Here is a 54,342-nt window from a genome sequence, read left to right as displayed (position 1 = left end):
ATTTTAACCATGGGTAAATCGTTCGAGCACCTAGCCCAAAACTTCGAGTCACCTCCGCGGCAGATTCACCATCAAATACCCGCTGCACCGCCAACCGTCGGAGGAGGTGCTGCTCTTCTGTGCTTAGTTTTCTTGCGTCAATTTCCATGCACGGTAGTCTAACACAGCGTATTGATTATTTCCGCCTTATTAGTAAATAGCGGTGTGCACGAAAAAGTGAAAATTTTGAGTGTTAGTGATCGCGTGTTTACTGATTCTCTTGGGCATAGCCACTCATTAAATGATTTGCGAGAGATCCAGGAGGTGAAATTCAGTGGCCTTAAGACAGTGGGTTTAATACTCGGTGGTATTATTCTTATGGCAGTTATTGGCCAGTATTTAGTTGAAGACACGTTAGATAAAAGCGGTGACTAGCATCAACAACACGGTAATGCCATTTTAGTGCGTTTGACGGGCTTATGCTTTAATGCAGGGTATTTTGGAGATGAGTTATAGGAACACTGTTATCGATGTTTTGTCTTGATGACTTGCCTATCCGTCACAATAAAATCGAGTGGAATATCCCAGCCATCACTGGGTAAGGTGTTAACTTCTTGGCAGTGGTGGGCGAGTCCAATCATGATGGGCTTACGCATTTTTTTATTTCGCTTAAAGGCGAAGGCGCGGTCGTAATATCCGCCGCCCATGCCTAGTCGTCGTCCTTCTTTATCAAATCCCGTTAACGGTAAAAGCACAACATCTAGTTTGTGCGGGGCTTGCGGCCGTCGATGTAGGCCGCTGGGCTCGCCAATGCCATACCGATTTGAAATTAGTTTTTGGCGGTGGTGGTAAGGGTAAAACGCCATGCTATTGCTCGATGCGCATCGAGATATTTTGGGTAGATAGCAGTGCTTACTATTCAGACCTGCGTAGCGCAGTAATGGCGCCGGTGAGATTTCACCATCGCTGGCAATATACGCCGCAATATGACGAGCCTCGCGAAACGCGGGCAGCCGAATTAAACGCTGCATTAATTGCTTGGCGGCGACGGTTTGCTGGTCTTTACTTAGACTTTGGCGTCTAGCGCGGAGCTCGAGTCGCAGTCTGGATTTAAGGGCAGAGTTCATGCTGGCAGTATAGCGCTGACACGCAAAAAGTGTGATGGCTTATCGGTGTAGATGAATGGCAAAACAGTGTAGAAAATAGGCCCCAAGATACCGCCGGCTACGTGGCCCTTGAACCCAGCGGTTCAAGGTGGAGTTCTCCGCAAGATTTTTAGGCTTTCCGACAAGCGGACATGCACACCAATCTCGGCTAAAGCCCTCCGGGGTAAAAAGCATCGGCTCAGGGGTCTAAGCAGCCTAGCTAATATCCCAGGGTGTAACAAAGTATACCGCTTGGCTTTGTCTAATAACAGGGTGGACCTATAAGGGGATATGTCTGTTTACACTAATTTGATTATCTCAGTGGGTGTTTGCTTTACCGAACTAGTATCGGCGGCCTAGCTAATATCTAGCTGCTTGCAGCGTTGTAAGGTTTGTTCAACTTTGTCGCTAATGCGGTTTACTGTTTGGGTTTCCGCTTCGGTTGGGGTGGCATTTTGTTTGGCTTGGAGCATTTCGTAGCTGATATTCAACGCCGCCATAACAGCGATGCGCTCAAGTCCAATGACTTTGCCTGAGGTGCGAATGCCGCGCATTTTTTGGTCGAGAAATTGCCCTGCTTGCATTAGCGCAACTTGCTCTTCGGGTGGGCAGGCCACTTGATATTCTTTGTCTAATATTTTTATGCTGATGGTGTTCGTGCTCACGACTCTTTCTCCAGCGCGCGCAGGCGCTGAATCATGGATTCAACTTTCGCGCGGGCAATATCTGTTTTTTCGATCAGTTGTTCGCGCTCAGAACGCCAGTGGAGGGCGTCCGCTTTTAAGGCGCGATTTTCCTTGTCTAATTGCTCACACAACTGGACAATTTCGTCTACTTTTCGTTCCAAAAGTTGCAACTGTCGCTGATCCATCTTTAGATTGCGTCCGTTTGTAGAAAGATATTGGATAATAGTAGAGCGGGCCCTGCAGGTGGGTCAATGTAATTAAGGTGGGCTTGTATGCCCATAATATCGATATTCGATTTTATCTGGCTTCGGCGCTACCATTGCCGGCCTATGATGTATTAACGGAAATGTATTAATGACCGCTAGTTTAGAGCACGACGATCTCGCTAATTTATTTTTGAGCTTGGGAGCTTTGCAGCCCCCAGCTGAGTTGCATGGCTATGCGGCGGGGTTTGTGTCGGTGGGTGGTCGGATAAGCGCAGATGCTTGGCTTAAGCATTGTATTGATTTGCTAGATTGCGAAACCCCAGACCCTGAGCAGAGCGAAGCGCTGTACGCGGTGTATAGTGCTGCGCTGGACGGCATGGAATCAGGCGAGATGAGCTTAGATTTATTGCTGCCCGACGATGAATTCGACTTGGATCAGCGCATTGCCAGTCTTGGTCAGTGGTGCCAAGGCTATTTGACGGGCTTTGCGATGGCTGGCAAGCAGAAGAGCGTCGATAAGCAAAATGCCTATTCTGCGGATTTAACAGAGGCGATTAGTGATATTGCCGCCATCGCGCAGGTGTCGCCCGATGAGCATACCGATGAAGATGGAGAGCAAGACTACTTTGCGGTGTGTGAGTACGTTCGGGTTGCGGCGATGACTATTTTTGTTGAATGCAATGGCGGTGTTCAGCAAGAAGGCGAGGCCAATCCGCCCCGCCTGCATTGATCCTCACAGCTAAGGTATTTTTGCCACTGGCCGACCTTAAGCCGTGATAAGCTTTTGCGAATAAACCCATTGGCGCTTGCGCCCATATTTCTTAGGTAATGAGAACAACATGACGATTAGTAAGCAGGAATTCGCCCGTCGCCGCAAAAATTTGATGGCGCTGATGGAGCCCGACAGCATTGCTGTTGTACCTTCTGCCAAAATGCTCACTCGCAACCGAGATTCTGAGTACGCTTTTCGTCAAGACAGCGATTTTTATTACTTAACGGGTTTTGATGAGCCGGATGCGGTGTTGGTACTGCTGCCGGGGCGAGCGAGCGGCGAGTACGTGTTGTTCTGCCGCGACCGCGATCCGGCAATGGAGCTCTGGACCGGATATCGAGCGGGGCCGGAGGGGGCGTGTTCTGAATACGGTGCCGACGATGCCTTTCCCATCAGTGATATCGACGACATATTACCGGGCCTGTTAGAAGGGCGTCAGCGCGTTTACTACGCTATGGGCCGCCACACCGAATTTGATCAGCAGGTAATGCAGTGGGTGAATGTTATTCGCTCCAAGGTTCGCACCGGCGCGCAGCCTCCGGGTGAGTTCTTGGATTTAGATCATCATTTACATGATCTGCGTTTGTATAAATCTGCCGCCGAGTTAAAAGTGATGCGTAAGGCGGGCGAAATTTCCGCCGAAGCTCACAGCCGCGCCATGCGCGCCTGCCGTCCCGGCGTTTATGAGTATCAGCTTGAAGCCGAAATCCTCCATGAATTTGGGCGCAATGGCGCACGTTTTCCGGCATACAGCACTATTGTTGGTGCGGGTAAAAATGGCTGCATTCTACATTATGTTGAGAATAGCTGTGAGGCCCGCGACGGCGATCTGGTATTGATTGATGCCGGCTGCGAGTTGCATTACTACGCCGCTGATATTACCCGAACCTTTCCCGCCAATGGTCGGTTTAGCGCAGAGCAGCGGGCCTTATATGAGGTGGTCTTGGATGCGCAAAAAGCCGCTATTGCTGCGGTAAAACCCGGTAATCATTGGAATCAACCCCACGACGAGACTGTCCGCGTAATTACCGAGGGCTTGGTGAAATTAGGTTTGCTGAGTGGCGATGTAAGCGCACTTATTAGCGCCGAGGCCTATAAGCCCTTTTATATGCACCGTGCCGGCCATTGGTTGGGTATGGATGTGCATGATGTTGGCGATTATAAAGTCGGTGGTGAGTGGCGAGTACTTGAAGAGGGTATGGTGCTTACCGTTGAACCGGGTATTTATGTGGCGCCGGACAATAGCAATGTCGATGCGAAATGGCGTGGTATTGGTATTCGCATTGAAGACGATGTAGCGGTAACGAAAACCGGCTGCGAGATTTTGACCGCGGCGGTGCCAAAAGAAGCGGATGAGATAGAGGCCTTAATGGCGGAGGCGCGTCTTGCCACGCACTGATTACGACATAGTTATTGCTGGCGGCGGCATGGTTGGCGCCAGCTTGGCGTTATGCCTTGATAGTTATAGCCGCGCCGGTTTGCGGATTTTGGTAGTGGAGAATTTTCCGCTCCCGCCTGTTGGCGAAGGTAAACCGGCTTATCGCCCAAGCTTTGATGCACGCTCTACGGCGCTGTCGTTTGGCAGCGCGCAAATATACGAAGAGCTGGCGGTGTGGCCGCTACTGGCAGAGCATATTTGCACTATCTCGCAGGTTCACGTTTCGGATCGCGGCCACTTTGGCAGTGTTTTGATGAGTGCCGCCAGCCAAGGTTGGCCGGCCTTGGGTTATGTGGTGGAGAACGCTTGGTTGGGTAATGTCTTGCTCAATCGGCTTCGCCAACACACCAGTGTTGAATTTTTGTCACCGGCTTCGGTGGAATCGGTGACCGTGTCAAAAGGGTATGCAAGTTTATCCGTGCGCGAGGGCGATGCTTCTCGGGAAATAAGCACGCAATTAGTCGCGGTTGCCGACGGAGCGGACTCCGGTTTGCGCACCCAACTGGGTATTGGCGCAAGCATTGATGATTATCATCAAGTGGCGGTGATCGCCAATGTGGCGACTGAAAAGCCTCACGGTGGCTGCGCTTACGAGCGCTTTACCGAAAGGGGGCCCTTGGCCTTATTGCCCTTGGTGACGGATGACTCGGGGCTTTCTCGTTCAGCCTTAGTTTGGACCTTTCCTGAAGGAATGGCCGACGAGGTGGAGAGCTGGTCTGATGAGGCGTTTTTGGCTGAGTTGCAACGCAATTTTGGTTATCGGCTGGGGCGGCTCCGTAAAGTCGGGCAGCGCAATGCCTTTCCGCTGCGCTTAATGCAGGCAGAGGAGCAGGTGCGCGCGCAAGTCGCTGTGCTGGGGAATGCGGCGCACTCGCTGCACCCAGTTGCTGGTCAGGGCTTTAATTTAGCCTTGCGCGATGTTGAGTGTTTAAGTCGTCTGGTGGCGAAGGCGCATGCGAATGGCGAGAATTTAGGTGACTTAACATTGCTGCAAAGCTATACAAAAAGTCAGCGTGCAGATCAGCTAGTTACTACGACCTTCTCTGATCAATTGACGGGTATTTTCAGCAATCGCAAGCCGATCTTGAGCTTGCTCAGAAATTTGGGTCTTTCCATGTTGGATGTTAGCCCCCCAGCAAAATCACGGTTTGTAGCCAGAGCAGCGGGTATTTTGCCCGGTGCCGCAGCGGAGTAATACGCATGTCGGCAGAGAATATTGCTGATTTTGATTTAGTTATTGTCGGCGCCGGTTTGGCTGGTGCGGCACTGGCCTTGGCGGTGGCAGATTTGCCGCTGAAAGTTGCCTTAGTTGAAGCGCAGGCGGTTCGCGAAGGCTGGCCGCAAATTGAAGAAAGCGTATTTGATTATGATGCCAGGGTTAGCGCGCTTACCGACGCTTCTCGCGGGTTTTTAGATGAGATTGGTGCCTGGTCTGACATCGCCAGCCGCCGCGCCTGCGCCTATACCGATATGGAAGTGTGGGACGGCGAAGGCACTGGGCGTATCCATTTTTCCGCCAGCGAAGTGCGGCGCCCGGCGCTCGGTCATATTGTTGAAAATCGATTAATCAATGCATCGTTGATTAATAATCTGCGGGAAAATGCGCGGGTAAAATGCTTCTTCGGAATGCCGGTTGAAACCATGAGCCGGCAACAGGCGGGGATTAGTTTACATTTAGCCGGTGGCAGAGTTGTGCGCAGTCCGCTGGTGGTTGCCGCCGACGGCGCCAATTCTAAAATTCGCGAGTGGGCCGGTTTTGTTACGCGGGAGTGGGATTATCATCATCACGCTATCGTTGCCACGGTCGAGACCGAGCTTCCCCACAGCAATACCGCTTGGCAGCGCTTCTTACCGGAAGGCCCGCTGGCATTTCTGCCGCTGCCAGATACCGCTGCTGAACAGCGTTATTGTTCTATTGTATGGTCAGCTAAACCGGATATCGCAGAGCACTTAATGTCACTTGACGATGATGACTTTTGCCGCGAGCTGGCCGCTAAGTTTGAGCACCGTTTAGGCCGAGTGCTGGCCGCGAGTCGCCGCTTTAGTTTTCCGCTTAGACAGCGTCACGCGGCGGACTACGTTAGTGATGGTGTGGTATTGCTGGGTGATGCGGCGCACACTATTCATCCGCTGGCGGGGCAGGGTATCAATCTTGGTTTTCAAGATGCGGCGGTTTTTGCGCAGGAGTGTCGCCGCGCCTGCGAGCGCGGTGTGCCATTGTTTGACGCCTCGGTGCTGAACCGTTATCAGCGTCGGCGCAAAGGCGGCAATTTGGCGATGATGGCAATGATGGAGGGGTTCCAGCATTTGTTTGAAACGCCGGTCATGCCACTGCGCTTATTGCGTAATACCGGTATGCGTTGGTTGGATTCGGCGCTGCCTCTGAAACGACAGATTATTGCCAAGGCAATGGGCTTGTCAGACAAACCCTAGTTTTAAAGTCGGCGAAGAGCAGGACTAATTTGCGCCGCCGTTAACATTCATTACAGAATAAATCGTGGAATTCATTGAGAAGTTTAATGATAATAATTATCATCTACGCCCGATTTTCTTGTGAGAGGCTTGGATGATGCGAAATATCGCGCTGATCGTAGTAGCAACCCTAGTTCTAGCTGCCTGTGGCAATAGTGAGCCACCTGCCGCCAAGGGCCCAGAATTAGTGATTTATAGCTCGCGGATAGAGCAGCTGATCAAACCTATCTTCGACGACTTTACCAAGGAAACTGGTATTAACATTCGCTACGTCACCGACGAGGCGGGGCCGTTATTGGCGCGTCTAAAGGCTGAGGGCGAGAACTCCCCTGCGGATATGTTAATTACTGTCGATGCTGGAAATCTGTGGCATGCCGCAGAAATGGGTGTTTTGCAGCCCGTGCAGTCAGAGGTGTTAACAAATAATATTCCACCGGCCTTGCGCGATGAGCAGGGGCGCTGGTACGGAGTTTCTATTCGCGCCCGCACCATTATTTATTCTACTGAGCGGGTTAAGCCCGAGGAGCTGGCGGGTTACGAAGATTTGGCCGACCCAAAATGGAATGGTCGCCTGTGTTTGCGCACCTCCAAAAAAGTGTATAACCAATCGCTGGTTGCCAGCATGATTGTTGCTCTTGGCGCGGACAAAGCCGAAGAGACTGTGGGTGCTTGGGTAAATAATTTGGCGGTGGCGCCGTTTGCCAGCGACAATAAAGTGGTTGAAGCGATTGACGCTGGGCAGTGCGATGTCGGTTTGGTGAACACCTATTATTTGGCCCGTATGCTAGCTGATAATCCTGATTTGCCGGTGGGCTTGTTCTGGGCTAACCAAGCCGGTGAGGGTGTTGCAGCTCGCGGTACGCATGTGAATGTGTCTGGCGCCGGTATAACCAAGGCCAGCAAGCATAAGGAAGATGCTCTGCGCTTATTGGAATGGTTGTCTGGTCCGTCGGCGCAATACGATTTTGCGCACTTGAATCAGGAGTATCCTGTGAACGATAAAACCGCGCCGTCTGAACTGATTGAGCAGTGGGGCAGTTTTAAGGCTGATACCATGCCCCTTAGCGAAGCCGGCCGTCTGCAGGGCGACGCAATTCGCATAATGGACAGACAGGGATATCGCTGAGTGCCAGTTGCGCCATCTCCAGTAACCGCGTTTTCTCAGACGCCTGCAGCGCCGCGCCGATCAAGCGCGGCGTTGTGGTTTTTGCGTGTAATTGGTGTGGCTGCGGTGCTGGCTGTGATGGCGCCGATCTTGGTGGTAGTGCTGAGCTGGGGCTCCTCGCAAACCGAGGTTTGGCAGCATTTAATCGCGACCCAGCTTGGAAGTTTATTATTTAACACCCTGCTGTTATTGGTGGGGGTGGGCTTGCTGGTCAGCATTTTGGGCATTGGTTTGGCTTGGTTTACGGTGATGTGCGAGTTTCCCGGCCGAGCGTGGTTCGAGTGGCTATTGATGCTGCCGATGGCGGTGCCCGCCTACGTAATGGCCTTTGTTATTCTCGGGGTGTTTGATTTTGGTGGCCCGCTACAGAGCTTTTTAAGACTGCAGTTTGGTCAGCAGTACGGCAGCATGGATGTTCGCAATGCCGCCACGGTGATTGTGGTGTTTGCCTTAGTTTTATACCCCTATGTTTATATGCTGGCGCGCAGTGCTTTCCTTTCTCAAAGCAGTGATACCACCGAAGCTGCGCGCGTTTTGGGCTGTAATCCTTGGCAGGCATTTTATCGCGTTGCGCTGCCAATGGCGCGCCCCGCTATTGTTGCCGGCGTGAGCTTGGCGATGATGGAAACCCTCGCCGACTTTGGTACCGTGGCGGTGTTTAATTACGACACCTTTACCACGGCAATTTATAAAGCGTGGTTTGGCTTTTTCAATATTCAGGCGGCGGCGCAGCTTGCTTCAATATTGCTGTTGTTTGTTGCCTTAACCTTGTTTGCCGAGCGGCGCTCGCGCGGTGGTCGTCGCTTTGTTCAGGGCAGCCGTTTACAGCATCGCTACCGATTTCCAGTCACGCCCGTTAAAGCCTGGGCAATGACTGCTGCCTGCAGTTCTGTGCTGGCAGTGGCCTTTGTATTGCCCGTGTTACAGCTGATGTTGTGGGCGATCGATGAAGGCGCGGTGCAATTAAACACTCGTTTTTTTGAGCTAGTGCAGCACACCGTGATACTGGCGGGGCTTGCGGCCTTGATTACGGTATTTTTGGCGCTGGTTTTGGCTTTTAATCGACGCCAAGTAAAGCGCGGTGGTTTTTTTAATATGGCGCAGTTGGGCTACGCATTGCCAGGCTCAGTATTGGCGGTGGGAATTATGCTGTCGTTTACCTTTATTGATAATCAGGTATTTATCCCCCTGCAGAGAGTGCTTGGCATGTCACCGGTGCCAATTTTGGTGGGATCAATTGCCACCCTGTTGGCAGCGTATTGGATTCGATTTTTGGCCGTGGCGACGGGGCCTTTGGAGTCGTCTCTTGAGCGTATTCGCCCAAGTCTGCCTGAAGCGGCGCGCACCCTCGGCGCCAACGGTGGCGAATTAGTGCGGCGGATATATTTGCCCATGCTGCGCCCAGGGTTGCTCACCGCGATGGTCTTGGTTTTTGTCGATGTTATGAAAGAGATGCCAGCCACTTTGCTGCTTCGTCCCTATGGTTGGGATACCTTGGCGGTGCGGATTTATGAGATGACTGCAGAGGGGCAGTGGCAGCTCGCAGCGCTGCCTGCACTGGCCTTGGTGGCGGCGGGATTAATTCCAGTGATAATCAGTATCCGTCGCAGTAGTCATTGAGCACTTTGTATTTGTCGGTAGCAGCGTTAAAATGCGCACATCTAACGTATCGTCAGTAGAGGACGGCCTTAAATGAGCAATACCCCCAGCGAATTAAAATACGCCAGCAGCCACGAGTGGGCGCGCCTTGAGTCAGACGGCACGGTTACAGTTGGTATTAGTTATCACGCTCAGAACGCCTTGGGTGACGTGGTGTTTATCGAGTTACCGGAAGTCGGCGCTGAGTATTCTCAGGGTGACGAGGCTGCGGTGGTCGAGTCTGTAAAAGCGGCTTCAGATATTTATGCGCCGGTTTCGGGCGAAATTATTGAAGTGAACGAGGCTTTAGACGAAAGTCCAGAAACGGTAAATGAATACCCATACAGCGATGGTTGGTTTTTCCGTATGCAGCCCTCTGATTTGAGTGAGCTGGATAATTTGCTAGATGCAGAAGCCTACGACGAGCAGTGCGACGAGTAATCTTGTTATAGGTTTTGATAGAAGCCCGGCATTGACCGGGCTTTTTTATGCGCTGGGGAACGCCTAGTCTCTAAGGCTGATGACCGGCCAGTCAGCTGCAATTGCATACGCTTTTAGGGTGTCGTCGGGGTCGACGGCGATAGCGTGGTCGACAATTTTAAGCAGCGGCAGGTCGTTGTGGGAGTCGCTGTAAAAATAGCTGCCGCTCAGCGAGTGGCCGGTTTCCTCAAGCCAATTGTTTAGGCGGGTGACTTTGCCTTCCTGGAAGCAGGGGATGCCGCTGGGTTTGCCTGTGTAGCGGCCGTTGACGACCTCGCCTTCGCTGGCAAGTATGGTGTTTACGCCTAATGCCACGGCAATCGGTCTGGTTACGAAACTATTGGTGGCGGTAATTATCATAACAAAGTCGCCCGCGTCGCGATGTTGCTGTAATAGTGCATCGGCCTTTGGCAGCCGCAGCGGTGCAATGTATTCCGCCATGAAATCTGCGTGTAAGGTACTGAGTTCCGCTTGCGTATATTGGCTGAGTGGGCTCAAGGCAAAGCGAAGGTAGGCGTCAATATCGAGGCCGCCGCGTTGGTATTGCAGATAGAATTCATCGTTTTTGGCTTTAAACTCGTCACTGTCGACAAGGCCTTTGGCGACTAAAAATTCACCCCAAGCGTGGTCGCTGTCACCGCCCAGCAAGGTGTTGTCTAAGTCAAAAATGGCGAGGGCCATGAAGGTCTCCAAAAACGGGATTGTTGAGGCGGCATAGCATAGCGTTTGCCAGAGGTATTTTCATCTTTCTACAGCGTTGTTGGTTGAGTGAATTCCCTGAGTCGGGAATTTGTGGAACAATAGAAAATGGAAATAAAATCAAAACAATAGGTGATGTAGTGATTGACTCGGATGGATTTCGTCCCAACGTTGGCATCGTGCTTGCAAATGAGCAAGGGCAGGTGTTGTGGGCGCGCCGTGTCGGTCAGAGTGCTTGGCAGTTTCCGCAGGGCGGGATTCATGAAGGTGAATCTCCAGAAGCGGCATTGTATCGCGAGCTGTATGAAGAGGTGGGGCTGCGAGAAAATGATGTTGATTTGCTGGCCTGCACTCGCGGCTGGCTGCGCTATCGCCTGCCCCAACGTTTGATTCGCCGAGACAATAAGCCGCTGTGCATTGGGCAGAAACAAAAGTGGTTTTTGCTGCAAATGAAAGCCGACGACAATAAGGTCAGTTTCAATTGTGGTGATAAGGCTGAGTTTGATCATTGGCAGTGGGTTAGCTATTGGTATCCGCTAGGTCAGGTAGTGGCGTTTAAACGCGAAGTGTATCGGCGCGCTATGAAAGAGTTGGCCCCGCGACATGCTCGTTTGGTGAAAGATGCCATGAGTGGTGAATTGCTATGATGTTGGAAGCACTGCGGAGTATCGTTCAGGCGGTAAATTCTGCGGGCAATTTGCAGGCGGCGCTGGATATTATTGTTAGCCGTATTGCCGAGGTGATGGGCACTGAGGTGTGTACTGTTTATTTGCGCGACCCTGAGTCTGGCCGTTTGATCTTTATGGCCAACCAAGGTTTGAATCCAGAATTGATCGGCAAGATCAGCCTCGGCCCTGATGAAGGTTTGGTGGGGCAGGTTGCCCGCCGCGAAGAGCCGGTTAACTTAGATCACGCGGAAAAACATCCTAACTTCTTATATCTGCCGGGTATTGGTGAAGAGCAGTATCACTCATTTTTGGGTGCGCCGATTATTCATCAGCGCACGGTGATGGGGGTGTTGGTTGTTCAGCAAAAAGACAGTCGTCGCTTTGATGAAGATGAAGAAGCCTTTTTAGTAACGATGTCGGCCCAGTTGGCAGGCGTTATCGCTCATGCCCGGGCCACGGGTTCTATTACTACATCTCAGAATGTGGTCGGGGCAACGGCATCGTTTAAAGGGATAGCTGGGGCGACAGGCGTGGCTATCGGGCGTGCGGTCATAGTGGCCCCGGTTGCTGATTTACACTCGGTTCCGCGTCGGCAGAGCGATGATCCGCAACTTGAGTTGCAGGCATTTCAATCGGCCTTAAGCGCGGTGCGGACAGATATTCACGCTCTTAGTGAAAAATTACTGACGCATTTACCCGCCGATGAGCACGCCTTGTTTGACGTGTATCTGCGTATTATCGATGACGGCTCTTGGGCTGCGGAAGTCGTTAAGAAAATCAACGAAGGTGAGTGGGCACAGGGCGCGTTGAGTCAGGTTATGTCCAGCCATATTCGCACCTTTGAAATGATGGAAGACGCCTATTTCAAAGAGCGTGCGACCGATATCAAAGACCTCGGTCGTCGTGTGCTGGCCTATTTGCAAACCAGTGAAGTTGAGCCGGCCGAGTACCCAGATAAAACTATTTTGGTCGGTGAAGAGTTGACCGCCTCTATGCTGGGTGAAGTGCCTCGCGAGAAATTGGTGGGCATGGTGTCGGTGCGGGGCTCAAGTAATTCCCACGTTGCCATTTTAGCGCGGGCGATGGGCATACCCACTGTGATGGGGGCCGCCGATTTACCCTATACCCAGATTGAAAATGCCAACCTTATTGTTGACGGTTATTCGGGCTATGTTCATTACAACCCTTCTGCGGAAGTGTATGAGCATTTCCGTTCGGTGTCGGAAGAAGATCAGGTTCTGACGCAGGGGCTGGAAGCGCTACGGGATTTGCCAAGCGAAACTCTAGATGGGCACCGTATGCCGTTGTGGGTGAATACCGGTTTGATGGCAGATGTGGCGCGTTCTTTGGACCGTGGTGCGGAAGGTGTTGGCCTGTATCGAACAGAAATTCCGTTTTTACTGCGAGAGCGTTTTCCCAGTGAAGAGGAGCAGCGGGCGATTTATCGCGAGCAGTTAATTGCCTTCGCGCCTTTGCCGGTGACCATGCGCACCCTCGATATCGGTGGTGATAAGGCCCTGCCGTATTTCCCCATCGAAGAAGAAAATCCCTTTTTAGGTTGGCGCGGAATTCGAGTTACTCTCGATCATCCTGAAATATTTCTGGTGCAGGTCAGGGCGATGCTCAAGGCCAGCGAGGGCCTGAATAATCTGCGTATTATGCTGCCAATGATCAGTAATGTGCAGGAAGTTGACGAGGCCCTCGATCTGGTTCGGCGCGCCTATGACGAGTTGATCGAAGACGGTTGGGATATCACCTTGCCGCCAATCGGCGTCATGGTTGAAGTGCCGGCGGCGGTCTATCAGGCGCGGCAATTGGCGCGACGAGTTGATTTTCTATCAGTGGGGTCAAACGATTTAACCCAGTATTTATTGGCCGTTGATCGCAACAATACTCGGGTTGCTGACCTGTACCACGCCTATCATCCTGCGGTGCTAAATAGCTTGCAGCAGGTTGTTGATGCCGCTCACGCCGAAGGTAAACCGGTGGGGATTTGTGGTGAGCTTGCGGGTGACCCAGCGGCGGTTTTACTGCTGATGGCAATGGGCTACGACATGCTGTCGATGAACGATAATAGTTTGCTCAGGGTTAAGGCGGTGATACGCAGCTGTCGTTTTGATGAGCTTCAGGCTTTGTTGAATAGCGCGATGCTGGTTGAGACCGCCGACGAAGTTAAGGCGCTGCTGCGCAAGGTTATGATTGATATTGGTATGGAACGTTTGCTGCAACCTATTGGCGCTTAGCTCTAACGGGTATCATCGTCCATAAAGCTAAAGTGCTGAAGTACCTCTTTTTGAGTTGGGGTGGTGGCGTAGCGTTTTTCCCAGAAATCCCACTGTCCATTTTTGTTTGCAGTAACAATACTACTTGAGCGCGTGCCATAGCCTTCAAAACTGACGAAACGGGATGATAGCGCGCGGTATATATCTTCCGCAGCGTTCATTGTTGGTTTTGTATCTTGCAGCATATTTAACAGGTCTTGGTGGTTGGGCTTTCCCGTCATGATGGAATCCATATCGTGGTAGCCCTTTTGGGTTTTTGCGTTTCTCTCGCTTAGTGGAATATTACCGATTGCGTGAATGCCGGTGGCTAGGGGCTGCCAGCCTGCTTCGACATTGTTGATATAGCAGAGTGTGTCGCCATCACAGGCGATAAAATTAAAGGGGCGGTACTGGCTTTTTTCTGGCTCTAATTGTTCAAAGAAATGCTGGTTGGTTTCGGCGCTCAATAGAAAGTTTTTCACTAGATCGCCGCGACTGCGGTCGCCGCTGGCCTCAACCTCTCGTAAGTTGGTTACTGCTGCAAAGCGACCGTTGCGACTTATGCCAAGCCAGCTGCCGCCAAACTCTAGATCTCTGCCGGCGAGGATTTGCGGGTGCGCTGGCCAGAAATCGGCGGCGAGGGTGGGGCGCTCAAAAAACTCGTCGCGATTGGCGGCAATCGTCAGGGTTTGTTCAGAGTCGTTTTGCCAGCTCAATAATATCAGGCACATTCGTCCATTCGCTGTTGTTTGTAGATTTTGGCCGTCATAATAGCAGCTTTGCTGGAGACTTCCGCGGCATGATTTTGCTGGTTTACTTGGCGGTTGGGGCCGTCGCGGGTTTGTCCGCCGGTTTGTTTGGTGTTGGTGGCGGCTTGGTAATTGTTCCCGCGCTGGTTGTCTGTTTTGGATTTTTGGCGGTGGCACCTGAGGTGGCAATGCAGTTGGCAGTGGGCACCTCACTGGCGACTATAGTGGTGACCTCAATTGGCTCGGTGCGAGCCCATCATCAGCTAGGTAATATTAATTGGTCGTGCTGGCGAGTATTGGCACCAGGTATTGCGATTGGCGTTGTTTGTGGTGTGGCGACGGCAGCGGCACTCCCAGGGCAGGCCTTAAAGCTGGCGTTTGGTGTATTCAGCTTGATTATTGCCGCGTATATGGGGTTTGGGGCGGTGCCTGCGGCGTCGCGACAGCTTCCGAATTCTATGGGTTTAACGTCGGCGGGCGTCGCTATTGGCTATTTTTCGGCGATGTTTGGTATAGGTGGCGGCTCGTTAACCGTACCGTATTTGAGTTGGTGTAATGTGCGTATGCAGGCCGCGGTGGCAACGTCGGCGGCTTGTGGTTTGCCTATTGCGGTGGTCGGGTCGGCGAGTAATATGGTTGCGGGGTTTGGGCATCAAGATCTGCCGGCTTACAGTTTCGGTTTTATATACTTGCCTGCATTTATAGGTATTGCATTGCTGAGCGCTCCGTTTGCAAAGTTGGGGGCGCACTGGGCGCAGCGGCTTTCGCCGACACGTTTGAAGCAATGTTTTGCGATGTTTTTGTTGGTGGTGGGTAGTCAATTTATTTGGGGAGCGCTTTAAAGCATGTTGATACATCCAAACTTCGATCCGGTGGCGGTACAAATTGGGCCGCTGGCGATACATTGGTATGGGCTGATGTATTTGGCCGGTTTTGCGGCAGCGTGGTTTATTGCAAAAAGTCGAACCAAGCAGCCGTGGAGTCCATTGAATGAGGCGCAGGTTGAGGATTTGATTTTTTATGGTGCGGTCGGTGTCATCGTTGGAGGCCGATTTGGCTACGTTATGTTTTATAATTTTCCGCAGTTTTTACAAGACCCTCTGTGGTTATTTCGGGTGTGGGAGGGCGGTATGGCCTTTCACGGCGGCCTACTGGGTGTTGTCGTTGCGGTGGCGCTGTACGCTCGTCGTATTAAAGTGCCGGTCTCTGCGCTGTGGGACTTTATTGCACCCTTGGCGCCGATTGGTTTAGGTTTGGGTCGTATCGGCAATTTTATAGGTCAAGAGTTGTGGGGGCGCCCCACTGATCAGCCGTGGGGGATGTTATTCCCGAGAGATCCTTTGCAGTTAGCTCGTCATCCGTCGCAGTTGTATCAGTTTGCGCTTGAGGGTGTGGTGCTGTTTATTATCATTTTCTGGTTTACCCGTAAGCAGCGGCCACCCTATGCGGCGGGTTCGCTATTTTTGCTTTGCTATGGTTGTTTCCGTTTCTTGGTTGAGTTTGTTCGTGAGCCAGATAGCCATATTGGATTCGACATGTTGGGTTGGATGACTCGTGGTCAAGAGCTGTCATTGCCAATGATCTTGCTCGGTGGTGGATTGTTGATTTGGACTTACTCGCGTTCGGCCGTTAAGGGTGGTAAATAATATGCAGCAGTACTTGGATTTATTGCGAGATGTGCGAGATAACGGCACCGACAAGGGCGATCGCACCGGCGTGGGTACGCGCTCGGTATTTGGTCGGCAATTACGCTTTGATTTAAGTCAGGGCTTTCCGCTGCTAACGACTAAAAAAGTACATTTGCGTAGTATTATCAACGAGTTAATTTGGTTTTTGGAAGGTAGCTGCGACAATAATTGGCTGCGTGATCGGGGGGTTACCATCTGGAATGAGTGGGCCCTAGAAAATGGCGATCTTGGTCCAATTTACGGTAAGCAGTGGCGCAGTTGGGCTTGTCCTGATGGATCAACCATCGACCAAATCAGCGAGGTGGTAGATATGATTCGGCGCAAGCCGGATTCGCGCCGCTTGTTGGTCAATGCGTGGAATCCTGCAGATTTACCGGATGAATCACTTAGCCCGCAGGAAAATGCGCGGCATGGAAAAGCGGCCTTGCCACCGTGTCATACCTTGTTTCAGTTTTACGTTGCGCAAGGGCGCTTATCCTGCCAGCTTTATCAGCGCAGCGCAGATCTATTTCTCGGCGTGCCTTTTAATATTGCAAGTTACGCACTCCTAACACATATGATTGCGCAGCAATGTGATCTAGAGGTGGGCGACTTTGTACACACCTTTGGCGATTGCCATCTTTATCAAAACCATCTGACTGATGATATCGTCGAAGAGCAGTTACGGCGCAAGCCGAGGGCTCTGCCTGCGCTGAGAGTCAAGCGGCGGCCTGCTTCTATTTTTGATTACACCGCGGATGATTTTGAGTTTGAGGGCTATGATCCCTACCCCCCAATTAAGGCGCCGATAGCGATATAAGGCGAGGAGAGAGAGTGGTAACAGTTTCACTTATTGTCGCGATGGCGAAAAACCGAGTCATCGGCGTGAATAACCAATTGCCCTGGCATTTGCCGGCGGACTTAAAGCACTTTAAAGCGACAACGATGGCTAAGCCTATTGTGATGGGGCGCAAGACTTGGGAGTCGATTGGGCGGCCGCTACCAGGGCGATTTAATATCGTAATTAGCCGGCAGTCAGGGTATACGGCTGAGGGCGCTGTTGTGGTGCCCGATTTGGCTAGTGCGCTGACGCTGGCTCGCGAAGAGGCGGATTCTTCGGGGCTTGATGAGGTGTGTGTGATTGGTGGCGAGACCATCTACCGGCAGGCGCTTGATGAGGCCACAAAAATGTATATTACGGAAGTTGATCTTAATCCTGATGGCGATGCGTGGTTTCCGGAAATTGAACTAAATGACTGGAGTGAGGTCTCGCGCGAGTGTTACCCAGTAACGCCTGATGAGAGTCCTGGCTATTGCTTTGTTACTCTACAGAGAGTATGACCGAATAAGTTGTATTTTGGATGGTCGCTGGCGGACAGGCTTTTTGCGCCGCTAAATATTTGCTCTTATTGAGCGTTACTTAAATAAGGTTTTTTGTTACTTACTTTCACGAAAATGTAACCCTTCAACACATAAAATTAACAAGGAATTTTATATTACGAAACATTTAGTTTTGTCGTTGATTCTTACGTTTGCACATGATTAAAATAAGTCCCGCTGTATGAAAGCACGGTCTTACGACTGGCCGTACGGCTGATAGAAGATAATAAGCTCTGCTTTCACTAAACGTCCCAAATAGGAAAAGCAATTCCCATGAAAACGCAACGATTGAAAACAATCGCGCTGGCGGTCAGTGTGGCTGTTGGTATGCTGGCTGGATCGCCGGCCTATTCAGCCGATACGACTGCTGGGCAAGACGCCGCAGCGCAACCACCAGCTAAACCCCTGATCCCAGTTAGCAAGGTTCTTGATGTTGGTATCAAAAGAACTAAAGCAGCAAAGCAATCTCAGGTTAAAGTTGATCGCTTAGCAGCAGAAACGGGTGATTTATTACAGGACTACAAAACTGTAATGAAGCAAGTAGACGGTCTCCGCGTCTATAACGCTCGCCTTGAGAAACAAATAGCAGGCCAATTGAAACGTATTGACGGCCTAGGTCGGTCTGTTGATGATGCAACAGTCATTCAACGTCAGATCACCCCTTTACTGATTCGTATGATTGACGGTCTAGAGCAGTTTGTTACTCTGGATGTGCCATTCCATAAAGAAGAACGCGAAGAGCGTGTTGAGTTCTTGCGTACTAATATGGATCGCTCGGATATCACCATCGCGGAAAAATTCCGTCAAGTTCTCGAAGCCTACAAAATCGAGAATGAGTACGGCCGTAAAATCGACAGCTACAAAGGTGTTGCTACGGTTGATGGTTCAGATCGCGAAGTTAACTTCCTACGTATCGGTCGTATTGGTCTAATGTACCAAACAACGGATGGCGAACAGTCGGGCGCTTGGGATCAAGATCAGCGCAAGTGGGTTGAACTAGATTCTGGTGATTACCGCGGTGCGATCCAAAAAGGTCTGCGTATCGCTCGTAAACAAGCTTCTATCGATATCATGAAACTCCCGATTCCGGCTCCGGAGGCTGCTAAATAATGAAACGTAATCTATTAAAGGCTGCTGTGTTGGCTTTCAGCGGCGCGATTGCCGTTGCAGCTATGCCGGCGATGGCCGAAGACGCAAAATCGCTCGACGAATTGTTAAAGATGGTTGAGCAAGGGCGTATCTCTGAAATTCGTGAGAATAAAGAGCGTGAGCAGCGTTTTGCTGCTGCCCGTTACGACCAGCAAAAGACGCTTGATGAAGCTAAGCGCACCTTGGCTGCAGAAGAGAAGCGTTCTTCTGATCTAGAAAAAACCTTTGAAGAAAATGAAACAGTTATCGTAGAGAAACAACGTCAACTGAAAGAGCGTTTGGGTACCCTTACTGAATTGTTTGGACACCTGACATCTACAGCTGGTGATCTGCGTTCTAACTTCCTTTCTTCTATCATCAGCGTTCAGTTCCCTAAGCGTGAGCAGTTCGTTGACGACTTGATCGCCAAAATGTCTGGCGCTGAAGAGTTGCCAAGCATTGAAGAGATCGAGCGTGTATGGTTCGAATTACAGCGTGAAATGACTGAGTCAGGCCGTGTTGTTAAATTCAAAACACCTGTAACCAGTGCTGGCGGCGAAAGCGGCGAGAAAGAAGTTGTTCGTGTTGGTACATTCAACATGGTTAGCTCAGACGGCGAGTACCTTCAGTATATTTCTGAAACAGGTGCGCTTGCGGTATTGTCTCGTCAGCCAAGTGGCCCATATATGGGTTGGGCTGAAGAATTAGCTGAAACTACTTCTGGTATGGCTGCATTCGGTGTTGACCCAACAGGTCCTACCGGTGGTTCTTACCTTGCAGCCTTGATTGATAGCCCGACTCTTACTGAGCGCTGGCATCAAGGTGGTGTGGTAGGTTACGTGATTTCTGCAGTCGGTTTACTGGCGATGTTGATTGCCTTCTGGCGCTTGGTTGTTCTGTCTATCGAAGACATGAAAGTTAACAGCCAGCTGAAAAGCACTAAAGCCAACACGAATAACAGCCTTGGCCGTGTGTTAAAAGTGCATGAAGATAACCCGTCAATGGATTCAGAGACTCTTGAGCTGAAACTTTCAGAAGCAATCCTGAAAGAGACTCCACGTTTGGAGAACTCACTCAACCTACTGAAAATTATTGCTGCGGTAGCACCTCTATTAGGTCTGCTCGGTACCGTAACCGGTATGATTATTACCTTCCAAGCAATTACTATCTTCGGTGCAGGTGATCCGAAAGCAATGGCTGGTGGTATCTCTGGTGCACTGGTAACGACTGTACTTGGTCTGGTGGTTGCGATCCCAACAGTTCTGCTGCACACCTTCGTGAGCGGTCGTGCCAAGAAGATTATTCATGTTCTTGACCAGCAAACTACGGGCATCATTGCCGAACACACGGAAGGTCACGCGGGGAAATAAGCGATGTACCTACTGAATGAATGGATCGAGATTATCCGTAGATTCATGGATGCAGGTGGCGACGTGCTTTGGGCCATCGCCGGCCTGACATTCCTGATGTGGACCCTCGCTCTGGAAAGACTTTGGTATTACAAATTTGGGCTGTCGAAAGACGTTGACGGTGCCATTGGCAGCTGGGAAAAGCGTGTAGAGCGTAAATCTTGGAATGCTAAGCAAATTCGTGAAAAGTTGATATCTGAGGTATCGCTTAAAATTAATGCGAGTTTGCCAATGATCCAAACGATGGTGGCACTATGCCCACTGTTAGGGTTGTTGGGCACAGTTACCGGTATGATTGAAGTATTTAATATCATGGCGGTAACAGGTGGCGGCGATGCGAAATCGATGGCTGGCGGTGTTTCAAAAGCAACGATCCCGACTATGGCGGGTATGGTTGCCGCTTTGTCAGGTGTCTTTATCAATACTTACATTAAAAGTATTGCAGACCGTGAAGGCGAGCTTTTGGAAGACCATCTGACAACAGATCACTAAGAGAGCTAACATGAGAAGGAATAAAAGAGGCGGAACAGAGGACAATCCCTCTGAAATAGACTTAACGCCGATGCTCGACGTTGTGTTTATCATGTTGATCTTCTTTATTGTAACGGCGTCCTTTATTAAGGAAGCTGGTGTCGAGGTGAATCGCCCTGACGCGTCAACATCAAGCAAAAAAGAGAATGTTAATATTCTGATTGCTGTAACAGCAACTAATGAAATATGGATTGATAAGCGCCGGGTAGATAAGCGTGCGGTTCGCTCTGTTGTTGAGCGTATGCATGCAGAAAATCCTAAAGGTGCCGTGGTTATTCAGGCTGATAAAGCCTCGAATACCGAGACGGTTACTGCGGTTATCGACGCCAGCCGGTCGGCAGGTGTATACGATGTTTCATTGGCCACTGAAGACAGCTGATCAATATGAATATTCGACTATTAATAGGTGCTGCATTGGCATTTGTGGTGACAGCGACGCTGTTCATCATAATGCCGTACCTTATCGAGATAGCTGACAAGACGTTGGACGAAAAGCCACGTACTAAGCTAGCCGATATACAGATGCCAGACACCAAGATTGAAACAATGAAAGACAGCAAGCCCGATAAGCCGAAGCAGCCAGATGAGCCGCCACCGGATATGGAGCAGCCTGAGATGGAAGACATCAATCCAAATTTGGATGTTGTCAACATGACCCCAGCTCAGGCCGTCGATTTAACAAATACCGCTGGCGGGCTTTCAGCCTCTGACGGTGAGTATTTGCCAATCGTAAAAGTTGCCCCAATTTATCCGCGTCGCGCGCAAAGTCGTGGTGTAACTGGTTACTGTACTGTTGAGTACACCGTAACCAAGGCGGGTACTACTCGGGATATCGTTGCGGTAGATTGCGAGCCTTCTGGTTATTTCGAACGGGCTTCAGTTAAAGCGGCTGAGAAATTTAAGTACAAACCGCGTGTGTCTGACGGCGAGCCTATCGAGGTGCCGGGCATACAAAACCGGTTCACTTATGAGTTGGAAAAATGATGTCTGATTATCACTTGAGCACTAAAACGTTGCGTCCGGTGTTGGTCAAGCTGGGTTGTTCTATCGCTCTCGGTGTAGCTACAGTGTTTGCCATGCCACTTGTAAGTTCATCCTTACAGCCGTTACTTGGTGAGCAGAGCGTGGGCATTGCCCACGCCGCTGAGAAGAAAGAAAAGCCCAAGCGCAGCACACGTAAAACGCCAGCAATCCGCGCTAAAATTTATGAAAAATTAAATGCAGCACAGGAAGCGGCGGACGAGAAAAAGTACAACGAAGCCATAAAGCTACTCAATGATCTCCGTGATACAGAAGGGCGGAATTCGCTGAATAGCTATGAGCTTGCTAACCTCTACAATATGTATGCGTTTATATACTTTACTCAGGAAAAGTATCAATTAGCGCTAGATGCATATCGTAATGTTGTGAAGCAACCGGATATTCCGGAAGCAATGGAGTTGAATACCAAATATACCATTGCTCAGCTTTACTTCGTTAAAGAGGACTACAAAGGCGGTGTATCTACGCTGTTAGAGTGGTTTAAAGCTAAGCAAGCTTTAGGTGAGGACCCTGGTGCAGGCGCGTATGCGCTTTTATCTCAGGGTTATTACCAGCTCAAAGATCTTGATCGCGCCTTAAAGTATATTGAAGTGGCTATTAATGATTACACTAGTCGCGGAAAGATACCTAAAGAGCAGTGGTGGGGCTTGCAGCGCTACTTGTACTACGAAAAAAATGATATTAAGCGCGTAACAGCGATTCTTGAAGAAACGCTTAAGCATTATCAGAAAAAGGCCTATTGGCTGCAGTTGTCTTCTATGTACAACGAGCTAAAAATGGATGATAAAGCGACTGCCGCAATGGAGACCGCTTACACCGAAGGTGTTTTGGATAATGACAAAGAGCTGATTAATATGGCATATCTCTTCCTGTCTCAGGAAGTGCCGTATAAAGCAGCTAAAGTGCTTGATAAGGCAATTAAGAAAGGTGATGTTCCTGCGACTTCCAAAAACTTGGAGTTGCTTGGTAATGCTTGGCGCCAGGCACAAGAGTTGAAGAAAGCGATTCCAGAGATGGAAAAAGCTGCTGCAAAATCCGATAAGGGTGAGTTGTGGTCGCGCTTGGGAAGTATCTACCTCGATAATGACGAATTCGATAAGGCTGAAAAGGCCATAGAGAATGCGTTTAAAAAAGGTGATATTAAACGTCCAGATAATGCCTATTTAGTACTAGGAATGGCGCGTTTTAACTTGCAAGAATATGACGGCGCGCGTAAAGCGTTTAAAGAAGCTGCTAAAAGTGAGAAGTCCGCTAGCTATGCTAAACAGTGGATGGAGTTCATGACAAAAGAGCTTGAGCGTCAAGAAGCTCTAAAAGATGGCTAATTAAGCATTTAGAGCTTCGTTTATTAAGGCACCTTCGGGTGCCTTTTTTGTGTTTGCATTGGACGGATGTAAATTCCCTTTCTATAGTTCTATTGCTGAATTGAATTTTGTTAGGGCCATAATGTGTATGTCGTCTCGGGAAACGTATTTGAAAGCACTTTTGCTAATAGCGACAGGGCTTTTTATGACGGGATCGCTAATCGCCAGTGAGTCACTTGATTCAGATGCGCCAGAGGCAGGATTTTTTAGTCGAACACTGTTTGGTGCGGAATCTGCGAGAGATACCTGGTCGGAACATTGGGTAGATTTTGCTGAAGGTGTTGATCATTATTTCAGTAAAGAAAATGCGCCGCCAGAATATAAAAATGAAAGTTATGTGAATCTTCAGCTAAAGCAGACTTGGGAAGAGCAGGGCGATATTCAGACTGATGTTAGGGTTAAGGCCAAATTTGATCTGCCTAATACTCAGCGGAAAGCAAAATTGTTTTTTAGCAGCGATGAATACACCGAAAACTCATTAGAAGAACGTGTGAGAAGTAATTCCACAGGAGAGCGGTTCAGGCGTAAAGAATCGGTTTCTGGTATTGAGATAACGCCAGATGATGAATGGAATAAATGGAAACGTTCTGCTCGCTTAGGTATTAAGCTGCGGGCGCCGCTGGTTACTTTTGGGCGCTATCGTTTGCGGCGGCCAATGGAGCCATGGGGGATGTGGCTTCCGGAATTCACTCAAGAGGTATGGTATTTCAGTGATCGTGGATGGGGCGCAACCAGTGAATTTGAAATACAGCGGCCATTGGGTGAGCAGTTTCGCCTGCGTTACTTCACGGTTCTAGAGTTTGAAGACCAGTATGACTTTTTTGAAAACCTACATGTATTATCTTTAAATCAGAGCCTATCTGATGATTCAACACTAGAATACCGCGTGGGGTCGGTGTTCTCGACCGAATTTCGAACGCAAATGACAGCGTACTTTGTCGGTGCCAGCTATAACTATAAGCTCTATGAAGATTGGGTTTTTCTTACCGTCAGCCCTGAAGTGTTTTTTCCAAAAAACGACGGCTGGGACGCCGAGGCCAGTTTTACAATTGCTCTAAATGTCTATTTTTCCGAGTAATACCACCCAATATTTTTCCATCTAATCCCGCAAATCCGCCTTAATATATGATGACGTTGAGTCTACACAGAATGTGGTAGTTGGCGCGATGTGTGCTTGAAGAGTAGTAATGGTCGGGGTATTTTGTGCTGGGCTTGAGTTGATGTAGCACAGTAACCCCTATTTAGTACGATCGGCTTATCTTGTCGCTGACTTGTAAAGCTTATTGCCTATACTCGAAGGCCCAAATTCTTTTCGAATATGGGCGAGAGGGGTGAATTGCTCGGTTGGCGTAATAAGATAATTAAACGGATGTTGATATAAATGCGATTTTCGCAGGAGAAGTAATGACAATTCGCGTGGCTATTCATCACAAGACTTACTATAGCTTTGATCGTTTGGTAAATCTGTCTCCGCATGTGATACGCCTGAGGCCAGCTCCGCATAGCAGAACGCCGATTCACAGCTATAGCATGAAAGTTGTGCCAGAGACGCATTTTCTAAATTGGCAGCAGGATGCATTTGGAAACTATCTTGCTCGTTTAGTTTTTCCAGAAAAAACGGAAAAGTTCTCGGTAGAGGTAGAAGTTCTTGCCGATATGACGGTTATTAATCCATTTGATTTTTTTGTTGAAGAATACGCAGAGAAGTTTCCGTTTTATTACAAAAAGCAACTTAAAAAAGAGCTGTCACCGTATCTCGCCAAAGAAAAACAGGGCAAGTTATTTGCAAAATTATTGAAATCTATTTCAACTGGAAAGCGTCCAGTGAATGACTTTTTGGTTGAAGTGAATCAAATATTGGAAAAGAAAATAGAGTACTGCCTGCGTTTTGAGCCAGGAGTGCAGGACCCGGAAGAGACCCTGCAACTTGCTAAAGGATCCTGCCGTGATTCTGCGTGGCTGGCGGTGCAGCTGTTTCGTCATTTAGGTATCGCGGCACGGTTTGCCTCAGGCTATTTGGTGCAATTAACCTCTGACGAGAAATCCTTAGATGGCCCAAGTGGCCCTGAGGAAGATTTCACCGATTTGCACGCTTGGTGCGAAGTTTATATTCCCGGCGCGGGCTGGATCGGGCTTGATCCTACGTCAGGCTTGTTCGCGAGTGAAGGCCATATTCCTCTGGCTTGCACGCCAGATCCCGTTTCTGCGGCGCCAATAGAAGGCTATACCGACGAGTGTGAAGTTGAGTTCGATTATTCCAACGTCGTTGAGCGAGTGCACGAAGATCCACGAGTAACAAAACCCTATAGCGATGAGCAATGGGCGGATATTTTGTTACTTGGCGAGCAGGTTGATGAAGACTTGGTCAAGAATGATGTGCGGCTCACCATGGGTGGGGAGCCAACCTTTGTCTCCGTTGACGATATGGAGTCGGCGCAGTGGAATATCGATGCCTTAGGTGCGGATAAATTAAGTTTGGCAAAAACCTTATTGCTGAAATTGCGCAACCATTTTGCACCTCAGGGCTTATTACATTACGGCCAAGGTAAGTGGTATCCCGGCGAAGAAGTACCGCGCTGGGCATTAGGATTATTTTGGCGTAAAGACAATGAACCGCTGTGGATGGACGCAGCGCTATTGGCCAGAGTAGACAAAGACTATGGTCATAATGTGACGACGTCTGAGCAGTTCGCACTCAGTCTGGTTGAGAAGCTCAGCTTGGCGAATGACTATGTTCAGCCAGCGTATGAAGATGCTTTGCACTATCTTTTACAGGAGCAAAAAATCCCTAAAAACATCGATATTCTTGCGTCTAAAATCAGCGATGATTTAGGTCGACGTCGCCTTGCTCGCTTGCTTGAACAGGGTTTTAAAGATCCGACTGGCTATATCGTCCCATTGGCGTGGGGGTCGGTCGCTGGCGAGTGGGTGAGTAGTATTTGGAATGTAAAGCGCGAACGTCTCATTTTAACGCCGGGTGATTCACCCATGGGACTGCGCTTACCGCTTGGCGATTTACCGGAGTTAGAAGAACCAGATATTCAGCCAGATCGCGATCCCTTTGATGAGCGCATCCCCTTGCAGCCGCGATTAGATATCCATTTTCCTGTTGAGGCTAAAGCACCAACGCCTCAGCGTTTACAGAGCGCATCAAAAGCCGTAGCGGAGAAGCTAAAGTATGCCCAGCCCTTAATTCGAACCGCCATGTGTGTGGAGGCAAGAGGAGGTAAAATCCATATATTTATGCCGCCGCTGCATAGTCTTGAGCACTACGTGGAGTTGGTAGCTGCAATTGAAGAAACCGCAAAAGAGCAGAGTGTGCCGGTAATTTTGGAAGGCTATGAACCGCCTCGCGATCCGCGTATACAAAAGCTCTTGGTGACTCCCGATCCTGGTGTCATTGAAGTGAATGTTCACCCCACATCTAACTGGAAGGACTTGGTGGCGAATACCACTGAGCTGTATTCCGCTGCGCGTGAGTCGCGTCTTGCTGCGGAAAAATTCATGCTTGATGGTCGTCATACCGGTACCGGCGGCGGGAATCACATTACTTTGGGCGGTGTGACACCGAGCGATAGCCCGATTCTTCGGCGTCCAGATTTACTGCGAAGTTTGGTCACGTTCTGGCAGCATCATCCGAGCTTGTCGTATATTTTTTCCAGTGCGTTTATTGGCCCGACCAGTCAGGCACCGCGTGCTGATGAAGGTCGTGATGAAATGATGTACGAGATGGAAATTGCATTCCAGCAAATGCCAGATGGGCTTGCAGACCAGCCTTGGCTGGTGGATAGATTGATGCGCAACTTGCTTATCGATATTACAGGCAATACCCATCGCGCCGAGTTTTGTATCGATAAATTGTATGCGCCGGGCAGCGCCACTGGCCGTCTAGGCTTGTTGGAGTTCCGTGGCTTTGAAATGCCCCCGCACAGCCGCATGTCTTTGGTTCAGGCACTCTTGATACGAACATTGGTTGCTTACTTTTGGAATGAGCCGTATAAAAAACCACTGGTTCGCTGGGGTACGTCATTACATGACAAGTTTATGCTGCCACATTATTTATGGCAGGACATGAAGGACGTTGTTGCGGTGCTTGAGCGTGCCGGCTATCCCTTTAAAGCGGAGTGGTTGCTTCCCTTTGAAGAGTTTCGTTTTCCACATTATGGTCGCGTAAAGCTCGACGAGATTGAAATCGAATTGCGTTGGGCGGTAGAGCCTTGGAACGTACTGGGTGAAGAAATCGGTAGCTTCGGCACCGCGCGGTATGTCGATTCATCGGTGGAGCGCCTACAGGTTAGACTTACAGGGTTAACCGATAGTCGTTATGTTCTTGCGTGTAATGGTCGCAGAGTGCCATTGGCAAATACTGGTCGTCATGGCGAGTACGTTGCTGGGGTGCGTTACCGCGCATGGGCACCACCTTCGGCTTTGCATCCCACAATTGGCGTACATACGCCCTTGGTGTTCGATCTAATAGATACGTGGACAGGGCGCTCTATTGGCGGCTGTAGCTATCATGTTTCACATCCCGGTGGGCGAACCTACGAGACCTTCCCTGTGAACGCATTTGAGGCTGAGTCACGTCGTGGTAATCGCTTTAGTACCGTGGCGCATACACCGGGGCCGTATACGCCAAGACCCGATTTGGACGCAGTGCGTGAATTTTTCCCAGAACTGCCAAGACCCATGGCGCCACCACCAGAAGAGTCACCTGGTGAGTATCCGCATACCCTAGATTTACGCCGCAAGCCTAATTGGAACGGTTAGAATCAATCCGTGAACACGGCCTGCTATAGTTTGATCCATTGCGCTATGGCAGGTTTTTCCTACTTTCTTCTGAACCTTCCCCTCCAGACGGACGACGCTTGTTGCCCGTGAATTCACTTACTATTAGCTGGTTGATAATTAAGAGAATAATAAAATGCCCAAAAAGCTCGATTATGTGAAAACTCGTCGGGAAGATGTCGATGAAATCCCGTTGAAATGGCAAAGACTAATTCAGCGGGTGATGAAGCATTACACGCGCTTCAATGTCTGGGTGTATAAGAAAAGTGGTGGTCGTGTATTAAAGAATTTCCCCGGTGGCTACCCTATTTGTATCGTTGGTATGACTGGGCGTAAAAGTGGTGAACGACGTGAAATCGCACTGATTCATTTGCCGTGGGGCGACAATAAGCTCTTGGTGGCGTCGCAGGGCGGTATGGAAAAACACCCCCAGTGGTACTTTAATATTGCGGCGAAGCCAGAGATCGACATCATGGTTCGCGGTGACAAAAAAGCGTACTTGGCCAGTCAGGCGAATGACGATGAGAAGCGTGAGTTGTGGCCGCATTTACTGAGTCTGTATCCAGACTTTGATCAATATCAGGCGAGAACTGATCGCGATATCCCCGTGTTTATTTGTAAACCTCAATAATTTACGCCAATAACTACGGAGCGGAACATGACTGATTCATCCATCGCTGTACAGCAACAGCATAGTTTGGCCTTGCACGGCGTAATTATATTATTCTTGGGTTTGCTGGCTGGAATTGGTTTTTCTATCGCGGCCGCAACACAAGATGTTACAAGTCCGATCTACGGTGCGTGGCGTTTTGCGCATATGGAGGGCCTTGTTAATGGCTTGGTGGTTTTGGCTGTCGCGGGTGTCTGGCTGCGTATCGACGTTCATGGCAAATTTATAAATATAGCCCGCATTATTTTAGTGCTGGGCTGTTATGCCAATATTGTTGGCCCGATCATCAATGCGCTATTTATTGGTAAGCGTTTGATTGCGCCGGAAACGGGTTTAGAAGCTATTGTGGTATACGGGTTTTATATTCCGGGAACCTTGCCGATTATTTCTTTCGCTATTTTTATATTTAATCTTCTTGGTCGTAAGGCAAAATAACTTATTAGCTTGAAAATTGGGTGCAGTGAATACCATTTGGACTTTCGATAGTACTAACGCAGTCGTTACAATGGGTGCAGCGGCTAACAAAGCCTGTATCCATTTTAGCGCGGAGTGGTAGATCGGGATCACTAAGTAAGGTGCGGCCTAGCTGAATAAAATCAAAGCCCTGTTCCATTAGCGTAGTGAAGCTAGCATTGCTGCTTGCTCCGCCAACATAGATCATTTTACAGGACACTGCATCACGTATTCGTTTCGCCTGCTCTAGAAAATACAGCTCGTGATAGGGGTAGTCTTTAAACATAGATTTACCCATTAGACGCAGTGCAAAACGCATCAGCCGACTTTCTTCAGTTCGTAGCATTCCCGGTAAAATATTGCCGCCACGAAACATGATCATGGGGTTCATAGTGCTGGTGCCGCCACTGGTGATAATTCCATCGATGCCAGCTTCATCTAATAGCTTACTGATCTCGACCGCGTCGTCATAGTGAAGGCCACCACGAACACCTTCGGTCATGCTGATTTTTGCCAATAATGGAAAATTGCTGCCTACCGCGTCACGAACGGCGGCTAGCACTTGCAGTGGCAGACGCATACGATTTTCAAAGCTGCCGCCATAATTGTCTTTACGCTTATTGGTTTTGGGGCTCATAAATTGGCACAGACCGTAGCCGTGACCAAAGTGGATTTCTAAGGCATCAAAGCCGACAGACTTCATGAAGGCAGCCGCTTCTCGGTAGCTAGTGATTAAGTTTTTGATGTCTTTTGTGGTCATGGCATCACAAAATAACATGCCCCGAGATAGACCAAGACCATTCAGGCCAAAGCTGGGGCCGAGCGGGCGTCGACGACTGAGTTCGCGATTTTTAGAGAAACCTCCGCAGTGTCCCATTTGCCCAGATACTTTGGTGCCTCGTGCATGAAGGTCGTCAATCAGTTCGTTGAGTTGTGGCCTAATATCCTCGTGCATATACATCATATTTTCGTTGAGGCGACCGTCCATTTCCACAGCGCAGTAGCCGAGGGTGGTCATGGCGATACCACCATCTGCCAGTGTGCCGTGAAAATCGTTTAGCTGCTGAGAGGGCGTGCCACTGGGTGTCATGTTTTCGAAGGTGCCGGCTTTAATGAAACGATTCTTGAGTTGAAGGCCATTGATCGCGGCGGCGGAAAAACAGTCCTTAGTGTAATCCTGCGCGAAGATGTCTGTTTGAGTGCCGCTCATAGGGTGTTCCATTTTTTATTATGCGTAGGTGTTTTCTATTTTCCTATTGTTGGCATGACGGAGTGTTAATTGAATACTCAGTTCGGGCTAGGGAGTCTCTCCAAAGTCGCTATGCTCAGCGTATTTGATTAGGTGTGGACAGAGATTAGACGATAACTGACGTGGCCGGCCTTCTTCTCTTTGTCGATATGCCAATGTGTGGGTAATGCTGGTAAGGCCTCATCCGCTGCGGTTTCAATATAGATGAGTGTGTCATTGGCTAAGGCTTTGTCGGCTAGAGCTAAAATAACAGGCTCTAACAAATTTTTGTGGAACGGGGGGTCGAGGAAAATAATACGGTGTTTTACCTCAGTGGTCGCCAGATACGCCTCAGCACTTTGGCAGTGCACGGATGCCGCGGTGCATTTTAGTGTGGCGAGATGATCACGTATTTGTCGGCAAGTCGTATTATCGGTCTCGATGAAATCGCAGTGAGCCGCATAGCGTGATAACGCTTCTAGCCCTAGGGCGCCCGAGCCGGCGAATAAATCTAGACAATGGGCGTCGTGAATATGAGGGCTAAGCCAGTTAAAAAGGGTTTCCCGAATTCGGTCACTGGTGGGGCGTAGTCCTTCCGCGGCCTGAAAGTGTAATTTTCTACTGCGCCATTGGCCGCCGATGATTCTAAGCATGCCGTGTGTTTCTTTGCTGTGGTGGCCTTGCGGTTTGCGCATGGGTATTCCGGTGCCAGTTACTCAGAGAAATGGTAGGATAAGCCTTTTATTTTTACTGTAAACCTTACTCGGAATTTATATACCTGCATGACAGATAACGCGACACCGTCGGAACTAGAGCCGGAAGTTAAAAAGAAGGGTTTATTTACCCGTTTTAAAGAGTCTTTTGTTGGCTCGGAAGAAGACTTGGCAGCCCTAGCCGCAGCCGAGGGCTTTATCGATGATGCTGAGGTGGCGCCGTGGCAGCATCTGGAGCTGTCGCCAGAAGAGCAGGCATCACTGCTGGTTCGCTTTCGTGAAGGTCTAAGCAAGACTGGTGCGCAGCTCGGCGAAGGTATGGCTAATTTATTCCTTGGCCGCAAAGAAATTGATGACGAATTACTAGAAGAGATCGAAACCCATTTGCTGATGGCTGATGTGGGGGTCGACGCGACGCAAGCGATAATTAGCAATCTGACTAGTCGCGTGTCCCGCAAAGAGCTAAATGACCCAGAAACCTTATATATAGCTCTGCAGCAAGAGCTGAGTACGATGCTCGCCTCTGCAGAAGAGGAACTAGTGATTCCTGCCAGCGACAAACCCTATGTCATTTTAATGGTAGGGGTTAACGGTGTTGGTAAGACCACCACCATTGGCAAGCTGGCAAAGCAGTTTCAGGCGGGGGGGCGTTCCGTCATGCTGGCGGCGGGTGATACCTTCCGCGCTGCGGCGGTGGAACAACTCCAGGTGTGGGGCGAGCGCAATGATGTTCCTGTTATCGCACAACACACGGGGGCTGATTGTGCATCGGTGCTGTTTGACGCCTTGCAGGCGGCACAGGCAAGAGATATCGATGTTTTGATAGCCGACACTGCTGGCCGTTTACACAACAAAGACAACTTGATGGAAGAGTTGAAAAAGGTCGTTCGGGTGCTTAAAAAGCTCGACCCCGATGCGCCTCATGAGGTGATGCTGGTGTTAGACGCTGGCACCGGTCAAAACGCGCTGTCTCAAGCCAAGCATTTTCAGCAGGCGGTCGGTGTTACCGGCCTGACTTTAACGAAGCTCGATGGCACGGCAAAGGGCGGTATCGTCTTTGCGATTAGCAAGCAGCTTGGTATTCCGATTCGATTTATTGGTGTGGGCGAGGGTATTTTGGATTTGCGTCCTTTTCGAGCCAATGAGTTTGTCGGTGCCTTATTTGGGTGGCAGCAAAAGCAATGATTGAGTTTGATCAGGTCTGCAAGCGTTACGAAGGTGGTTATGAGGCGCTCACTAACCTGAGCTTCCATATTCCTCGCGGCGAAATGCGCTTTTTAACCGGCCACAGTGGTGCGGGTAAAAGTACCTTGCTGAAGCTGATTATGGTGATGGAGAGAGCCAGCTCTGGACAAGTTATTGTCGGTGGGCGGAATTTGTCGAGCCTACCAGCGCGGCGGATACCAGAAGTGCGCCGCGATGTTGGGGTGGTTTTTCAGAATCATCAGTTATTGTTTGACCGCACCGTCTACGACAATGTTGCGTTGCCGCTAATTATTGCTGGTTATGGGCACCGAGACATTGGTCGTCGCGTGCGGGCGGCCTTAGACAAGGTGGGCCTCCTAGACAAGGAGCGGAAAAATCCTATTACCCTGTCTGGGGGAGAGCAGCAGCGGGTGGGGATTGCCCGCGCGGTGGTGAATAAGCCCGCCTTATTATTGGCCGACGAGCCCACGGGTAACCTCGATCCGCAATTGTCCGCTGAAATTATGCATTTGTTTGAACAATTTAAGCAGGTCGGCGTGACCGTACTTATAGCCACTCATGATCTTGGTTTGATTGCGCGGATGCCCTATCGCTTATTGACTTTGCGCAGTGGGAAATTGGTCACACGGGGAGGGGATGACAATGTCCCCGAATAAACAGAATAGAATGAATAAGCGCCGTTTGGGCCAGCTGCAGGCACCGGCAGGCAAAAAAGACGCTAAGGGTGCGTTAAAGCACAAGACCAGTTTAAGTGATCGTCTTGCGGGCTACCGCAGCCATCATCAGCAGGTGGCAATAGACAGCTTGCGTCGTCTTGTTGCTCGTCCGGCAACCTCTATTATGACTACCTTGGTGATCGCTATCGCCTTGGCGCTACCGACAAGCTTGTATGTAGGCTTGAATAATATCGATGCCGTTAGTGATGGTTGGGAAGGTGCGGCGCGTATATCATTATTTTTAAAGCCCAATGTGAATAGTGGGCAGGCAGAAGCGCTACGGCGTAATATTGCTGAGCGCGACGGTGTTGTTTCTGCGGACTATATTTCTCCAGACGCCGCGCTGGAAGAGTTCCGTGCTAGTTCGGGGTTTGGCGACGTACTTGATCAGCTTGATGCCAACCCACTGCCCGGCTTAATCGTGGTGACTCCCCGCGAGGCCAATGTTTCTGCCGCTGCGGTGACGGAATTACAGGCGTCGCTAGGGCTGTTACCAGAAGTTGATTTGGCAAAGCTAGATATGGAGTGGTTGCAGCGCCTAAATCGTATTACCGAGCTCGGGCGCCGCTTAACCTTGGCACTTGGTGCCATGCTTGCGGTTGGTGTGCTACTGATTATTGGTAATACTATTAAATTGGCAATAGAAGGGCGGCGGGCCGAAATTCTAGTCGTCAAGCTCGTCGGCGGCACCAATGCCTTTGTGCGCAGACCATTTTTGTACACCGGTTTGTGGTACGGTCTAGGTGGTGGTTTGGTGGCGTGGATCTTGGTGCAAAGCGGCCTGTGGTGGCTACGTGGCCCTATTGCTGATTTATCGCAGTCTTACCAGAGTGACTTTCACCTATTGGGTCTAGGCTTTCTCGATACTATAATCTTGTGGCTATTTGCCGCCATGCTGGGCCTGTTGGGGGCATGGTTGGTAGTGGGGCGTGAATTACGCGCCATTGAGCCGCGCTGATTTGCTGTAATCCCCTCCGTTACGGGTGGATTTTTACGGGTACTTGAACTTTAGTGCGTTTGGTACTCTAATAAGCAGCGGTGTAAAGTGTAGTTTCATCAACGAATTTTAGGAGGATGTGCAATGAGTACCCATCTACAGCCGATACAGCAGCTTGTGCCGGGTGGTGATCTCTCTGCATATATTCAGTCGGTCGGTAGCATCCCTGTGCTTAGCGCAGAGCGTGAGCGCGAGTTGGCTGAAGATTTGTTTTACCACGGCAACGTCGAGGCGGCACGTCAATTAGTTATGTCGCACCTGCGTTTTGTTGTGCATATTGCTAAAAGTTATAAGGGTTATGGTTTGGCTCAAGCTGATTTGATCCAAGAAGGCAATGTAGGCCTAATGAAGGCCGTTAAGCGTTTTGACCCTGAAAAAGGCGTGCGCTTGGTGTCATTTGCTGTTCATTGGATTAAGGCTGAGATTCACGAGTACGTGCTACGCAACTGGCGCATTGTTAAAATTGCGACGACTAAAGCACAGCGTAAATTGTTCTTTAATTTGCGCAGCGCTAAAAAGCAGCTGTCTTGGTTGAGTAATGATGAAGTGCATGCCGTTGCTGCTGACCTAGGCGTAGACGTTGCCGAGGTGCGCAGAATGGAAGGTCGTCTGAGTTCAGTGGATGTTGGTTTTGATGCCGATACCGACGACGAGCGCGGCCCTGTAGCGCCAGTTCACTACCTTGAAGACCACAGCGCTGATCCTGCTTTATTGTTAGAGTCCAATGATCTGGAAGAGAGTAATCACCAGAGCCTGTCGTTGGCTTTGTCTGACCTTGACGAGCGTAGCCGCGACATTCTGCAAAGCCGTTGGTTAGGTGATACCAAGGCGACCTTGCATGATCTGGCCGATCGTTACAGTGTCTCAGCTGAGCGTATCCGCCAGCTTGAACAAGCCGCAATGAAAAAACTGCGGGCAGCAATGGAAGCGTAGTTTCTGGTGCCGCAATTTTTTCTGAAAAGCCTCGCAATGCGGGGCTTTTTCATTTTCGCCTAGAAGAAAGGTGGCGTCATTTAATAGCGTTGTTACGGCGCTTGGCTTTTTTAAGCCCGCCGAGATCCGTACAATAGCGCCATCAATTACTATCTGGGTATACACATGGCTTCCCTAACGCTTTTTGTGGCGGCGGTTCTAGGATTCTTGGCGGTTGGTTTAGGCGCATTTGGCGCGCACGGTTTAAAGGCGAGCTTGCCTGCCGACATGATGGCGGTGTATCAAACCGCTGTTCAATATCATTTTTATCATTGCTTCGCTTTGCTTGTCGTCGGCGTGCTTATGCATAGTGGCGTCCAGCATCTGTCATTGCGAATATCCGCCGTTTTATTTTTTGCGGGGATGCTCGTTTTCAGCGGCAGCTTGTACGCCTTGGCATTAACCGGAACACGGTGGCTGGGCGCGATCACCCCGATTGGTGGCTTAATGTTTTTAGTGGCTTGGGCGTGTTTGGCCTACTCTGCATGGAAAGCGATGTAATGACTGAGAATGTCGCACCTATCCGGCGCCGGATTAAAAGCTTTGTTCTTCGCACCGGAAGAATGACCGACGGTCAGCGTAGGGCCTATGAGATTAACCTTGCTGAGCTCGGCTTGCAGCGCAGCGACGGCATGCAAAACTTTGAAAATACCTTTGGGCGTGTGGCGCCGGTGGTGCTTGAAATTGGTTTCGGTATGGGGGATTCCCTCGCTGAAATGGCTGCCAATGCTCCAGAAAATGATTTTATCGGCGTAGAGGTTCACACCCCCGGCGTTGGTCGTCTTATGTACTTGGTGCAGGACGCCGGTCTGAAAAATGTGCGTACCTACGAGGACGACGCCGTAGAGGTGTTGGCGCAGTGCATACCTGATAATAGTTTAAGTCGCGTCCAGGTCTATTTTCCCGACCCTTGGCATAAAGCCCGTCATCACAAGCGCCGCCTTATCCAGCCACAGTTTGTGCAGGCGATACGCAGCAAATTAAACGTCGGCGGTGTACTGCACTTGGCGACCGACTGGGAAAATTACGCCGAACACATGATGGACGTAATGAGCGAGGCCGAGGGCTACAGCAATATGGCGGGTGACAGAGAGTATTCGCCACGTCCAGACTATCGCCCCATTACGAAGTTTGAAAAGCGCGGTGAGCGTTTGGGGCATGGGGTGTGGGATTTGTTGTTTACTAAGAGTGAGTAATAAAACGATACGGCGCGAAAGATTGCCATTTTAAGGTGAGTCGATGCACTTATCTGTACTCAGTATGGCTCCGCTAGAGTTTAGTGGAGGCAATCTGTAAATTTTTTTTGTCTAGACTTAGGTGGAAAATGCTCTGAGATTCGTCATATACGCACTGAATCTCGTCTGGGGGTGGGCCCTTGCCTGCAAATGATTTAATCAATACTGCCTTTTTGTCCTGTAAATCGCTGCTTGCAGCGGTTGTGTCGCGTATTGTTCCTCCCCATGAAATAGAAGACATTGTGCAGGAAACCTACGTTAGGGTCTGCCAGAGCAAAGTGAAGGGCGAGCTGCGAGAGCCGCGCGCCTTTATGGTGAAAACCGCACGTAACTTGGCGCTTGATCACATTAAACGCGCGGAACAGCGCTTGAGTGGGCCGCTAGATTTTCAGGCCGAGCAGGATTTAGCTGCTCGTGATGATTGTGATCCTTATCGTCAAAGTGTTTCAAATCAAGAGTTTGCCCGCTTTTGCGAAGCCGTCCGACTGTTGCCTTTGCAGTGTCGGCGGGTGTTTGTGCTTAAAAAAGTGTATGGCCATTCTCAAAGAGAAATCGCTAAAAAATTAGGTCTTAAAGAAAGTACGGTAGAAAAACACATTGCGCGGGGCATTATACTTTGTGCGCGACATTTGGCTTTAGACGCGCCAAGTGCCACATTGACGCAGAGGGAGTCGTCTAGCAAGACGAAAGGGGTGCGTCGATGAGTAATGTTCATGATCTGTCAAACCATCAGCACGCCCAGTATCGCGCCAGTGAGTGGTTGGCAAAACTTGAGCGTGGTCTTAGCGCGGAAGAACAACTGCGNTTGGATGAGTGGCTGCTTGCCAAGCCTGAAAATCGAGAGGCTTTATTGTCCCTATCCAATCAGTGGGATGATATGGATGAGTTGGCGCGCTTGGCAGAGATATTTCCTGAGCCTGAATACCGTAAAGAAAAAAGGCAGTGGCAGCGGCCTTCGGCAATACTGTCGGTGGGGCTCGTATTGGTTGTCGCGCTGCTCGTCGGGGCTTGGGGGGCGGGGCGGTTCTTGGTTATGCCGGCAACGGACATTGCCAGCAGTCAAGCAGAAAACCGTTTTGACACTGGTCGAGGCGAGCAGTCCACCGTGACTTTGCTCGACGGCTCTCAGTTAACCTTGAATACCAATACTCGAATTCGCACTGTATATAGCACCTTGCAACGCCAAATTTACCTTGAGCGCGGTGAGGTGCATATTCAAGTTGCGCACAATCAACAGCGACCATTTATTGTGTATGTGGGAGACCAAATGGTGCGAGCAGTGGGAACTGCTTTTAATTTAGAGATAAAAGCGGACAAGCGAGTCGAGTTGATTGTGACCGAGGGTAAGGTGTTGGTCGGTGCGCGCCGGCGTGAAACACTTGTCGGTGGTCATTCAGTAGGTAAAAAACAAGCTGAGCCCGTATTTAATTCTGTTAAAGTCGCGCCGGTGGCCGCGGGGCAGCGAATGTTATTGGGCGACGCCGTCGAGAAAGTACAGTCAATTCAAGCGGAAGATGTTCGTGCTCAACTGGCGTGGCAGAAAGGGAGTTTAGTTTTTCGAGGTGAATCTTTGGAAGAAGCTATTGCCGAAATCGAACGTTATACTCCCGTTGAGTTTGTGATTCAGGATGAAGATCTCAAGCGGCTGCGAGTGGCAGGTTTGTTTCGCACCGGTGATGTAGAGGGCTTGCTAGCAAGCTTAAAAGAGAATTTTAATGTCACTTCGCAGCGTATCAGTGCCGAAAAAGTTATTTTAACTAGGAGGTAGATTGGTACATAAGACAGGGATTGCAATTTAATTGTGCCATTTTTTTTCCATAATCATTGGCGGAAACTAAAGGCTCATTCGTCTTCTTGCTGCACACGTAATTTATACGTGGGCGGGGAAGGCGAAGCTTCTAATTTACGGCGCTTGCCAGTGCAATTAGTCGCGCTGCTATTTTTTCTTAGCAGTGTGACTTACGCGCAGGCTGCGGCGTGTATAAAAATACCCTTCGATATTCCTCGCCAAAGTGCAGACCAAGCACTTATCCAATTTGCTGAGCAGGCAAAGGTGACGTTCATTTTTGCATTTGAGTCCGCCCAAGGTAAAACCTCTAAGGCCCTGCGGGGTGAGTTTAGTCGTTACCAAGCGGTTCAAATCTTACTTGAAGGCACTGGTTTATACCCTGAATTCCGCAAGGATGGCGTGCTGGCTGTAACCACTAATAAGCTAGCAAAAACTGACGGTAACTCGTCAGAAGAGGAATGTGACATGGTGAAAAATTCAAATAAGACTCCATTATTAACACGGTTGGCCGCGGCAATTGTGGCTACGTTTTCGGTTTCTGCCGGGGCGCAATCGGCTGATGCGCAGGCTTCTAGCCGACCTACGGCGTTAGAGGAGGTGATTGTGACCGCCCAAAAACGTGCGCAGGGCTTACAAGATGTCCCCATTTCTATATCGGCGTTTAGTGGAGACAAAATTAAGGATGCGGGAATTCCTGATTTTGAAGAATTATCGGCATATATCCCCAATTTTAGCGTGTCAGAAAATACCATTGGCGACACTATTTCTATTCGCGGTATTAACTCAGACAGCCAAGCTGGTGGTGAGCAGTCGGTAGGGATTTACGTCGATGGGATTTACCGAGGCCGTGGCGTGCAATCACGATTTGCATTTTTAGACGTAGGTTTAATCGAAGTGCTGCGTGGGCCGCAGGGCACCTTGTTTGGTAAAAACACGATTGGTGGTGCTTTGAATATTACCTCCGCTAAGCCTACCGAAGAACGTGAGGCTAGCGTCGCGCTTATGCATGAATTCGAGCACGAGGAAACTGAAATACAGGCTCATTTTAGCGGGCCTATAAGTGATAGCGTTCGAGGCCGGCTGGCGTTACTTCAGCGGACGCTGGACAAGGGCTGGGTTGATAATAGTTATTACAACGAGAGCACTCCCAATAACGACGAGTGGGGTGGACGACTTTCCCTCGACTGGGATGTCAGTGACGTCTTATCGACAAACTTTAAATTTGAGCATAGTGAGTTTGATATTACGGGTGCACCCTATGAGGTGTTTAATGTAGGCGGCCCCTCTGCAGCTACCCTTCGAGCCTTAGGGGTTGAAGATAATATCGACGGCAAAAGCAAAATTGGCAATAGCTCGCCGCAGCTAGATATTGGCAGCAATCACAAAATGGACGGCGACAGTGATGAACTGATGTTCCGTGCCGATTACGCCGTCAGCGCTGGGGTGTGGACAGCCTTGCTCGGTTACTCTAACTATCAGTTTGTGCGTGACCAAGATGTTGATTACAACCCGCTAGATGTATTGCGGGCGCGAGATTCAGAAGAGTTTGAACAGAAGAGCGTTGAGCTGCGTTTTGCCTCTGAAGCCGGTGGTCGCTTTGAATATATCGCGGGCTTGTACTGGCAAGAAGCAGATTTAGAAACGGGGCTGGACTTAACGTTGAACGGCCCATTTGCCAGTGCGGCATTGGGCGCGCCTATCGATTTGCCGTGGACAACAAGGCGTAATTTTTTAGATCAGCAATCTGATATCTTCGCTGCCTTTGCGCAGGGCACGTGGACGCTAAGCGATACAGTGAGATTAACGGCGGGTTTGCGTTACGGTAAAGAAGAAAAAACCGCTGATCAGCTTGCGAGCTTGTTTGATCCAGATACTGGCGCGGCGATTACCGACCCTGACGTATTAAACTTCTACTCGGTTGCGGTACTCGAAGCGGTGCCACATCAATTTTCACTAGACCGCACGGAAGAGGATGTGTCGCCATCCATAAATGTGCAGTGGGATGCAACTGAGCAGACTATGCTTTACGCCAGTGTGTCGAAAGGCTTTAAAGGCGGTGGTTTTAACTCCATTGCCTTGAGTGCTGACCCCGACGAAGCTGAATACGAAAACGAAGAGGCTTTGGCCTTTGAGCTGGGTAGTAAAACGCGTTTCTTGAATGGTGCTGCTGAACTAAACGTTGCATTATTTCAGGTGAAATTTGACGACTTACAAACTACTCAATTTACGGGGAGTACCAGTTATATCGTCACGAATGCTGCTTCAGCAACCACCCGCGGTATTGAAGTGGATGGCCGTTGGCAGTTGAGTCCTGAATTCCGCTTACAGGGTTCCTTGGGTTATGTCGACTTCGAGTTTGAGGACTACCGCACTGCAGGTTGTACGGCGGCGCAGATAGCCGACGGCGGATTCGCAAACGGCGCGGCATGTTCGGCGGCAGGTACTAATGACCTTAGTGGTAGAACCAATCAAGATACGCCTGAGCTAACGGGCTCTGTTTCGGCCATTCATATTCATGACTTCGGCGTGTTTGAATTGACCAGCCAGTTAGATGTGAATTACTCCGATGAGTATTATGCCGCGGGTGATCTTGATCCAAACATAATTCAAGACTCGTTCATCAAAGTAAATGCCTCGGTGAGTATTGGGCCGAATAATGGGAAGTGGGATGTTGCTTTAGTGGCGAGAAACCTGACCGATGAGCAGACCTTTAGCTACGCGAATGACATGCCGCTGTTCAGTGGTACGCATTTTGGTTTGGTACAGCGGCCCAGAACCTTCGCCATACGTGGGCGATTAAACTTCTAATTATTAGGGCTTACTCGTAAATTAAAGAAGGGATGGCGTCTTGGTCGTCCCTTCTTTCTTCATAAAGTGCTTTCTCTTCATCAGATGCTCCTTTTCCGTATCTTTATGCTCAGCAAGTTTAGCTAAATTGACAGACCGACGGTCTTAGATGCGCTATGTGATAAAAGACGTGTTGAAATTACCGTTCCCGTGTAACAAGTGCGGCGTGGCTTGGTCTTTTTATCGAGTGCTATGATTTATTGCTAGTTTAGCGAATTAAATAATAACAATGAGAGCCGAGATTATGACTAATCCATTAATGTTTTTTGTCGAACTATTGCGCCAGTCCATGTGGATTGTTATTTGGGTCGCGATACTTATGGCGGCTAATTTAACAAGCTTATTGTTTTGGGATGAGTGGCTGGCGAAAACGATCTTTGCCACTTTTTTAATCTCTGCAAGCGCGATGTTGCTGATGTTTAGTATGGTCGGCTATCAGCGGGTACTCGGTTTGGCTCATATTTTATGGATACCTTTGCTGTATTTCGTGCTGCGTGAAATTCCATTGGCAGAGGGTAATTATAAAATATATCTACTGACGCTTGCGGTCTGTAACGGCTTGTCTTTAGTACTCGATGTGCGCGACGTATGGATTCATTTTTACGCTAAAGACTAGTCATTAGTCAGCTCGCAGGGCACCCACAAGCCACTCGACATAATGACTTTACAGCGAGCCCACTGCTTGAATGTGCGGACTGAGCATGAGTCATCGACCCCGACGATATCATTGCTTTTACCTGCTGCGATACGGAAGGTAATGCGTTTTCCGTCTATGGTTAGCACTTCTCTTACCGCCCATTGATCGCCTCGTGCCGCATTGCTGTAGCACAGGCCGGGCTGAATCTTTAAGGGCTTTCGTGTCCGGCGTCGGGCGCTGCGTGATGCTAGCTCAAATAATTCGCTTAAATCGTCAGGCGTAACATCAATAAATGAGTTCATTTGATGTAGCGCCGCGGCAAAGTCTTCTTGGGCAATATCGGTGCTGATATGACGGAATCCCGGTTTAACGACGGGTGTTGAGCCCGCGTATTCTCGACGGAACCAGTGGCCGGGGTAGCGGCGCCATCTAAATAAGGCATTAAACAGCACGCCGCAGCTTACAAGGGCAAGTGCATTTAAGAGCACAGGAAAAATGACGTAGGCGTAACCTAAGTTATATATGCTGCTACCACCGGCTACCGCAAAAAGTGCAGTGGCGCCACCTGGTGGATGTAAACAGCGTAAATGGTACATTGTAAATATGGCTAGTCCGACGGCGACGGCGGCGCCAATCTGAACGTCCGCAATATGTTGTTGGCAATACACGCCAATGGTGGCAGATATAAGGTGGCCGCCGATGACCGGCCAAGGTTGTGACAGTGCGCCATGGGGGACGGCAAACACAAGTACCGCGGAGGCGCCGGCAGAGGCTACGATGAGTAAGCTTGCGGGGCCTGAAACATACATATTCGATATCAGGTAGCACAGGCTAATCCCAAAAAAACCGCCTAAGCCAGACAGTAGCTTTTCAAGCTGGCTGGTGGTGTTTTGTTCAATGCCGATAACGAGGCCGAGTTCATTAATAAAGTTACGCATTTAGTTCTTTACAGCTTATGGGTGATTTTGGTGCGCATGCACTATGACTAGCCACATATTGGGGCGTGAATGGTAAAGGCTTGCTTTAAATTCGTATAATGAATATATATGATAGTTAAATTCATAAATTCGGAATTAAAGCTGTAATCCGACTTTGCGCTTAGTGATGGAGCCTTAAATGGATATTGAGTTGGCTCGTACTTTTTTAGAGGTGATGAGTGCGGGAAGTTTTTGCGGTGCCGCTGAGCGCCTGCACGTTAGCCAGACAACTGTAACGGCGCGGGTGCAGTCGTTGGAAGAAACGGTCGATTGCCAGCTATTCATTCGCAATCGCAGTGGTGCGCGTTTAACCGTTGAAGGCGAGCGCTTTGTTGCCTATGCCAGAAATCTCGTGCAGAGCTGGGAATGCGCGAAAGCTGATATGAAATTGCCAAGGGGGCGTGAGTCCCGATTACGTATTGGCGCTGAAACCAGCTTGTGGAACCCAGTGTTAACAAACTGGGTGAGCTGGCTGCAAATTAATTCCCCCAGTGTGGCGGTGCATACAGATGTCGCTGATGCGTCTAGCTTGCTCGCAAAACTTGAAAAGGGTTTTCTTGATGCGGTTATTGTACATCGCCCCAATTATTTATCAGGGGTAATGGTTGAGCAGTTATTGGAAGAAAAATTGGTTCATGTACAAGTGCCGAACAATACCAAACCAAATTTATTTGTTGATTGGGGCTCAGAATTCAGGACTCAGTACGACGCCGCTTTGCCTCAGCCGCGACAAGCGGCGTTTACATTTAATTTGGGGCCTTTAGCCTTGCACGTTATGTTGAGCGGTGGCGGCAACGGCTATTTTAGAACCCGTGTTGTTGAGCCTTACTTACGCAGCGGAGAGTTGGAACGAGTGGCGGATTCGCCAGAGTTTACGCATCCTGTGTATTTGGTGTATCGCGCCACGAATTCGCGATCAGAGCTGCCAATTGCGCTTGAGGGATTGCGTAATGTCGTAAGGGATCATTCCGAGTGGCAGGTTTAGTTTTCGCAGGAAAGTGTTTTTAATTCGCTATACGAATAGAGAGAAATTGAATGACAAATGTATTTGAAAAAATGAAATTTCCTTGCGGTAAAATCATGCCGAATAGATTGGCTTTGGCGCCGTTAACGAATACCCAAAGTAACGTTGATGGATCCTTGTCTGACGAAGAAATTAAGTGGTTGGCAATGCGCGCCGAGGGTGGCTTTGGCATTACCATGACCGCCGCCGCCCATGTTAATAGTAGCGGGCAGGGCTTTCCAGGGCAGCTCGGAATCTTCAATGACAATCATCTCCCTAACTTAAAAAAGCTGGCAAAGAAAATAAAATCTCAGGGTAGCCTTGCTGTAGTGCAGTTACATCATGCGGGGCTGCGTTCGCCCCGTGAGTTAACTGGGGAAGTGCCAGTTGCGCCCTCGCCATCAGAGAAATTTTCAGCTCGCGGTTTAAGTCACGGTGAAGTGAAAAGTCTGATTGAGGATTTTATAAAAGGCGCAGAGCGTGCCAAGGCGGCAGGCTTTGATGGTGTGGAATTACACGCGGCGCACAATTACATTATTTGTCAGTTTTTAAGTTCGGAGTTTAATTATCGTACCGACGAATACGGCGGTACGTTACAAAATAGATCGCGGGTATTGTTTGATATTATTACGGGAATTCGAGAGCGTTGCGGCGCGGATTTTTTACTTGGCGTGCGGCTTACGCCAGAGCGTCACGGAATTGAATTAGAGGAAGCGGTTGCTACGGCCAAAGTATTGTTTGAGAAAAAGGAAATTGATTTTCTCGATATTTCTGCATGGAATGTTTACAAAGAGCCCGTTGATGAAGCCTTACAGGGGCGCAGTTTGCTTTCTTACTTTACCGAGCTTGATCGCGGTGCGATATGTTTGGCCGCGGCGGGAAAAGTGTATACGCCAGAAGATATAAACTACTGCTTAGATGCAGGTTTAGATTTTGTGTTGATGGGGCGTGCGGCGATGCTGCATCACAACTACCCGGCGTTATTGAAATCAGATAACGGCTTTGTCCCAAACCGTATTCCCGTGAGTCGTGAATACCTTTTGGCCGAAGGGTTGAGTGAGAGATTTATCGATTACGTGGGTGGGCAGTGGCCCGATTTTATTGCGTCTTGATAATGAGAAATAAAAACCATGCCGTTTTTGTGTTGCATGGTTGTTATATTTTTTAAGCGGTCAGGGCGCAGCTATTATTTGAAGCGTTTCCAGATTTTATCGGGTAAGTGACCCAATGCTGGGCGAAACAGGCTCCAAGGGAAGCGTGGCACAAACACATCTTTGCGGCGAGCGAGTATGGCTTTGGCCATTTCTTTTGCTGCCTGTTCTGCAGAAATAGCAAAGGGATAGCGATCGATATTTTCCATGATCTCGGTTTTGATAAAACCGGGGCGTATTTGGGTAACGTCAATATTGTTATCTTTATGTTCTATACGCAGTGCGTCTAAATACATAGATATTCCCGCCTTGGAGGCGCAATAGGCCGCTTGGCTAGGAATAGGCTGTAATGATGCCAGAGAAGAAATGCCGACAATTTGGCCGCGGCCTTTTTCTAGAAAGTAACTGACAGCGGCATTGGCGGTGGCCATTGCGCCAATGAGATTGGTACGGATAATTGCAGTTTCGTCAGCTAGCTGGCCATTTCCAACACGGGTAAAATTATTGATGCCCGCATTAATGATTATGCTATCCACCTCCCCCAGTTTTGCACACAAGGCCAGCACGCTTTGTTCAACGATGTCTGTCTCGTCTACATCTACGCGAGCTATGTGTACCTCAACGCCGGTCTGCTCATGCAGTTCACTTTGCAATTGTTCTAGCGCTTCGAGACGTCGGCCGGTTAAACCCAGTCGACAATTGCGGCGGGCAAACTCCCACGCTAGGGCTTTGCCAATTCCCGCGCTGGCGCCGGTAATGATGAGTGTGTGTGGCACTAATTGTCTCCTGTTTTAAATGTCGATGAGGTTTTAGAAGTATCGACGGGCAGTCAGGCCGATGCTGCGCGGCGGTATGGTAAAGGCTTGATAGGAGCCTTCTGTCGCACCTACATTACGATCTACTTGGGTGTGAATATTGGCCGGTGCGGTCTGGGCAATGGCATTTTTATCGCTTATATTTTTACCCCACAGCGCCAAGTCCCATTGGCCATTTTGCCATCCTAGTCGCAGATTGGTGATGCCGTAGGAACTGGTTTCAGCGCGGGGGTCCAGCGAGGCGCTGTTGTTGGCGTCACCGTTATAAAGATAGTCTAAGCGCGTATAGAACTCACCGGAAAGCATTGGGCGGTAATAATTTAGCGCGATGTTTCCCTTAATGCGGGTGGCTGAAGGCAGGTTTTCGCCGCTGAGATCACACTGGTCTAGGTCGTTGTCAGGGGCTCTGCCGTAGTAGCATTGTCCGCCGGTGTATTTATCGTAAATGGTATCGATATAAGCGAGATTGACGTTGGCAATAAGTGATGGGGTGAGAATGAAGGTAGAGTCGATTTCTATCCCACTAACGGTGACTAATTCAGCGTTGTTCACCACAAAAATCAGCCCCGCGTAGCTGGCATTTTGAAAGTCTTCGTACTCAGTATAAAACGCGGCGGCATTTATCCGCGCCCGCTTGTCGAGAAATTCACTTTTTATACCGACCTCGTAATTGGTAACGTTTTCCTCGCCATAGGGGCGGGAATCGTCGGTGGCGGTGCCATTTTGCAGGCTAAAACCGCCGGCTTTGAAACCGGTGGAAAGCGAGCCGTAAATCATACTATCGGCAGTTAAAAAGTAGCTGCTCGAAAAAGCGCCGGTGATCGCTTCGAAATCTAGTGTGCCATCGTAGTTACCGCCGTCAGGGGTGACGCTGCAAAGCAGGTTGGTATTGAGCGGTGGTACGCAGCCCAGCACGGACAGCTGGTTAGATTGTTCTATTTGGCCGTGTTTTTTCTCGTAGGAGTAGCGAAGCCCCAGTGACATCTGCCATTGCTCTGAAAGGGATAGGTCGTATTTGTTAAAGATGCCAAAACTCTCGGTCTGTTGTTTGACGTAGTAGTCGCCGCGATCCCCAGCAACCCCGAGCGCGGGAATAGTAAGTGGTAACAGGTTGATAGGGAGGAAGCCAAGGGATATTTGATAGTCGGCAACCGCATCACCGTAGGCGGCGATGTCCTGTTGAGCAATGAATTCTGGACGCTCGCGGTCGCCGCGAATAAAGGTGTTTTCGTAGTAGAACAGACCGGCTAGCCAATTTAGACGAGCATTGTCATTTGATGCAAAGCGCAGCTCTTGAGAAAAGGAGTGACCGTTCTGTACGTCGAGGAAGTCGGCAACCTGCAAGCTTTGCTGTTCTACATCATTTACACCATTGGCACTTTCATAATCGTCGTAGCTACTAATAGAGGTGAGGCTAAAACTGTCGAGGGAGTATTCGACTTTGAGAATAACGTCATTGCTTTCGCTGGCGAAGGTAGTGTTGTCTCGGTATTCAACTTTTCGATCGCTTGGATCGTTGGCGATACTGGTCTTGCCGCCGGCATTGGCGATAATGGTTTTGGCGGCTTCACTTAAATACACGTCGCCGCTCATGGGATTCAGATCTTTTTCGCTGTAGCCGACAATCAGGCGGGCGCTGAGTTGATCGCTAAAATCGGCTTGCAGCTGTCCGCGAATTGCGCGGCTGTCCTGATTGTCGCTGTCAGCACCTATCGTATTATTTATCCATGCGTCGCGGTGGGTTTCTACCCAGCTCACGCGACCACTTAGCCAGTCTGTTAGTGGGCCGCTGATGGAGGTTTTTAATTGTTGTAGCTGGTCATCACCTAGGCTGGCTTCCACCATGCCTTCCAGTGTGTCGCTGGGGGCTTTGGTGGTGACGCTAATAACCCCAGCGGTGACGTTCTTGCCGTGCAGTGTACTCTGCGGCCCTTTGAGCACTTCTACCGATTGCACATCGGCTAAATCGCCAATACCCATGCCAGAGCGTGAGCGAAAGGCGCCGTCGATGAATAAGCCCGTGGCGGGTTCAAAGGTGGGAATATTGCCCGCGTTGCCGATATTGCGAATACGGAAGGTCGCCGATAGCGGGCTGATATTGGTTAATACAATGAGTGACGGTACTTGCGCGGCAATATCGGCGATATCGTTGAAGCCAATATCGTCGAGCTGGTCGGCGGTGATGGCCGACACCGCGACCGGTACGTCCTGAAGATTTTCGCTGCGCTTCTGGGCCGTAACAATGACCTCTTCGAGCTGGGGTGCCGCGATTGCGCTGCTATTCAGCCCTAGGAGTAGTGCGCTACCAAGCATTGTGGGATTTGTGAAAACGCGGACTTTGCGAAATGACATCATTGTTGAAACCTTTATTCTGGGGAGCGCTTATTGCTTCCCCATTGTTGTTATTTTGGCTCAAACTATCACAGGGTTTACACTGTGTAAATAAAATTGCTAGTATCGCTCAACTAATAAGAAAAAGTGTGGTGTGTCATGGCGGTGCCGACCAAGGCGAGATTCAAGGCCAGAGTGATTCAGCTAGTGGCTGGCGGATATAAATTCGCTCAGCGGCGGCGAGCAGCCCGTGACAATACACCGGATGAGCTGGAGTTTTATTATGCGGCGGGAGACCCGCACTCTCATTTGGCGGCACAGTTGCTGCCGCGCTTGCAGGCGCAGAGCAAGGTAAAGATTCGTGTGCGCTTGGTGTCTCAGCACGAGAGCCCTATTTATCCTGCAATAGACAAGCAGCGTCAGTTTGCGCTGACGGATGTGCCGCGTTTGGCGTCGGCTTATGGGCTTAAAACGGTGGCGATGAATACACTACCGAGCGCCGATCTACTGGCAAGCGGCAGTCGATATTTACATGGAGCCATCTCGTTAGAGGAATTTATACAGCGGGAGTGGGAGGTGTCGGCGGCGCTTTTTTCTGGCCAGAAAACGCAGCCATTTGATGCAGGCAAGTTAGCCACGCCGGTGGACACCGACATTGAAATACAGGCTAACAATACGCGCCGCGAACGCTTAGGTCATTACCTGCCAGCCATGTGGCAGTTTCGCGGTGACTGGTTTTGGGGGGTGGATCGCGCAGAGGCTTTGTGTGCGGCTCTTGGTCGCGCCAAGTTGTATGACGGTGCTCTGCAATTGTCGCGCTCAGCAAATGCAGCCGAGCTTGGCGGGACACCTGCGGTGGATACGCCTTTAGAGTTTTTCTTCAGTTTTCGCAGCCCATATTCCTACCTCGCTGCGGTGCAATTGCAGCAGCGCCTATCGTCCTTGTCGCTTCCGCTAGACGTGCGGCCAGTACTGCCGATGGCGATGCGTGGTTTTAAAATTCCCCTCGCTAAGCGTATGTATATCGTTCATGACACCGCTCGTGAGGCGAAAAATTTAGGGATTCCCTTTGGCTTGATTAGCGACCCCATTGGCGAGGGTGCGCTGCGTTGCTTAAAGGTATTTAGTTTGGCGGATGGCGCGGGGCAGCAACTTGATTTCTTGGTGTCGGCGGGGCGGGGTGCTTGGGCAGAGGCTATCGATTTGTCCACTGATAGGGGTTTGCGTAAAGTCTGCGAGAGGGCAGGAATCAATTGGGCGGCGGCGCAGCGCTGTTTGCAAGAGCCCTTGCCAAACTATGCCCAGACCAATCTCGATGCTTTGCAAGATATGGGATTTTGGGGAGTGCCCAGTTTTCGTTTGGGGGAATTTACCAGCTGGGGTAATGACCGCATGTGGATGCTGGATGAATTGCAGCGGCGAATTGCCGCGAATCAGTGAACGAAGGAACAATAATAATGAAGAAAATCCTGCTCGCAGTGATTGTGGTATTACTCCTCGTGCTAGTTGCTTGGCCCTACCGAGCAGAGTGGCTGCTGCGAACCGTGATTGGGCTCGATAATCTTCGGAATCCGGTATTAGAAAATCAGCCGGTTAATTGGCAACGGGGTGAACACGCCCCCGCCGATAAGCGGCCAAACATCATCCTCATTGTGGCGGATGACCTAGGTTTCAATGATATTAGTTTTCACGGCGGTCAACAGGCCACCTTGCCAACGCCTGCTATTGATTCTTTGGCCCAACAGGGCGTTTCTTTCAGCAGCGCTTACGCGGGCAATGCCGTCTGTGCGCCGTCACGGGCGATGTTGATGACCGGCCGCTATTCAACGCGCTTTGGTTTTGAGTTCACACCGGCACCGCGCAGCTTTGCAAAAATGTTCAATATATTGCCGCAAAACTCTGACGCCGTTCACCAGCCAGAGGTGGATATGGCGGCGGTGGATCGTCTGCCAACGTTTCAGTCTATGGGCATGCCAACCGAAGAAATAACGTTGGCGGAGCAGTTGCAGGCGGCGGGATACCACACCCTGCATATTGGCAAATGGCATTTGGGGCGCGATCAGGGGATGCGTCCTGAGCATCAAGGTTTTGACGAGAGCCTGCTGATGGAGAGCGGCTTGTATTTACCGGTAGACGATCCGCAGGTGGTCAATGCTCGGCAAGATTTCGACCCGCTGGATCAGGCGATATGGCTGAAAATGCGCTATGCCGCCTCCTATAATGGTGGGCCGGCCTTCGCCCCCAAAGGCTATCTTACCGACTACTATACCGACCAAGCTATTAGCGCGATTGAGGCGAATAAGGATAGGCCGTTTTTCCTTTATTTAGCGCATTGGGGAGTGCATTCACCGCTGCAGGCTTTAAAGGCCGATTACGACGCGCTAGCGCATATTCAAGATCACCGTTTGCGGGTATATAGCGCCATGCTGCGCGCATTGGATCGCAGTGTGGATAGGGTGATGCAGGCGCTGGTAGATAACGGTATTGACGACAATACGCTGGTGATTTTTACCAGCGACAACGGCGCGCCGGGGTATCTGGGCTTGCCGGATTTAAACGCACCGTTTCGGGGGTGGAAGCTGAGTTATTTTGAGGGCGGCGTCCGCGTTCCGTTTTATGTACGCTGGCCGCAACAGTTATCGCCGGGCTTGCGGTATGATGCACCGGTTTCGCATTTGGATGTGTTCGCCACTGTCGCTACCGCCGCTAAGGCGGGGCTGCCTGCAGAGCGAGTATTGGACAGCGTGGATCTATTGCCTTATTTGAGCGGGGATAAGCAGGGCCTGCCCCACGAGGCGATTTTCTGGCGGGAGGGCGACTATCAGGGCGTTCGAGCTGGCGACTGGAAGCTGATGCGTTCACCAAATCCGAATAAAATCTGGTTGTACAACCTCAAGGACGATCCCTTGGAGATACATAATCTGGCGGCGGATAAACCGGATGTGGTGGCGCGTATGACGGCGCAACTGGCTGAGCATAATAGCCAGCAGCAGGACTCGCGCTGGCCATCGGTTGTCAGCCTGCCGGTGTTGATAGATAAGACGATGGCTGAGCCAGCAACAACGGATGACGAATATATTTACTGGCCAAATTGACAGGACACCACGCTGATATGGCGGAGAAAAAAACGGCAAAGCGCAATTACCTAAATCGGCAGCAGCGCAGGCAGCAACTCTTAGAGGCGGCGGCGACGATTGTAGACGAGCAGGGTTGGCCGGGGCTGACCATGATTTCGCTTGCCGAGCGGGCGGAGGTGAGTCGGCAATTGGTGTATCAGCATTTTCCGGCAATAGATGAATTACTGCTAGAAACCATCAAGCATTTGTTTGGCAGTCTTTATCAAGACTCGCAGGCGGATTTTAATCAGCAGCCAAATAATATTGAGCAGGCTGTGCAGGCTCAGCACCGACACTATCACGAAGACCTGTCCGCTGGCCGCGTGCGCGCCCTGTGGACGATTTTGTTTACCCCTTATAACGCCGATGAACCCATTGCCAAAGCAGCGAGAATGATTCGTCGCATTAGCGCCGATGTGCCGGCGGCGGCGATACCGGGCTTGGTCGGTGAGGGTTTGGCGGACAGTCAGCGGCGACATATCGGTTTTATGATCGACATGTTGTTTTGGGGCAGCTACAGCCTAGTGAGCGACGGTGAGATGGATAAAGATAGCGCGCTTGAATTGCTGTTGTGGATGTTGAAACGGTTCAAATCTGGCGACAAGGCGGGTTTGCCCCCTGTGAGCAATAAACCCGCCTCCTAGTGTTTGCCTTTATTTTTTTGCCACCCAGCGAATAGCTGTGCCGGCTTTTTCTAAGTGCCACTCTGGGTCGGTTTTCAACAGCGGCAGGAAGCCAGTGTCGGCAAGCAGAGTGTCGGCGCGCTGTTGGTCTTCAAGTGATAATTCTCGGTAAGCATTCATCACCCGTTGTAATTTCCAAGCTACATAAGGTGAGCTGGCAGACGAGACTTCTACCCCTTCGATCATAACGGAAAGTGGACCGAAGGAGGGTGGCAGTGTATCGCTGTCGGCGCTGCTAATACCTTTCGCCACGGCATGCCACACAGCTTGCGCCATTGCTGCAAAGGGGGTGGCGAGTTGGGCGAGAAATTCCGCTAGCTGTGGGTCATTGTCCAGCTGGCCATCGCTGGCTTCACCCGCAGCGGCATGCATGCGCATCATCCACATCGACAGCTTGGTACAGTGGCGACGGAGGTATTCGCCGGCGTCGCAGGGGTCCATATAAATGTGACCAAACAGGCCATTCATCAGTGCCACATCTGCTAGAGAAGGCCGCTTGCCGAGCAGAAAGCGTTGCTGGTTTAAGCGTTGTTCGATGGCATCTAAAATGCGGTGGGTAAGTTGTCGACTCAGCGCTTGTACGTCTTCTCGATCTTGGCCCAGCTTGCGCACCTTAGCCTGTATACCCTCGGCGACTATATCGGATATTCCCGCAGACTGTTCTCGCAGAGCGGGGTCGTCAAGGTCGGTATGTAAAACCGTTTGGAACATGCCCAGCGCCCACTGGCGAGTGTCTTCGGGAATCCAGCGGTAGTAAATAAGTGGTGCGATAAAAAACTCATCGCATAGGGTTTCTAGCAACAGGCAAGCTAGTTTTAGCACGGGGTCTTCGGGGGAAAGCGGTCGCTCTGGGTGGCGTTTCTCCAATGCCTCGACGATGTCGCAGCTGTCGTTCAGCAGGTCGCCGTCGGGGCATAACACCACCGGGAATTTAGCTTCGCCGGTGCGGGGCAATACATCCTGAAAGAGCGCCTGAAAATTGCTGGCCCGCTCGGTGTAGGGCAGGCGTTTGTATTGCAAGCAGGCGCGTACTTTGGCGGAGTAGTAGGAGTACTGTGTAGCGATCAGAATATAGTCTTGTTGGTGATTCATAGTCGTGTCCGAAGCTCGTGAATTAGGGTTACAGCAAGGTGTCGGTGTGAATATCACTGCTGTTGACAGGCAGGCTGAAAAAGTCGCCATCGCGGGTGATGCTAATCGGGCCTTTGTAATGCTTGGCGCTACCCTGAATAAACAGCTTTTCTAGGTAGCGTAAAGGGAGGCCGGGAACAATGTGGTTCAGTGCTAGGTACTTGACCCCTGCGGCCTGAGCAATGTCAGCGGCTTGCTGGGGCGTGGTGTGGTAGTTGAGAATATCCTCTGAAATTTGTGCCATGTGTTTAGCGCCGACTTCCTTTGCAGCCGCTTGCATGAGGTTTACCAATTGCGGTGATAGCGCTTCGTGAAGTAGTAAATCTGCTCCCGCTGCCATCGCTTCAACATTGGCACTTTTACTTGTGTCGCCAGAAATCACCACGCTGCGCCCCTTGTAGTCAAAACGGTAGCCAACGGCGTTGGGGATGGGGTAATGGTCGACGGTAAACGCGGTAATACGCAGTCCCGCATCTTCAATAATCACAGCGCTGTCCATGCTGCCCATTTCCGCAAAAGTGTGGGCTTTTAGACCGGCGCCTGAGGGTATGACGGTATGGGCGCCGTGGTGGTCAATGCGGTATTGCGTGTCTTGGGTGTAGGCCAGATTAAAGCCGTCAACAACGTGTTTAACACCTGTTGGCCCGTAGACGTTTAGCGGTTCATCGCGATGGCCGCCAGCCCAACGTTGCACCGAGAGTTCGCCTAATGCGTCAATATGGTCGGAGTGGAAGTGGGTGAGCAATACCGCTTTGGTGTGACCAGCAGAGAGTCCGGCGGGACCGATATTGCGAATGCTGCCGCTGCCGGCATCGACAATATACAGATTGTTGCCGGCGATCACAGCGGTGCAAGGGCCGGCGCGATGAGGGTCGGGGATGGGTGAGCCAGCGCCGCATATGTAGACATGCAAGCCGTCAGGAAGCTCATCCATAAAACGGTTGCTGAGGGTGTTTTCCACTTGTCGCTGCATCAATTTCAGCACAAGCTGGTCGCCGAACTTCCAGAAAAAGCCTGCACCGGCGATGATCAACAATAGCAATACAATGCTGAATTTCGAACGTGTTGTCATTGCGTTATTCTCGTTGTTATGACTGGACAGTTTGCGTCATTCTGCATTAAAGTTTACATCGTGTAAATAAATGGCCGAATGCGCTTAGCGTAGCTGAGTGCGGCGCGCTTTAGTGTTCAGGCGCCGTAGGCCAACAATAAAAATAATGATAAGAGGATGTGCCCAGTGTTGAGGCGAAATCTTTGCTGCTTGTTACTAATATTGATGCCTTCCGTCTCAGAAGCGGCAACTCCCAATATTGTTTTGATTCTGGCCGACGACCTTGGTTTTACGGATATTCAGCCCTTTGCCAGTGAAATTTCTACACCGAGTTTGGCGGCGCTGGCGGAGAATGGCATACGCTTTACTAATCACCATGTCGCCGCTAGTTGTGCGCCGACGCGGGCGATGCTGTTGACCGGTGTGGACAGTCATTTAAATGGCGTGCCGAATATTCCAGAGGCGATGCCGCCAAGTCAGTTGGGTCGTAATGGCTACGACGGGGTGCTGTCTCACCAAGTGCAGACCGTGGCGACGCTGCTGCGTGATCGCGGTTATCACACCTATGTGTCGGGGAAATGGCATCTGGGTAAAGACCCTAGTCGCCTGCCGAATCAACGCGGCTTTGAGCGCAGCGTTATTTTGGCGGAAAGCGGGGCGGACAACTGGTCCCAGCGCCCTTATTTACCGATGTACCGCGCTGCAAACTGGTACAAAGATGATCAGCCCCACCAGTTGCCGGAGAATTTCTATTCATCGGAATATATCGTCGATCAAGCCATTGCACAGATCGACAGTCAGCATGGTGACGGCCAACCGTTTTTCTCCTACCTCGCTTTTCAGGCGGTGCATATTCCCGTGCAGGCGCCGGCGGAGTACCGCGCGATGTATGAAGCACAGTATCAGCAAGGTTGGTCGGCGCTGCGGCAACAGCGTTATAGGGCTGCAGTGGCGGCTG

Annotated in this window: 53 protein-coding genes and 1 other RNA gene (1 of these 54 cut by a window edge); 40 read left to right on the top strand and 14 right to left on the bottom strand. The window is 50.2% G+C overall.

The genetic code is table 11. The features are described 5' to 3' along the window. Window positions 1–148, bottom strand: a 148-nt coding sequence (locus tag GVJ32_RS18525; RefSeq protein ID WP_435808098.1) for a helix-turn-helix domain-containing protein, incomplete at its 3' end; no start/stop codon positions are given. A gap of 68 nt (window positions 149–216) precedes the next feature. Between GVJ32_RS18525 and GVJ32_RS18160 the strand changes: the two genes are divergently transcribed. Beyond that, window positions 217–414, top strand: coding sequence for a hypothetical protein (locus GVJ32_RS18160; RefSeq protein WP_159241493.1), 198 nt, complete (start codon window positions 217–219; stop codon window positions 412–414). A gap of 89 nt (window positions 415–503) precedes the next feature. On the opposite strand, the gene GVJ32_RS18155 is transcribed toward GVJ32_RS18160, so the two are convergent. The 4 genes from GVJ32_RS18155 to GVJ32_RS18140 all read right to left on the bottom strand — a co-directional run bounded on the left by GVJ32_RS18155 (window position 504) and on the right by GVJ32_RS18140 (window position 1,995). Continuing rightward, a complete protein-coding gene (locus GVJ32_RS18155) occupies window positions 504–1,106 on the bottom strand; it encodes a 5-formyltetrahydrofolate cyclo-ligase (protein WP_159241492.1) in 603 nt (200 codons plus the stop codon). 75 nt (window positions 1,107–1,181) lie between these two features. Next, a non-coding RNA gene (ssrS, locus tag GVJ32_RS18150) (6S RNA) lies at window positions 1,182–1,362 on the bottom strand. A 118-nt stretch (window positions 1,363–1,480) separates the two neighbouring features. Next, a complete protein-coding gene (locus tag GVJ32_RS18145; protein WP_159241491.1) occupies window positions 1,481–1,789 on the bottom strand; it encodes a cell division protein ZapA in 309 nt (102 codons plus the stop codon). After that, window positions 1,786–1,995 carry a TIGR02449 family protein gene (locus GVJ32_RS18140; RefSeq protein ID WP_103683103.1) on the bottom strand — a complete coding sequence of 70 codons (210 nt, stop codon included), beginning with the start codon at window positions 1,993–1,995 and terminating at the stop codon, window positions 1,786–1,788. The genes GVJ32_RS18145 and GVJ32_RS18140 overlap by 4 nt, the downstream gene beginning before the upstream one ends. A gap of 169 nt (window positions 1,996–2,164) precedes the next feature. Here GVJ32_RS18140 and GVJ32_RS18135 point away from each other — a divergent pair, with 169 nt between their 5' ends. The 7 genes from GVJ32_RS18135 (at window position 2,165) to gcvH (ending at window position 9,942) form a co-directional block, all read left to right on the top strand. Beyond that, entirely contained in the window at window positions 2,165–2,746 is a 582-nt protein-coding gene (locus tag GVJ32_RS18135; RefSeq protein WP_159241490.1) for a UPF0149 family protein, read from the top strand. 109 nt (window positions 2,747–2,855) lie between these two features. Continuing rightward, window positions 2,856–4,187 (top strand): Xaa-Pro aminopeptidase, encoded by a 1,332-nt coding sequence (gene pepP, locus GVJ32_RS18130; RefSeq protein ID WP_159241489.1) that lies wholly within the window; start codon window positions 2,856–2,858, stop codon window positions 4,185–4,187. Further along, window positions 4,174–5,421 carry a 2-octaprenyl-6-methoxyphenyl hydroxylase gene (gene ubiH / locus GVJ32_RS18125; RefSeq protein ID WP_159241488.1) on the top strand — a complete coding sequence of 416 codons (1,248 nt, stop codon included), beginning with the start codon at window positions 4,174–4,176 and terminating at the stop codon, window positions 5,419–5,421. Before pepP ends, ubiH begins: the two co-directional genes overlap by 14 nt. 5 nt (window positions 5,422–5,426) lie before the next feature. Continuing rightward, complete coding sequence (locus GVJ32_RS18120) at window positions 5,427–6,659, top strand: UbiH/UbiF/VisC/COQ6 family ubiquinone biosynthesis hydroxylase (RefSeq protein ID WP_159241487.1); 1,233 nt, start codon at window positions 5,427–5,429, stop codon at window positions 6,657–6,659. Window positions 6,660–6,792: 133 nt separating this feature from the next. After that, a complete protein-coding gene (locus GVJ32_RS18115; protein WP_235035196.1) occupies window positions 6,793–7,824 on the top strand; it encodes an extracellular solute-binding protein in 1,032 nt (343 codons plus the stop codon). Further along, window positions 7,825–9,483, top strand: a complete 1,659-nt coding sequence (locus GVJ32_RS18110; protein WP_159241486.1) for an ABC transporter permease — start codon at window positions 7,825–7,827, stop codon at window positions 9,481–9,483. It begins immediately after the preceding gene. A 72-nt stretch (window positions 9,484–9,555) separates the two neighbouring features. Further along, on the top strand, window positions 9,556–9,942 hold the full coding sequence (gcvH, locus tag GVJ32_RS18105) for a glycine cleavage system protein GcvH (RefSeq protein WP_103683097.1): 387 nt from the start codon (window positions 9,556–9,558) through the stop codon (window positions 9,940–9,942). 63 nt (window positions 9,943–10,005) lie between these two features. Here gcvH and GVJ32_RS18100 read toward each other — a convergent pair whose 3' ends face one another. Beyond that, entirely contained in the window at window positions 10,006–10,662 is a 657-nt protein-coding gene (locus GVJ32_RS18100; RefSeq protein ID WP_159241485.1) for an HAD family hydrolase, read from the bottom strand. Window positions 10,663–10,820: 158 nt separating this feature from the next. Between GVJ32_RS18100 and rppH the strand changes: the two genes are divergently transcribed. Both rppH and ptsP read left to right on the top strand, forming a co-directional pair. Then, window positions 10,821–11,327 (top strand): RNA pyrophosphohydrolase, encoded by a 507-nt coding sequence (gene rppH / locus GVJ32_RS18095; RefSeq protein WP_159241484.1) that lies wholly within the window; start codon window positions 10,821–10,823, stop codon window positions 11,325–11,327. Continuing rightward, on the top strand, window positions 11,327–13,591 hold the full coding sequence (gene ptsP, locus GVJ32_RS18090; RefSeq protein WP_159241499.1) for a phosphoenolpyruvate--protein phosphotransferase: 2,265 nt from the start codon (window positions 11,327–11,329) through the stop codon (window positions 13,589–13,591). Before rppH ends, ptsP begins: the two co-directional genes overlap by 1 nt. Window positions 13,592–13,593: 2 nt before the next feature. Here ptsP and GVJ32_RS18085 read toward each other — a convergent pair whose 3' ends face one another. Further along, window positions 13,594–14,340 carry an NRDE family protein gene (locus tag GVJ32_RS18085; protein ID WP_159241483.1) on the bottom strand — a complete coding sequence of 249 codons (747 nt, stop codon included), beginning with the start codon at window positions 14,338–14,340 and terminating at the stop codon, window positions 13,594–13,596. A 68-nt stretch (window positions 14,341–14,408) separates the two neighbouring features. Here GVJ32_RS18085 and GVJ32_RS18080 point away from each other — a divergent pair, with 68 nt between their 5' ends. The 14 genes from GVJ32_RS18080 to GVJ32_RS18015 all read left to right on the top strand — a co-directional run bounded on the left by GVJ32_RS18080 (window position 14,409) and on the right by GVJ32_RS18015 (window position 28,768). After that, on the top strand, window positions 14,409–15,200 hold the full coding sequence (locus GVJ32_RS18080) for a sulfite exporter TauE/SafE family protein (RefSeq protein ID WP_159241482.1): 792 nt from the start codon (window positions 14,409–14,411) through the stop codon (window positions 15,198–15,200). 3 nt (window positions 15,201–15,203) lie between these two features. Next, window positions 15,204–16,004: a prolipoprotein diacylglyceryl transferase gene (lgt, locus tag GVJ32_RS18075; protein ID WP_159241481.1), complete on the top strand. Its 801-nt coding sequence runs from the start codon at window positions 15,204–15,206 to the stop codon at window positions 16,002–16,004. Window position 16,005: 1 nt separating this feature from the next. Continuing rightward, window positions 16,006–16,845: a thymidylate synthase gene (locus GVJ32_RS18070; RefSeq protein ID WP_159241480.1), complete on the top strand. Its 840-nt coding sequence runs from the start codon at window positions 16,006–16,008 to the stop codon at window positions 16,843–16,845. Between the two features lie 14 nt (window positions 16,846–16,859). Next, window positions 16,860–17,366 (top strand): dihydrofolate reductase, encoded by a 507-nt coding sequence (locus GVJ32_RS18065; RefSeq protein ID WP_235035195.1) that lies wholly within the window; start codon window positions 16,860–16,862, stop codon window positions 17,364–17,366. A 312-nt stretch (window positions 17,367–17,678) separates the two neighbouring features. Then, the gene (locus tag GVJ32_RS18060; RefSeq protein ID WP_159241479.1) at window positions 17,679–18,515 is read left to right on the top strand and encodes a DUF3450 domain-containing protein; all 837 of its coding nucleotides are present in this window, start codon (window positions 17,679–17,681) and stop codon (window positions 18,513–18,515) included. Then, the gene (locus GVJ32_RS18055) at window positions 18,515–19,903 is read left to right on the top strand and encodes a MotA/TolQ/ExbB proton channel family protein (protein WP_159241478.1); all 1,389 of its coding nucleotides are present in this window, start codon (window positions 18,515–18,517) and stop codon (window positions 19,901–19,903) included. The genes GVJ32_RS18060 and GVJ32_RS18055 overlap by 1 nt, the downstream gene beginning before the upstream one ends. 3 nt (window positions 19,904–19,906) lie before the next feature. Continuing rightward, window positions 19,907–20,434 carry a MotA/TolQ/ExbB proton channel family protein gene (locus tag GVJ32_RS18050; protein WP_200841474.1) on the top strand — a complete coding sequence of 176 codons (528 nt, stop codon included), beginning with the start codon at window positions 19,907–19,909 and terminating at the stop codon, window positions 20,432–20,434. 10 nt (window positions 20,435–20,444) lie between these two features. Next, entirely contained in the window at window positions 20,445–20,852 is a 408-nt protein-coding gene (locus tag GVJ32_RS18045) for an ExbD/TolR family protein (RefSeq protein WP_103683089.1), read from the top strand. A gap of 5 nt (window positions 20,853–20,857) precedes the next feature. Then, window positions 20,858–21,457 (top strand): energy transducer TonB, encoded by a 600-nt coding sequence (locus GVJ32_RS18040; RefSeq protein ID WP_159241477.1) that lies wholly within the window; start codon window positions 20,858–20,860, stop codon window positions 21,455–21,457. After that, on the top strand, window positions 21,457–22,839 hold the full coding sequence (locus GVJ32_RS18035; protein ID WP_159241476.1) for a tetratricopeptide repeat protein: 1,383 nt from the start codon (window positions 21,457–21,459) through the stop codon (window positions 22,837–22,839). The genes GVJ32_RS18040 and GVJ32_RS18035 overlap by 1 nt, the downstream gene beginning before the upstream one ends. A 184-nt stretch (window positions 22,840–23,023) precedes the next feature. Beyond that, entirely contained in the window at window positions 23,024–23,956 is a 933-nt protein-coding gene (locus tag GVJ32_RS18030) for a hypothetical protein (RefSeq protein WP_159241475.1), read from the top strand. A 326-nt stretch (window positions 23,957–24,282) separates the two neighbouring features. Further along, on the top strand, window positions 24,283–27,645 hold the full coding sequence (locus tag GVJ32_RS18025) for a DUF2126 domain-containing protein (RefSeq protein WP_159241474.1): 3,363 nt from the start codon (window positions 24,283–24,285) through the stop codon (window positions 27,643–27,645). Window positions 27,646–27,799: 154 nt separating this feature from the next. Beyond that, window positions 27,800–28,294 (top strand): nitroreductase family deazaflavin-dependent oxidoreductase, encoded by a 495-nt coding sequence (locus GVJ32_RS18020; protein WP_159241473.1) that lies wholly within the window; start codon window positions 27,800–27,802, stop codon window positions 28,292–28,294. Between the two features lie 27 nt (window positions 28,295–28,321). Beyond that, window positions 28,322–28,768: a hypothetical protein gene (locus GVJ32_RS18015; protein ID WP_159241472.1), complete on the top strand. Its 447-nt coding sequence runs from the start codon at window positions 28,322–28,324 to the stop codon at window positions 28,766–28,768. Window positions 28,769–28,772: 4 nt separating this feature from the next. On the opposite strand, the gene GVJ32_RS18010 is transcribed toward GVJ32_RS18015, so the two are convergent. Then, on the bottom strand, window positions 28,773–29,996 hold the full coding sequence (locus GVJ32_RS18010) for an NADH:flavin oxidoreductase (protein ID WP_159241471.1): 1,224 nt from the start codon (window positions 29,994–29,996) through the stop codon (window positions 28,773–28,775). A 128-nt stretch (window positions 29,997–30,124) separates the two neighbouring features. Beyond that, window positions 30,125–30,709, bottom strand: a complete 585-nt coding sequence (gene rsmD / locus GVJ32_RS18005) for a 16S rRNA (guanine(966)-N(2))-methyltransferase RsmD (RefSeq protein ID WP_159241470.1) — start codon at window positions 30,707–30,709, stop codon at window positions 30,125–30,127. Window positions 30,710–30,796: 87 nt separating this feature from the next. Between rsmD and ftsY the strand changes: the two genes are divergently transcribed. The 10 genes from ftsY to GVJ32_RS17955 all read left to right on the top strand — a co-directional run bounded on the left by ftsY (window position 30,797) and on the right by GVJ32_RS17955 (window position 41,105). Continuing rightward, window positions 30,797–31,912: a signal recognition particle-docking protein FtsY gene (ftsY, locus tag GVJ32_RS18000; RefSeq protein WP_159241469.1), complete on the top strand. Its 1,116-nt coding sequence runs from the start codon at window positions 30,797–30,799 to the stop codon at window positions 31,910–31,912. After that, a complete protein-coding gene (gene ftsE, locus GVJ32_RS17995; protein ID WP_159241496.1) occupies window positions 31,909–32,589 on the top strand; it encodes a cell division ATP-binding protein FtsE in 681 nt (226 codons plus the stop codon). The genes ftsY and ftsE overlap by 4 nt, the downstream gene beginning before the upstream one ends. Then, window positions 32,576–33,607, top strand: coding sequence for a permease-like cell division protein FtsX (gene ftsX / locus GVJ32_RS17990; protein ID WP_159241468.1), 1,032 nt, complete (start codon window positions 32,576–32,578; stop codon window positions 33,605–33,607). The genes ftsE and ftsX overlap by 14 nt, the downstream gene beginning before the upstream one ends. Window positions 33,608–33,730: 123 nt before the next feature. After that, window positions 33,731–34,579 carry an RNA polymerase sigma factor RpoH gene (gene rpoH / locus GVJ32_RS17985; RefSeq protein WP_159241467.1) on the top strand — a complete coding sequence of 283 codons (849 nt, stop codon included), beginning with the start codon at window positions 33,731–33,733 and terminating at the stop codon, window positions 34,577–34,579. Between the two features lie 165 nt (window positions 34,580–34,744). Further along, window positions 34,745–35,119 carry a DUF423 domain-containing protein gene (locus GVJ32_RS17980; RefSeq protein WP_159241466.1) on the top strand — a complete coding sequence of 125 codons (375 nt, stop codon included), beginning with the start codon at window positions 34,745–34,747 and terminating at the stop codon, window positions 35,117–35,119. Continuing rightward, a complete protein-coding gene (gene trmB / locus GVJ32_RS17975; RefSeq protein ID WP_159241465.1) occupies window positions 35,119–35,814 on the top strand; it encodes a tRNA (guanosine(46)-N7)-methyltransferase TrmB in 696 nt (231 codons plus the stop codon). The genes GVJ32_RS17980 and trmB overlap by 1 nt, the downstream gene beginning before the upstream one ends. Window positions 35,815–35,993: 179 nt before the next feature. Beyond that, entirely contained in the window at window positions 35,994–36,557 is a 564-nt protein-coding gene (locus GVJ32_RS17970) for an RNA polymerase sigma factor (RefSeq protein WP_159241464.1), read from the top strand. Continuing rightward, a complete protein-coding gene (locus GVJ32_RS17965) occupies window positions 36,554–37,621 on the top strand; it encodes a FecR family protein (RefSeq protein WP_159241463.1) in 1,068 nt (355 codons plus the stop codon). The genes GVJ32_RS17970 and GVJ32_RS17965 overlap by 4 nt, the downstream gene beginning before the upstream one ends. Before the next feature lie 150 nt (window positions 37,622–37,771). After that, the gene (locus GVJ32_RS17960) at window positions 37,772–40,450 is read left to right on the top strand and encodes a TonB-dependent receptor domain-containing protein (protein ID WP_159241462.1); all 2,679 of its coding nucleotides are present in this window, start codon (window positions 37,772–37,774) and stop codon (window positions 40,448–40,450) included. Between the two features lie 283 nt (window positions 40,451–40,733). After that, complete coding sequence (locus tag GVJ32_RS17955) at window positions 40,734–41,105, top strand: hypothetical protein (RefSeq protein ID WP_159241461.1); 372 nt, start codon at window positions 40,734–40,736, stop codon at window positions 41,103–41,105. On the opposite strand, the gene GVJ32_RS17950 is transcribed toward GVJ32_RS17955, so the two are convergent. After that, complete coding sequence (locus tag GVJ32_RS17950) at window positions 41,102–42,064, bottom strand: HPP family protein (RefSeq protein WP_159241460.1); 963 nt, start codon at window positions 42,062–42,064, stop codon at window positions 41,102–41,104. The genes GVJ32_RS17955 and GVJ32_RS17950 overlap by 4 nt on opposite strands. Before the next feature lie 178 nt (window positions 42,065–42,242). Here GVJ32_RS17950 and GVJ32_RS17945 point away from each other — a divergent pair, with 178 nt between their 5' ends. Both GVJ32_RS17945 and GVJ32_RS17940 read left to right on the top strand, forming a co-directional pair. Continuing rightward, window positions 42,243–43,088, top strand: coding sequence for a LysR family transcriptional regulator (locus GVJ32_RS17945; RefSeq protein WP_159241459.1), 846 nt, complete (start codon window positions 42,243–42,245; stop codon window positions 43,086–43,088). 50 nt (window positions 43,089–43,138) lie between these two features. Then, complete coding sequence (locus tag GVJ32_RS17940; protein ID WP_159241458.1) at window positions 43,139–44,218, top strand: NADH:flavin oxidoreductase; 1,080 nt, start codon at window positions 43,139–43,141, stop codon at window positions 44,216–44,218. A 74-nt stretch (window positions 44,219–44,292) separates the two neighbouring features. Here GVJ32_RS17940 and GVJ32_RS17935 read toward each other — a convergent pair whose 3' ends face one another. Continuing rightward, complete coding sequence (locus tag GVJ32_RS17935; RefSeq protein ID WP_159241457.1) at window positions 44,293–45,033, bottom strand: SDR family NAD(P)-dependent oxidoreductase; 741 nt, start codon at window positions 45,031–45,033, stop codon at window positions 44,293–44,295. 33 nt (window positions 45,034–45,066) lie between these two features. Then, the gene (locus GVJ32_RS17930; RefSeq protein WP_159241456.1) at window positions 45,067–47,427 is read right to left on the bottom strand and encodes a TonB-dependent receptor; all 2,361 of its coding nucleotides are present in this window, start codon (window positions 47,425–47,427) and stop codon (window positions 45,067–45,069) included. Between the two features lie 135 nt (window positions 47,428–47,562). On the opposite strand from GVJ32_RS17930, the gene GVJ32_RS17925 reads away from it, so the two are divergent. From GVJ32_RS17925 to GVJ32_RS17915, 3 genes are read left to right on the top strand one after another with little or no spacing between them, the layout of a single operon-like run. Beyond that, entirely contained in the window at window positions 47,563–48,843 is a 1,281-nt protein-coding gene (locus GVJ32_RS17925; protein WP_159241455.1) for a DsbA family protein, read from the top strand. 17 nt (window positions 48,844–48,860) lie between these two features. Continuing rightward, a complete protein-coding gene (locus GVJ32_RS17920) occupies window positions 48,861–50,498 on the top strand; it encodes a sulfatase-like hydrolase/transferase (protein WP_159241454.1) in 1,638 nt (545 codons plus the stop codon). Window positions 50,499–50,515: 17 nt separating this feature from the next. Then, a complete protein-coding gene (locus tag GVJ32_RS17915; RefSeq protein ID WP_159241453.1) occupies window positions 50,516–51,163 on the top strand; it encodes a TetR/AcrR family transcriptional regulator in 648 nt (215 codons plus the stop codon). Window positions 51,164–51,172: 9 nt separating this feature from the next. Here the strand turns inward: GVJ32_RS17915 and GVJ32_RS17910 are convergent, their stop codons facing one another. After that, window positions 51,173–52,294 carry a glutathione S-transferase family protein gene (locus GVJ32_RS17910; protein ID WP_159241452.1) on the bottom strand — a complete coding sequence of 374 codons (1,122 nt, stop codon included), beginning with the start codon at window positions 52,292–52,294 and terminating at the stop codon, window positions 51,173–51,175. A 28-nt stretch (window positions 52,295–52,322) separates the two neighbouring features. Beyond that, window positions 52,323–53,405: an MBL fold metallo-hydrolase gene (locus GVJ32_RS17905; RefSeq protein ID WP_159241451.1), complete on the bottom strand. Its 1,083-nt coding sequence runs from the start codon at window positions 53,403–53,405 to the stop codon at window positions 52,323–52,325. 165 nt (window positions 53,406–53,570) lie between these two features. On the opposite strand from GVJ32_RS17905, the gene GVJ32_RS17900 reads away from it, so the two are divergent. Beyond that, window positions 53,571–54,342, top strand: partial view of an arylsulfatase gene (locus GVJ32_RS17900; RefSeq protein WP_235035194.1) — the 5' end (the start) only. It continues 968 nt past the right edge of the window; the window shows 772 of its 1,740 coding nt (coding positions 1–772); it begins with the start codon at window positions 53,571–53,573; the stop codon falls past the right edge of the window.

The organism is Zhongshania aliphaticivorans (assembly GCF_902705855.1).
GTDB lineage: Bacteria > Pseudomonadota > Gammaproteobacteria > Pseudomonadales > Spongiibacteraceae > Spongiibacter > Spongiibacter aliphaticivorans_B.
The sequence above is the reverse complement of the archived record's forward strand: the minus strand, read 5'-3'. Positions and strand labels throughout refer to the sequence as shown.

Excerpts from the sequence above, each read along its gene's own strand:
- trmB (WP_159241465.1), top strand. The coding sequence starts at position 35,119 with ATGACTGAGAATGTCGCACCTATCCGGCGCCGGATTAAAAGCTTTGTT.
- GVJ32_RS17910 (WP_159241452.1), bottom strand. The coding sequence starts at position 52,294 with ATGAATCACCAACAAGACTATATTCTGATCGCTACACAGTACTCCTAC.
- GVJ32_RS17950 (WP_159241460.1), bottom strand. The coding sequence starts at position 42,064 with ATGCGTAACTTTATTAATGAACTCGGCCTCGTTATCGGCATTGAACAA.
- GVJ32_RS17980 (WP_159241466.1), top strand. The coding sequence starts at position 34,745 with ATGGCTTCCCTAACGCTTTTTGTGGCGGCGGTTCTAGGATTCTTGGCG.
- GVJ32_RS18140 (WP_103683103.1), bottom strand. The coding sequence starts at position 1,995 with ATGGATCAGCGACAGTTGCAACTTTTGGAACGAAAAGTAGACGAAATT.
- GVJ32_RS17920 (WP_159241454.1), top strand. The coding sequence starts at position 48,861 with ATGAAGAAAATCCTGCTCGCAGTGATTGTGGTATTACTCCTCGTGCTA.
- GVJ32_RS18080 (WP_159241482.1), top strand. The coding sequence starts at position 14,409 with ATGATTTTGCTGGTTTACTTGGCGGTTGGGGCCGTCGCGGGTTTGTCC.
- GVJ32_RS18055 (WP_159241478.1), top strand. The coding sequence starts at position 18,515 with ATGAAACGTAATCTATTAAAGGCTGCTGTGTTGGCTTTCAGCGGCGCG.
- rsmD (WP_159241470.1), bottom strand. The coding sequence starts at position 30,709 with ATGCGCAAACCGCAAGGCCACCACAGCAAAGAAACACACGGCATGCTT.
- GVJ32_RS18060 (WP_159241479.1), top strand. The coding sequence starts at position 17,679 with ATGAAAACGCAACGATTGAAAACAATCGCGCTGGCGGTCAGTGTGGCT.
- GVJ32_RS18015 (WP_159241472.1), top strand. The coding sequence starts at position 28,322 with ATGACTGATTCATCCATCGCTGTACAGCAACAGCATAGTTTGGCCTTG.
- GVJ32_RS18020 (WP_159241473.1), top strand. The coding sequence starts at position 27,800 with ATGCCCAAAAAGCTCGATTATGTGAAAACTCGTCGGGAAGATGTCGAT.
- GVJ32_RS17940 (WP_159241458.1), top strand. The coding sequence starts at position 43,139 with ATGACAAATGTATTTGAAAAAATGAAATTTCCTTGCGGTAAAATCATG.
- rpoH (WP_159241467.1), top strand. The coding sequence starts at position 33,731 with ATGAGTACCCATCTACAGCCGATACAGCAGCTTGTGCCGGGTGGTGAT.
- GVJ32_RS17925 (WP_159241455.1), top strand. The coding sequence starts at position 47,563 with ATGGCGGTGCCGACCAAGGCGAGATTCAAGGCCAGAGTGATTCAGCTA.
- GVJ32_RS18085 (WP_159241483.1), bottom strand. The coding sequence starts at position 14,340 with ATGTGCCTGATATTATTGAGCTGGCAAAACGACTCTGAACAAACCCTG.
- GVJ32_RS17915 (WP_159241453.1), top strand. The coding sequence starts at position 50,516 with ATGGCGGAGAAAAAAACGGCAAAGCGCAATTACCTAAATCGGCAGCAG.
- GVJ32_RS18025 (WP_159241474.1), top strand. The coding sequence starts at position 24,283 with ATGACAATTCGCGTGGCTATTCATCACAAGACTTACTATAGCTTTGAT.
- gcvH (WP_103683097.1), top strand. The coding sequence starts at position 9,556 with ATGAGCAATACCCCCAGCGAATTAAAATACGCCAGCAGCCACGAGTGG.
- pepP (WP_159241489.1), top strand. The coding sequence starts at position 2,856 with ATGACGATTAGTAAGCAGGAATTCGCCCGTCGCCGCAAAAATTTGATG.
- GVJ32_RS18040 (WP_159241477.1), top strand. The coding sequence starts at position 20,858 with ATGAATATTCGACTATTAATAGGTGCTGCATTGGCATTTGTGGTGACA.
- ftsX (WP_159241468.1), top strand. The coding sequence starts at position 32,576 with ATGTCCCCGAATAAACAGAATAGAATGAATAAGCGCCGTTTGGGCCAG.
- ptsP (WP_159241499.1), top strand. The coding sequence starts at position 11,327 with ATGTTGGAAGCACTGCGGAGTATCGTTCAGGCGGTAAATTCTGCGGGC.
- GVJ32_RS18050 (WP_200841474.1), top strand. The coding sequence starts at position 19,907 with ATGTACCTACTGAATGAATGGATCGAGATTATCCGTAGATTCATGGAT.
- GVJ32_RS17905 (WP_159241451.1), bottom strand. The coding sequence starts at position 53,405 with ATGACAACACGTTCGAAATTCAGCATTGTATTGCTATTGTTGATCATC.
- GVJ32_RS18070 (WP_159241480.1), top strand. The coding sequence starts at position 16,006 with ATGCAGCAGTACTTGGATTTATTGCGAGATGTGCGAGATAACGGCACC.
- GVJ32_RS18010 (WP_159241471.1), bottom strand. The coding sequence starts at position 29,996 with ATGAGCGGCACTCAAACAGACATCTTCGCGCAGGATTACACTAAGGAC.
- GVJ32_RS18135 (WP_159241490.1), top strand. The coding sequence starts at position 2,165 with ATGACCGCTAGTTTAGAGCACGACGATCTCGCTAATTTATTTTTGAGC.
- GVJ32_RS17930 (WP_159241456.1), bottom strand. The coding sequence starts at position 47,427 with ATGATGTCATTTCGCAAAGTCCGCGTTTTCACAAATCCCACAATGCTT.
- ftsE (WP_159241496.1), top strand. The coding sequence starts at position 31,909 with ATGATTGAGTTTGATCAGGTCTGCAAGCGTTACGAAGGTGGTTATGAG.
- GVJ32_RS18100 (WP_159241485.1), bottom strand. The coding sequence starts at position 10,662 with ATGGCCCTCGCCATTTTTGACTTAGACAACACCTTGCTGGGCGGTGAC.
- GVJ32_RS18115 (WP_235035196.1), top strand. The coding sequence starts at position 6,793 with ATGATGCGAAATATCGCGCTGATCGTAGTAGCAACCCTAGTTCTAGCT.
- GVJ32_RS18035 (WP_159241476.1), top strand. The coding sequence starts at position 21,457 with ATGTCTGATTATCACTTGAGCACTAAAACGTTGCGTCCGGTGTTGGTC.
- GVJ32_RS18045 (WP_103683089.1), top strand. The coding sequence starts at position 20,445 with ATGAGAAGGAATAAAAGAGGCGGAACAGAGGACAATCCCTCTGAAATA.
- ftsY (WP_159241469.1), top strand. The coding sequence starts at position 30,797 with ATGACAGATAACGCGACACCGTCGGAACTAGAGCCGGAAGTTAAAAAG.
- lgt (WP_159241481.1), top strand. The coding sequence starts at position 15,204 with ATGTTGATACATCCAAACTTCGATCCGGTGGCGGTACAAATTGGGCCG.
- GVJ32_RS18120 (WP_159241487.1), top strand. The coding sequence starts at position 5,427 with ATGTCGGCAGAGAATATTGCTGATTTTGATTTAGTTATTGTCGGCGCC.
- GVJ32_RS18155 (WP_159241492.1), bottom strand. The coding sequence starts at position 1,106 with ATGAACTCTGCCCTTAAATCCAGACTGCGACTCGAGCTCCGCGCTAGA.
- GVJ32_RS17945 (WP_159241459.1), top strand. The coding sequence starts at position 42,243 with ATGGATATTGAGTTGGCTCGTACTTTTTTAGAGGTGATGAGTGCGGGA.
- GVJ32_RS17955 (WP_159241461.1), top strand. The coding sequence starts at position 40,734 with ATGACTAATCCATTAATGTTTTTTGTCGAACTATTGCGCCAGTCCATG.
- GVJ32_RS18030 (WP_159241475.1), top strand. The coding sequence starts at position 23,024 with ATGACGGGATCGCTAATCGCCAGTGAGTCACTTGATTCAGATGCGCCA.